General features: G+C 73.1%; 42 protein-coding genes (2 of these 42 only partly in view). 27 read left to right on the forward strand and 15 right to left on the reverse strand.

Annotated features, from left to right (window positions below):
- From ABZ621_RS27745 to ABZ621_RS27775, 7 genes are all read left to right on the forward strand, one after another.
- Positions 1-168 carry the 3' end of a glycoside hydrolase gene (locus ABZ621_RS27745; RefSeq protein WP_360609151.1) on the forward strand. It extends 1,197 nt beyond the left edge of the window, so only the last 168 of its 1,365 coding nucleotides appear in the window; the start codon falls outside the window, past its left edge; it ends in the stop codon at positions 166-168.
- A 26-nt stretch (positions 169-194) separates the two neighbouring features.
- Entirely contained in the window at positions 195-1,241 is a 1,047-nt protein-coding gene (locus ABZ621_RS27750) for an endo-1,4-beta-xylanase (protein WP_360609152.1), read from the forward strand.
- Positions 1,238-2,284, forward strand: a complete 1,047-nt coding sequence (locus tag ABZ621_RS27755) for a Gfo/Idh/MocA family oxidoreductase (protein ID WP_360609153.1) — start codon at positions 1,238-1,240, stop codon at positions 2,282-2,284. The genes ABZ621_RS27750 and ABZ621_RS27755 overlap by 4 nt, the downstream gene beginning before the upstream one ends.
- Positions 2,281-3,141, forward strand: coding sequence for a PmoA family protein (locus ABZ621_RS27760; RefSeq protein WP_360609154.1), 861 nt, complete (start codon positions 2,281-2,283; stop codon positions 3,139-3,141). Before ABZ621_RS27755 ends, ABZ621_RS27760 begins: the two co-directional genes overlap by 4 nt.
- Entirely contained in the window at positions 3,138-3,845 is a 708-nt protein-coding gene (locus ABZ621_RS27765) for a cupin domain-containing protein (protein ID WP_360609222.1), read from the forward strand. Before ABZ621_RS27760 ends, ABZ621_RS27765 begins: the two co-directional genes overlap by 4 nt.
- On the forward strand, positions 3,845-5,326 hold the full coding sequence (locus ABZ621_RS27770; RefSeq protein ID WP_360609155.1) for a non-reducing end alpha-L-arabinofuranosidase family hydrolase: 1,482 nt from the start codon (positions 3,845-3,847) through the stop codon (positions 5,324-5,326). Before ABZ621_RS27765 ends, ABZ621_RS27770 begins: the two co-directional genes overlap by 1 nt.
- Positions 5,327-5,394: 68 nt before the next feature.
- A complete protein-coding gene (locus ABZ621_RS27775) occupies positions 5,395-6,321 on the forward strand; it encodes an LLM class F420-dependent oxidoreductase (protein ID WP_360609156.1) in 927 nt (308 codons plus the stop codon).
- 60 nt (positions 6,322-6,381) lie between these two features.
- Here ABZ621_RS27775 and ABZ621_RS27780 read toward each other — a convergent pair whose 3' ends face one another.
- Positions 6,382-6,936 carry an XRE family transcriptional regulator gene (locus tag ABZ621_RS27780; protein ID WP_360609157.1) on the reverse strand — a complete coding sequence of 185 codons (555 nt, stop codon included), beginning with the start codon at positions 6,934-6,936 and terminating at the stop codon, positions 6,382-6,384.
- 192 nt (positions 6,937-7,128) lie between these two features.
- On the opposite strand from ABZ621_RS27780, the gene ABZ621_RS27785 reads away from it, so the two are divergent.
- Together ABZ621_RS27785 and ABZ621_RS27790 are read left to right on the forward strand one after the other, a co-directional pair.
- Complete coding sequence (locus ABZ621_RS27785; protein ID WP_360609158.1) at positions 7,129-8,253, forward strand: aryl-sulfate sulfotransferase; 1,125 nt, start codon at positions 7,129-7,131, stop codon at positions 8,251-8,253.
- Positions 8,250-9,614, forward strand: a complete 1,365-nt coding sequence (locus ABZ621_RS27790; RefSeq protein ID WP_360609159.1) for a solute carrier family 23 protein — start codon at positions 8,250-8,252, stop codon at positions 9,612-9,614. The genes ABZ621_RS27785 and ABZ621_RS27790 overlap by 4 nt, the downstream gene beginning before the upstream one ends.
- 18 nt (positions 9,615-9,632) lie before the next feature.
- Here the strand turns inward: ABZ621_RS27790 and ABZ621_RS27795 are convergent, their stop codons facing one another.
- The 8 genes from ABZ621_RS27795 to ABZ621_RS27830 all read right to left on the reverse strand — a co-directional run bounded on the left by ABZ621_RS27795 (position 9,633) and on the right by ABZ621_RS27830 (position 26,533).
- Positions 9,633-10,934, reverse strand: coding sequence for an ATP-grasp domain-containing protein (locus ABZ621_RS27795; RefSeq protein WP_360609160.1), 1,302 nt, complete (start codon positions 10,932-10,934; stop codon positions 9,633-9,635).
- Positions 10,935-10,967: 33 nt separating this feature from the next.
- Positions 10,968-11,750 carry an SDR family oxidoreductase gene (locus ABZ621_RS27800; RefSeq protein WP_360609161.1) on the reverse strand — a complete coding sequence of 261 codons (783 nt, stop codon included), beginning with the start codon at positions 11,748-11,750 and terminating at the stop codon, positions 10,968-10,970.
- Positions 11,747-13,201, reverse strand: coding sequence for a condensation domain-containing protein (locus ABZ621_RS27805; RefSeq protein WP_360609162.1), 1,455 nt, complete (start codon positions 13,199-13,201; stop codon positions 11,747-11,749). The genes ABZ621_RS27800 and ABZ621_RS27805 overlap by 4 nt, the downstream gene beginning before the upstream one ends.
- Entirely contained in the window at positions 13,198-18,669 is a 5,472-nt protein-coding gene (locus ABZ621_RS27810) for an SDR family oxidoreductase (protein ID WP_360609163.1), read from the reverse strand. Before ABZ621_RS27810 ends, ABZ621_RS27805 begins: the two co-directional genes overlap by 4 nt.
- Complete coding sequence (locus ABZ621_RS27815; protein ID WP_360609164.1) at positions 18,659-23,872, reverse strand: amino acid adenylation domain-containing protein; 5,214 nt, start codon at positions 23,870-23,872, stop codon at positions 18,659-18,661. The genes ABZ621_RS27810 and ABZ621_RS27815 overlap by 11 nt, the downstream gene beginning before the upstream one ends.
- Positions 23,873-23,965: 93 nt before the next feature.
- Complete coding sequence (locus tag ABZ621_RS27820) at positions 23,966-24,751, reverse strand: ABC transporter permease (RefSeq protein WP_360609165.1); 786 nt, start codon at positions 24,749-24,751, stop codon at positions 23,966-23,968.
- Complete coding sequence (locus ABZ621_RS27825; RefSeq protein WP_360609166.1) at positions 24,738-25,562, reverse strand: ABC transporter permease; 825 nt, start codon at positions 25,560-25,562, stop codon at positions 24,738-24,740. Before ABZ621_RS27825 ends, ABZ621_RS27820 begins: the two co-directional genes overlap by 14 nt.
- Positions 25,559-26,533: an ABC transporter ATP-binding protein gene (locus tag ABZ621_RS27830; RefSeq protein ID WP_360609167.1), complete on the reverse strand. Its 975-nt coding sequence runs from the start codon at positions 26,531-26,533 to the stop codon at positions 25,559-25,561. The genes ABZ621_RS27825 and ABZ621_RS27830 overlap by 4 nt, the downstream gene beginning before the upstream one ends.
- A 1,043-nt stretch (positions 26,534-27,576) precedes the next feature.
- On the opposite strand from ABZ621_RS27830, the gene ABZ621_RS27835 reads away from it, so the two are divergent.
- The 10 genes from ABZ621_RS27835 (at position 27,577) to ABZ621_RS27880 (ending at position 38,398) form a co-directional block, all read left to right on the forward strand.
- On the forward strand, positions 27,577-28,623 hold the full coding sequence (locus tag ABZ621_RS27835; protein ID WP_360609168.1) for an NAD(P)-dependent oxidoreductase: 1,047 nt from the start codon (positions 27,577-27,579) through the stop codon (positions 28,621-28,623).
- Positions 28,620-29,843, forward strand: coding sequence for a hypothetical protein (locus ABZ621_RS27840; RefSeq protein WP_360609169.1), 1,224 nt, complete (start codon positions 28,620-28,622; stop codon positions 29,841-29,843). The genes ABZ621_RS27835 and ABZ621_RS27840 overlap by 4 nt, the downstream gene beginning before the upstream one ends.
- A 49-nt stretch (positions 29,844-29,892) precedes the next feature.
- Positions 29,893-31,320 carry a 4-hydroxyphenylacetate 3-hydroxylase N-terminal domain-containing protein gene (locus ABZ621_RS27845; protein WP_360609170.1) on the forward strand — a complete coding sequence of 476 codons (1,428 nt, stop codon included), beginning with the start codon at positions 29,893-29,895 and terminating at the stop codon, positions 31,318-31,320.
- A gap of 59 nt (positions 31,321-31,379) precedes the next feature.
- Positions 31,380-32,402, forward strand: coding sequence for a hypothetical protein (locus tag ABZ621_RS27850; RefSeq protein ID WP_360609171.1), 1,023 nt, complete (start codon positions 31,380-31,382; stop codon positions 32,400-32,402).
- Positions 32,399-33,391 carry an agmatinase gene (gene speB, locus ABZ621_RS27855; RefSeq protein WP_360609172.1) on the forward strand — a complete coding sequence of 331 codons (993 nt, stop codon included), beginning with the start codon at positions 32,399-32,401 and terminating at the stop codon, positions 33,389-33,391. The genes ABZ621_RS27850 and speB overlap by 4 nt, the downstream gene beginning before the upstream one ends.
- The gene (locus tag ABZ621_RS27860; RefSeq protein WP_360609173.1) at positions 33,388-34,560 is read left to right on the forward strand and encodes an aminotransferase class I/II-fold pyridoxal phosphate-dependent enzyme; all 1,173 of its coding nucleotides are present in this window, start codon (positions 33,388-33,390) and stop codon (positions 34,558-34,560) included. The genes speB and ABZ621_RS27860 overlap by 4 nt, the downstream gene beginning before the upstream one ends.
- 79 nt (positions 34,561-34,639) lie before the next feature.
- On the forward strand, positions 34,640-35,776 hold the full coding sequence (locus ABZ621_RS27865) for a GNAT family N-acetyltransferase (RefSeq protein ID WP_360609174.1): 1,137 nt from the start codon (positions 34,640-34,642) through the stop codon (positions 35,774-35,776).
- A gap of 20 nt (positions 35,777-35,796) precedes the next feature.
- Positions 35,797-36,177: a Rid family hydrolase gene (locus ABZ621_RS27870; protein WP_360609175.1), complete on the forward strand. Its 381-nt coding sequence runs from the start codon at positions 35,797-35,799 to the stop codon at positions 36,175-36,177.
- Between the two features lie 35 nt (positions 36,178-36,212).
- The gene (locus tag ABZ621_RS27875) at positions 36,213-37,580 is read left to right on the forward strand and encodes a dipeptidase (RefSeq protein ID WP_360609223.1); all 1,368 of its coding nucleotides are present in this window, start codon (positions 36,213-36,215) and stop codon (positions 37,578-37,580) included.
- A 38-nt stretch (positions 37,581-37,618) separates the two neighbouring features.
- Positions 37,619-38,398 carry an alpha/beta fold hydrolase gene (locus ABZ621_RS27880; RefSeq protein WP_360609176.1) on the forward strand — a complete coding sequence of 260 codons (780 nt, stop codon included), beginning with the start codon at positions 37,619-37,621 and terminating at the stop codon, positions 38,396-38,398.
- A gap of 57 nt (positions 38,399-38,455) precedes the next feature.
- Here ABZ621_RS27880 and ABZ621_RS27885 read toward each other — a convergent pair whose 3' ends face one another.
- A complete protein-coding gene (locus ABZ621_RS27885) occupies positions 38,456-39,958 on the reverse strand; it encodes a class I SAM-dependent DNA methyltransferase (RefSeq protein WP_360609177.1) in 1,503 nt (500 codons plus the stop codon).
- Positions 39,959-40,055: 97 nt separating this feature from the next.
- Between ABZ621_RS27885 and ABZ621_RS27890 the strand changes: the two genes are divergently transcribed.
- The 6 genes from ABZ621_RS27890 (at position 40,056) to ABZ621_RS27915 (ending at position 49,424) form a co-directional block, all read left to right on the forward strand.
- Positions 40,056-40,370 (forward strand): trypco2 family protein, encoded by a 315-nt coding sequence (locus ABZ621_RS27890; RefSeq protein WP_360609178.1) that lies wholly within the window; start codon positions 40,056-40,058, stop codon positions 40,368-40,370.
- 1 nt (position 40,371) lies between these two features.
- Positions 40,372-42,543, forward strand: coding sequence for a trypsin-like serine protease (locus ABZ621_RS27895; protein WP_360609179.1), 2,172 nt, complete (start codon positions 40,372-40,374; stop codon positions 42,541-42,543).
- Positions 42,540-43,589: a MoxR family ATPase gene (locus tag ABZ621_RS27900; RefSeq protein ID WP_360609180.1), complete on the forward strand. Its 1,050-nt coding sequence runs from the start codon at positions 42,540-42,542 to the stop codon at positions 43,587-43,589. Before ABZ621_RS27895 ends, ABZ621_RS27900 begins: the two co-directional genes overlap by 4 nt.
- Positions 43,590-43,593: 4 nt before the next feature.
- Entirely contained in the window at positions 43,594-46,959 is a 3,366-nt protein-coding gene (locus ABZ621_RS27905; RefSeq protein WP_360609224.1) for a protein kinase family protein, read from the forward strand.
- Between the two features lie 192 nt (positions 46,960-47,151).
- The gene (locus tag ABZ621_RS27910) at positions 47,152-48,300 is read left to right on the forward strand and encodes a tetratricopeptide repeat protein (protein ID WP_360609181.1); all 1,149 of its coding nucleotides are present in this window, start codon (positions 47,152-47,154) and stop codon (positions 48,298-48,300) included.
- A gap of 50 nt (positions 48,301-48,350) precedes the next feature.
- Positions 48,351-49,424, forward strand: a complete 1,074-nt coding sequence (locus ABZ621_RS27915; protein WP_360609225.1) for a polyprenyl synthetase family protein — start codon at positions 48,351-48,353, stop codon at positions 49,422-49,424.
- A gap of 78 nt (positions 49,425-49,502) precedes the next feature.
- Here the strand turns inward: ABZ621_RS27915 and ABZ621_RS27920 are convergent, their stop codons facing one another.
- The 4 genes from ABZ621_RS27920 to ABZ621_RS27935 all read right to left on the reverse strand — a co-directional run bounded on the left by ABZ621_RS27920 (position 49,503) and on the right by ABZ621_RS27935 (position 53,192).
- Positions 49,503-50,738: a SpoIIE family protein phosphatase gene (locus tag ABZ621_RS27920; protein ID WP_360609182.1), complete on the reverse strand. Its 1,236-nt coding sequence runs from the start codon at positions 50,736-50,738 to the stop codon at positions 49,503-49,505.
- A gap of 193 nt (positions 50,739-50,931) precedes the next feature.
- Positions 50,932-51,129: a hypothetical protein gene (locus ABZ621_RS27925; protein WP_360609183.1), complete on the reverse strand. Its 198-nt coding sequence runs from the start codon at positions 51,127-51,129 to the stop codon at positions 50,932-50,934.
- Between the two features lie 50 nt (positions 51,130-51,179).
- Positions 51,180-51,806 carry a hemopexin repeat-containing protein gene (locus ABZ621_RS27930; protein ID WP_360609184.1) on the reverse strand — a complete coding sequence of 209 codons (627 nt, stop codon included), beginning with the start codon at positions 51,804-51,806 and terminating at the stop codon, positions 51,180-51,182.
- A 519-nt stretch (positions 51,807-52,325) separates the two neighbouring features.
- Complete coding sequence (locus ABZ621_RS27935) at positions 52,326-53,192, reverse strand: GNAT family N-acetyltransferase (protein ID WP_360609185.1); 867 nt, start codon at positions 53,190-53,192, stop codon at positions 52,326-52,328.
- 401 nt (positions 53,193-53,593) lie between these two features.
- Between ABZ621_RS27935 and ABZ621_RS27940 the strand changes: the two genes are divergently transcribed.
- Both ABZ621_RS27940 and ABZ621_RS27945 read left to right on the forward strand, forming a co-directional pair.
- Positions 53,594-53,836 carry a hypothetical protein gene (locus ABZ621_RS27940; protein ID WP_360609186.1) on the forward strand — a complete coding sequence of 81 codons (243 nt, stop codon included), beginning with the start codon at positions 53,594-53,596 and terminating at the stop codon, positions 53,834-53,836.
- Between the two features lie 286 nt (positions 53,837-54,122).
- Complete coding sequence (locus ABZ621_RS27945) at positions 54,123-56,519, forward strand: SpoIIE family protein phosphatase (RefSeq protein ID WP_360609187.1); 2,397 nt, start codon at positions 54,123-54,125, stop codon at positions 56,517-56,519.
- Between the two features lie 70 nt (positions 56,520-56,589).
- On the opposite strand, the gene ABZ621_RS27950 is transcribed toward ABZ621_RS27945, so the two are convergent.
- A protein-coding gene (locus tag ABZ621_RS27950) for a PP2C family protein-serine/threonine phosphatase (RefSeq protein ID WP_360609188.1) crosses the window boundary here: on the reverse strand, positions 56,590-57,671 show its 3' portion. The gene runs 10 nt beyond the window's last position; only the last 1,082 of its 1,092 coding nucleotides appear in the window; its start codon lies off the right edge, out of view; it ends in the stop codon at positions 56,590-56,592.

Genomic DNA, 57,671 nt, shown 5'->3' on the forward strand with positions numbered 1-57,671 from the left:
GAGACCTCCGCCGCTTTCACCGTGCGCGGCGGGCACGACCGCCACCCCGAGGCCTACGTCACCGACGAGACCCGCTCGATCACCCCCGCCGCCGTCGCCTCCCTCCACGGCACGACCCTCACGGCCACGCTCGCCCCCCGCGCGCTCACCACCATCGTCCTCGACTGACCCGACCGCGACCCGAGGAGTCATCCATGCCCCTGCCCCTGCCCCGGCATCTCGTCGCCCTGTCCGCCGCCGTCTGTCTCGCGGCCGGCCTCGCCGCCACGCCCGCGACCGCCGAACCCCGTCCCAGGACGCTCGCCGAACTCGCCAAGAAGCACCACAAGTACTTCGGCTCCGCCACCGACAACCCCGAGTTCACCGACGCCGCCTACCTGAAGCTCCTCGGCAGCGAGTTCGGACAGACCACCCCCGGCAACGCCATGAAGTGGTACGCCACCGAACCCGAACCCGGCGTCTTCGACTTCACCGCCGGCGACGAGGTCATGGCCTTCGCCAAGGACCACCACCAGAAGGTCCGCGGCCACACCCTCGTCTGGCACAGCCAGCTCCCCGCCTGGCTCACCGAGCGCAGCTGGACCGCCGACGAACTGCGCCCCGTCCTCAAGAACCACATCCAGACCGTGGTCCGGCATTACAAGGGCCAGGTCATCCACTGGGACGTCGTCAACGAGGCCTTCAACGAGGACGGCACCTACCGCGAGTCGGTCTTCTACAAGACGCTCGGCCCCGGCTACATCGCCGACGCCCTGCGCTGGGCCCACGAGACCGACCCGCACGCCAAGCTCTACCTCAACGACTACAACGTCGACGGGATCGGCCCCAAGAGCGACGCCTATCACCGGCTCATCAAGCAGCTGAAGGCCGACGGCGTCCCGGTGGAGGGCTTCGGCATCCAGGGCCATCTGGCGCTCCAGTACGGCTTCCCCGCCGACGTCCGGCAGAACATGCAACGCTTCGCCGACCTCGGCGTCGAGGTCGCGGTCACCGAACTCGACATCCGCATGAACCTCCCGGCGACGCCGGAGAAGCTCGCCACCCAGGCCGCCTGGTACGCCGACTACGTCAAGGCCTGCCTGGAGGTCGAGAAGTGCGTCGGCGTCACCATCTGGGACTACACCGACAAGTACTCGTGGATCCCCTCCGTCTTCCCCGGCGAGGGCGCCGCTCTGCCCTACGACGAGAACCTGGCGCCCAAGCCCGCCTACCACGCGATCAGGAAGGTGCTGGGCGGATGATCAGGACGGCGATCGTCGGAACGGGCGGGATCGCCGGCATCTGCCACATCCCGGCCCTCCAAGCGCAGGCTCACCGGGCCGAACTCGTGGCGGCCGTCGACGTGGACGCCCTGCGCGCCGAGGCCTTCGCGGCCGATCACGGCATCCCCGCCGTCTACACCGACCTGCCCACGATGCTCCGGGAGCAGCGCCCGGACGTCGTGCACCTGTGCACGCCGCCGTTCCTCCACGCGGAACAGGCCGTGGCCTGCCTGGAGGCGGGGGCGTGGGTGTGGTGCGAGAAGCCGGTGGCGCTGTCGCTGGCCGAGCTCGACCGCATCCACGCCGCCGAGGCGACCGCCGCCGCGGGCGCGGTGTTCCAGCACAGGTACGGCTCGGGTGCCCGCTACCTGCGCGACCGGATCGCCGCCGGGGCGCTGGGCCGTCCCCTGGTCGCGCAGTGCGTCACGGCGTGGTACCGCGACGACGCCTACTACGACGTGCCCTGGCGCGGCACCTGGCACAGCGAGGGCGGCGGCCCGACGCTGGGCCACGGCATCCACCAGATGGACCTGATGCTGGACGTGCTCGGCCCGTGGGCCGAGGTGCGCGCGATGGCCGGACGCCTGGAGCGCGACGTCCAGACCGAGGACGTGTCCGCGGCCGTGGTCCGCTTCGAGAACGGAGCCCTCGCCACGGTCGTCAACAGCGTCCTCTCCCCCCGCGAGGAGAGCTACCTGCGCTTCGACCTCACAGAAGCCACGGTCGAACTGCGCCACCTGTACGGCTACTCCAACGCCGACTGGACGTTCACCGCCGGGTCGTCCGACGCGGCGTGGGAACCGCCGGACGACCTGCCCAGCTCGCACACCGCCCAGCTCGCCGCCTTCCTCGACGGCTACGAGGCCGGGATCCGGCCCGACCTCGGCCGGTCCACCATGGAACTGGTCACCGCCCTCTACAAGGCCGCGATCACCGGCCTTCCGGTCCGGCGCGGAGAGATCGACGCTGCCGACCCGTTCTACGGCGCACTCAACGGAGGACGCCCGGAGGTGTTCCGATGACGTTCGAACTCCTCCAGGACGAGGACGCGTCGACCGTACGGACGCGCGGGGTCGACCTCTTCCGGTATGTGCACCGGCCGGTCATGGACCCCTTCGAGGCACCGAAGCCCTACCTGCACCCGGTGCGCACCCTCGCCGGCGACGCGGTCACCGGGTACCGGCCGCATGACCACCGCTGGCACAAGGGCATCCAGTTCACGGCGTCCTGGGTGTCGGGCGAGAACTTCTGGGGCGGCGGCACCTATCTGCGCGGCCAGGGCTACGTCGACCTGCCGAACCTCGGCACGATGCGCAGCCTCACCGTGTCCGCCGACACGGACCGCGACCGCGCCGTCATCACCGAGCACCTCGCCTGGCACACGATGGCGGGGGAGCACTGGATCGACGAACGCCGCACGGTGACGGCGTGCGACGTCGAGGCCGACTCCTGGACCCTGGAGATCACCACCGCGCTGACCAACGTCCACGACGTCACGCTGGTGTTCGGCAGCCCGGGCACACAGGGCCGCGAACTCGCCGGATACTCCGGCCTGTTCTGGCGCGGACCACGCGACTTCACCAGCGGCGAGGTGACCGGCCCCGCCATGGGCGAGAAGGGCGACTGGCTCGCCTTCACCGGCGCCCACGACGAGGTCGACCGTGCCTCCACGCTGCTCTTCCTGGACGATCCGGACGCGCCGGGCCGCTGGTTCGTCCGCAGCGATCCCATCCCCGCCGTCAACCCGTCCCTGGCCTTCGACGAGGAGCTGCCGCTGGCTCCGGGCGACATGCTGTCGCGCCGCTACCGGATCGTCGTCGCCGACGGCGCGTGGACCCCCGAGCGCCTCTCCCGGTATGTCGCGGAACACCCGTGGTGACACCACTTCCCGGCGCCGTGGGGATCTCCGACCTGACCGTGTACGACTGGGAGGCCGCCGACGGCCTCTGCGGCGGCACCCCCCACATGCACCTCGTCTGCTCGGAGGCGTACGTCGTCATCGCGGGCACGGGCAGCGTCCAGACCCTCACCACCAGCGGCTACGCGGAGACCCCGCTGCGCCCCGGAGACGTCGTCTGGTTCACCCCCGGGACGATCCACCGCCTCGTCAACGCCGGCGGCCTGCGCCTCGTGGTGCTCATGCAGAACAGCGGGCTCCCCGAGGCCGGCGACGCCGTCTTCACCTTCCCCGCGCCCGTCCTCGCCGATCCCGACGCCTACCAGGCGGCGGCCGCCCTGACCTGCGACCACGCCGCGGCGGCACGCCGCCGCCGCGACCTGGCGCTCGAAGGCTTCCTGCTGCTGCGCGAGGGCGGGCTCCGGGAGTTCCACGCCGCGGCCCACCGCCTGAAGCGCGATCTCCTCGACGCCTGGTGGGTCCGCTGGCGCGACGGTCCGCTGGCCGCGGCCCTCGCGACCGGCGGCCAACTGGCGGCGCTGAGGACCGGAGACCTCTCCCACCTCGACCACGGCGCGGTGGCGCGACTGGAGCGCCCCGAGCACGCGCGCTTCGGCATGTGCGGCCACCTCCACCCCTACCCCGTCCCCACGTCTCACCCCCCTCTCCCGAAGGAGCTCGACTGATGAGATTCCGCCGTCCACCCCTGATCCTGGGCCTCGTCCTCGCGGTCCTGTCGTCCCTGCTGCTCGGGGCCACTCTCCTCACGGCCCCGCCCGCCGCCGCGGCGACCGTCGACACCAACGCCTGGTACGTCCTGGTCAACCGCGCCAGCGGCAAGGCCCTGGACGTCTACAACCTGGCGACCGGCGACGGCGCCCGCATCACCCAGTGGTCCAGGAACGACCAGAACCAGCAGCAGTGGCAGTTCGTCGCCTCCGGCGACGGCTACTACCGTGTCAAGTCCCGCCACTCCGGCAAGGTCCTGGACGTCCAGAACAGCTCCACCGCCAACGGCGGCGCGGTCGTCCAGTGGACCGACCTGAACCGCACCAACCAGCAGTGGCGGCTCGCCGACAGCGCGGACGGCCACGTCAGGCTCGTCGCCCGCCACAGCGGCAAGGCCCTCGAAGTCCAGGGCGCCTCCACCGCCGACGGCGCGAACATCGTCCAGTACGACGACTGGGGCGGCGCCAACCAGCAGTGGCAGCTCGTCAAGGTCGCCGGCGGCACCACCCCCGGCACCTGCGCCCTCCCCTCGACGTACCGCTGGTCGTCGACCGGTGCGCTGGCGCAGCCGAAGGCGGGCTGGGCCTCGCTCAAGGACTTCACCGTCGCCCCCTACAACGGCAAGCACCTCGTCTACGCGACCACACACGGCGCCGCGGGGACGGGAACGGGCTGGGGCTCGATGAACTTCACCCCGTTCACCGACTGGTCGCAGATGGCCTCGACCGGCCAGAACGCGATGTCGAACTCCGTCGTCGCGCCCACGCTCTTCTACTTCGCGCCGAAGAACATCTGGGTGCTCGCCTACCAGTGGGGCAGGACCGCCTTCTCCTACCGGACGTCGACCGACCCGACCGACCCGAACGGCTGGTCGGCGGAGCAGGAGCTCTTCTCCGGAACCATCGCCGACTCCGGAACCGGCCCCATCGACCAGACGCTCATCGCCGACGGCCAGAACATCTACCTGTTCTTCGCCGGTGACAACGGCAGGATCTACCGGGCGAGCATGCCGATCGGGAACTTCCCGGGCTCCTTCGGCTCGTCGTACACGACGGTCATGAGCGACACGGTGAAGAACCTCTTCGAGGCGCCCCAGGTCTACAAGCTCAAGGACCAGAACCAGTACCTCATGATCGTCGAGGCCCGCGGCGCGCAGGAGCAGCGCTACTTCCGCTCGTTCACGGCCACCAGCCTGAACGGCTCCTGGACACCCCAGGCCGCGACCGAGAGCAACCCCTTCGCCGGCAAGGCCAACAGCGGCGCCACCTGGACCGACGACATCAGCCACGGTGAGTTGATCCGCACCAGCGCGGACCAGACCTTCACGGTCGACCCCTGCAACCTCCGCTTCCTCTACCAGGGACGCGCCCCGGGCTCCGGCACCGGCGACTACGGCCAGTGGCCCTACCGCCCGGGTCTGCTGACGCTGCAGCGCTGACCACGCCCGGCACAGGCGGTTCGCGTGGATCAGGAATGCCGGTCCCGCGACCGCCTGTTGTGGCGTACATGAATCTCGGAGTAACGCTCAGCTCGACCTCCCGGCAGCTCCCCCTCGACGACACCGTCGCGCTCGCGCGCGAGGCGCGGGACGCCGGACTGCACTCGGGGTGGTTCGGCCAGTCCTTCGCGTACGACTCGCCCTCGCTGGCCGCGATCGTCGGCCGCGAGGTGCCGGGCCTGCACGTGGGGACCGCCGCGCTCCCGATCTTCGGCCGTCATCCGCTGCTCGTCTCCAGCCAGGCCCAGACGGCGCAGGCGGCCACCGGCGGCCGCTACCACCTCGGGCTCGCCCTCGGCACGCGGCACCTCACCGAGGGCGCGTTCGGCCTGCCGTACCAGCGGCCCATCGGTCTGCTCAGGGAGTTCCTCACCGCCCTGCGGCCCCTCCTCGAAACGGGCGAGGCCGACTTCCACGGCGAGCTGCTGACCGCGACGACGCCCTACTCGGCGGCCGTGCCGGGAGCCCGGCCGCCGGTGCCGGTGCTGGTCGCGGCCATGGGGCCGCAGGCCCTGCGGGTGAGCGGTGAACTGGCCGACGGCATCCTGCCGTTCCTGGCCGGTCCGCGTGCGCTCGCCGAGCACATCGTGCCCGCCGTGACCGCCGCCGCGGAGGCGGCGGGCCGCCCCGCGCCCCGGATCGTGGCGCTCGTGCCCGGCGCGGTGACCGCCGACGCCGACGGCGCGCGGCAGCGCGCGGCGGAAGCCCTCGCCCTCTACGAGCGCGTGCCGTCCTACCAGCGCGTCATCGAGCTCTCCGGCACCGACAGGGCCGCCGGCCTGGCCGTCCTCGGCGACGAGGAGGCGGTCGCCGCCGAGGTACGACGCTACCGTGACGCGGGAGCGACGGAGCTGGTGTTCACCGCGACGGATCTGAGCGGCGAGGACGACCGGCGCCGCACCTGGAAGCTCCTCGGCGAGCTGTCCCAAGGCTGAGCCGGCCGCGCCGGACGGGCCCGCCCGCGCCTGCCCCGGCAGGCGGGCGGCCGTGCCCCGTCACGGCTCCAGTACCTCCACGTGGTCGCCGATCGCGACCACCAGGACCCGCGAGCCCGGTTCGGTGGAGCGCCAGCGGTGGCGGACGCCGCCGGACAGCAGCAGCGTGTCGCCGCGGGCCAGCCGGTGGATCCGGCCGTCGGCCTCCACCTCGACCGCGCCGTCGGCCACGTACACCAGCTCGTCGTTGCGGTGCCGGAACTCCCGGTCCGCCTCGTGCGCGCCGACGAACTCCAGCGCGTGCAGCTGGTGACGACCGCGCACCACCGGCCGGACGCGCGCCGCGCGGTCGAGGCCGCCCGTGTCGTCGGCACGCACCACGTCGACCGTCCGGGTCTCGTCCGACGCCGCGAGCAGCCGGACCGCCGTGGTGCCGAGCGCGTCCGCGATCCGCTGCAGCGACCGCATGCTGGGGCGCGCCCGGTCGTTCTCGATCTGGCTCAGGAACGGGGAGGAGAGCCCGCTGCGCCCCGCGACGTCGGCGAGCGTGAGACCGAGCGCCCGCCGTCGACGGCGTACGGCGGCGCCCACCCGCGGTGTGTGCGCGGCTTCCATGGCCGGTCCGTCCTTCCGCCGCCCCGTGGCGCCGTTTTCCCTGGTCGACGGCGCCTGACGGCACCTTACGCCGCCGGCGGCAGAAGCCCGAAGACGGTTTCGTACTCCTGACACACGCCCGTCACACCACGTCTCTACCGTCAAAGTCGGTTGTTCCCATCAAAGAAAGTTTGACGCGAGGAGAGACCCGACGTGCCCCCGATCGACCAGAACTCACGCCGCCGGCGCCCCACCGGCCTCATCGCCCTCGACGAGACGGCCGCCTACGACGGCCACACCCTCTACGCGCCCCTCACCGGCGCCGGCGAGGTCTACCTCGTCGACCTCCACGGCCGGACCGTCCACCGCTGGGACCTGCCCTACCGGCCCGGCCGCCACGCCCGGCTGCTCACCGACGGAACCCTCGCCTACAACGGCGTACTCCCGGGCGAGCAGGCCCTCTTCCCGATGTGGCACAAGTACCGGGGCGGCGTGATGCTCCACGCGGCACCCGACGGAACGGTGCTGCGGGAGCACCGCGACCCCCTCCAGCACCACGACGCACACCACCTCGACGACGGCCGCATCCTCTACACCGCCCTGGAACCCCTGGCCGGCGCCGAGGCCGCGGCGATACGGGGCGGAGTACCCGGCTCCGAGGCCGCGGGCGGCATCGTCTGGGCCGACACCATCCAGGAGGTCGGCCCCGACGGCGAACTCCTGTGGTCCTGGCGCGCCGCGGAACACCTCGACCGCGACGCCTTCGCCCTGCACGAGGCGTACGCCCGCGAGCACTGGCCCCTGATCAACAGCGTCACGCCCCTGCGGGACGGCAACGTCCTCGCCAGCCTGCGGAGCGTCTCCGCCGTCGTCGTCATCGGCCGCGACACCGGCGAGATCCTCTGGCGCAGCCGCCCCGGCACGGTCAGCCAGCAGCACGCCCCCAGCCAGCTGGACGACGGCCGGCTTCTGGTCTTCGACAACGGCGTCTTCCGGCCCGGCCACGACGTGCCGTACTCCCGCGTCGTCGAGATCGACCCGGCCGGCGGGGACGTCGTGTGGGAGTACCACGACCCGGCCCGGGAGTTCTTCTTCGCGCCGTTCATGGGCTCCGCGCAGCGCCTGCCGAACGGCAACACGCTCGTCACCGACTCTCCGTCCGGGCGGCTCTTCGAAGTGACGGAGGACGGCTACCTCTGCTGGGAGTACGTCGTCCCGCACTTCGCCGGCTACGGCGAGAGCGAGGTGCGGGGCCTTTTCCCGTCCGAGCCCAACGCCGTCTTCCGCGCCTACCGTTACGCCGCCGCGGACATCCCGTGGCTGGAGGCGACGGCATGACGGCCACCCGGACACCCACGGCCGGCCACGGCCCCGACGCCGTCGACGAACGGGTGCCGCCGCGGCGTCTCGTGCCGCTGTCGGCCCAGCACGTCCTGGCGATGATCGCCGCCCCCGTCTCCACCGTCTTCCTCGTCGCCGGCACCCTGCGGATGGCGCCCGGGGCCACCGCCTCCCTGCTCAGCGCCGTCCTCCTGCTCTGCGGAGCGGGCGCCCTCCTCCAGTCCCTCGGCGTGTGGCGGATCGGCGGACGCCTCCCCTTCGTCATGCTGCCCGGCGGCGCCGCGACCGCGCTCTTCCTCCAGATCGCCCAGGAACACGGCGCGCCGACCGCCACCGGCGCCGTCCTCCTGGCGGCGGCCCTGCTCCTGGCCGTACTGCCCCTGTACGCCCGGGTCGTACGACTCTTCCCGCCGCTCGTCATGGGCGTCACCGTGCTCCTCATCGGGATCGCGATGATCAGGGTCGCCGCCCGGCTCGTCACCGGCCCCGACGGCACGGGCGAGCCGAGCGCGGTGCTGCTCGCCGCGCTCACCGTCGCCGCCACCGTCGCCGCGTACGTCCTCCTGCGCGGCGTCTGGCGCCAGACGTCCGTCCTCATCGGGATGGCGGCGGGCACCGTCGTGGCGGTCACGACCGGGCTCGGGGCGTTCACCCCCGCCGCCGGCAGCGGCTTCGCGCTGCCCGCCCTCCTCCCCTTCGGGACACCGCGGTTCGACCTGGTGGCCGCCCTTCCGCTGCTCGTGTTCAGCCTCACCACACTCGCCGAGATCACCGGGCAGACCGTGCTCAACAGCGAGACCGTCGGCCGTGCTCCCGCGCCGGAACGGGACGTCCCGCGCGTCGCCCGCGCCGACGCCCTGGTCTCCCTGGCCGGCGGACTGTTCGGCACCTCCCTCATGGTCACCAGCGCCGAGAACATCGGCATCGGCCGGCTCACCGGTGTCCGCAGCCGCTTCGTCACCGCCGGAGCCGGGGCGCTCCTGGTCGCCCTCGGCCTCGCGACCCCCGTGACCCGGGCGCTGGCCGGGATACCCGAGGCCGTCGTGGGCGGCTCCGCCCTCGTCGTCTACGCCGTCATCGCGGTGATGGGCGTCGAGATGCTCCGCCGCGCCGAGCTGTCCGGCACGGGAACGGGAAACCTGACGGCCGCGCTCGCGCTCACCGCGGGACTGCTGCCGCTGCTCAGCCCGGACCTGTACGCGGGGCTGCCCGGGTGGGCCCGCACGATCCTGGGCAGCGGCGTCGTCGCCGGCACCCTGACCGCGGTCCTCCTCACCGCACTCCTCGGCCGGCTCGGCCGGGGGAGCCGGCGCACGGAGGACGACCGCGCCGCGAGCGGCGGCGCGGACCACCCGTGAGGCACCGCGCCGCCCCGGTCAGTCGGTCAGCGGAGTGCCGAGGATCTCGACGTGCGGCTCCGCCGCCCTGCTCGCCGCGGCACAGGCGTCAGGGGTGTCGGCCACGGTGATGACGGCGGCGTACCGGCTGCTGACGTGGCCCCGGGGAGGGAGGCGCAAGGCGGCCCCCGGCTCGACCAGCGGCATGATCTCGCGCACCTCCGGCGGCAGCCCCTCCTCGGTCACCTTCAGCGCGTCGAGCAGGAGATCGGTCTCGGGATAGAGGAAGTCGATCCGGGCGGTGAGCTCCCGCACTCCTTCGATGACGGGCGGGGCCCCCTTCGCGAGGGCGACCGCCACCGCGCCGCAGTCGATTCCGGTGGCCATGCCGGCGATGTAGGGAAGGAGTCCGCCGCCCAGGCGGGCGTTCACCTCGATGACCTTGGGGCCCTGGGAGGTGAGCTTGATCTCCGTGTGCGTGATGAGCGTGGAGAGCCCGAGGGCGGTGTGAGCGGCCTGCAGGACGTCCAGGAGCGCGGGGTCCCCAAGGAGCGGGTCGCGGGCACTGACCACGTGTCCGACCTCCTCGAAGTGCGGGGCGAACCCCACCTCCTTCCTCGCGACGAACAGGGGGTGGACCTTGCCCTCGAAGCAGGCGGCGTCGATGCTCACCTCCGGCCCGTCCGCGAAGGACTCGACGAGGACGCCGTCCTCCAGGGCCGGAAGGGCGAAGAGTTCCGCGCCGCGCGTCGCCGCGTAGGCGGCCGGCAGTTCCTCCGCGTCCGCCACGAGCGTGACGCCGATGCTCCCGCCCAGCGCACGCGGTTTGACCACCACGGGATACCCGAGGGAGGCAGCCCGCTCCGCGGCCTCCTCGTACGTGCGGACCGCGTACGAACCCGGCTGTGGGACACCGGCGTCCGCGAACGCCCGCCGCGTGAGGTTCTTGTCCCGGCAGGCCCGGACGGCCTCGACGCCACCGCCGGGCAAGCCGAGCGACGCGGCCACCGCCGCGGCGGTCGGCACCAGGAACTCGTCGTACGACAGCACACCCGCGATGCCGACCCGCCGGTCCAGTTCGGCGGCGGCCTCAAGGGTGGCTTCCACGTCCAGGGCGTCCACCCGCGTCGAGCCGACGAGGTACGGCGCCTCCCAGGTGACCTCCCGGGAGTCGAAGAGCCACACCTCGGACGACCGGGACATGGCGCGCAGGAGGTACTCCCGCCAGCCGCGCGATCCGCTGCCGATCAGGAGGACGGGCGCGTCTCCCGTCCGGCGTCGGGTGGCGTCCTCTGCGCGGAGGGCGTCGGCCGGTCGCTGCTCATGGGTCAAGTCCATCATTCCCGCTCCGTTGTCGCGTGATTCCGTGGGGTGTCAGGAGCTCATCGCGCCGTCGACGACAAGGTCGTGTCCCGCGATGTAGGCGGCCTGTGGTGAGGCGAGCCAGACGACCAGCTCGGCGATCTCCTCCGCGGTCCCCACCTTCCCGGAGGGTCCGGCCGCGGCCATGCGCCGGTGCCTGTCCTCCCGGCTCTCGCCGGGACGCGTCGACCACATCGGGGTGTCGACCGGGCCCGGCGAGATCGCGTTGACGCGCACTCCCCGCGAGACGAACTCCTTGGCCGCGGCCCGGGTCAGGGACAGCACGGCGGCCTTGGAGGCGGAGTAGGCGGCCATCGTCGGAAGGGTCATGTGGGCCGCGTTCGACGCGTTGTTGACGATGACGCCGCCGCCCCGTTCGACCATTTCGCGGAGCTCCCCGCGCATCAGCAGGTAGGTGCCGGTCAGATTGGTGGAGACGACCTCGTCCCACTCGGCGGGCGTCATGGTGGTGAGGGAGCCGACCAGTGACACTCCGGCGTTGTTGAAAGCGATGTCGAGGCCGCCGTAGACGGACACGGTCCGTGCGATCAGCCGGTCCACCTGCTCCTCGGACCGGACGTCGCAGGGGACCGCCGTGACCTCGCCCCCTTCCGCTCCGATGGTTCGCGCGGCGCGGTCCAGCGTCTCCGGGGTGCGGCCGGCCACGACGACGGAAGCGCCCCGCCGGGCGAAGGCCCGGGCCGTGGCCAGCCCGATCCCGGAAGCCCCTCCGGTGACCAGCGCGACCTTCCCCGCGAAGTCCACGGGCGCGTGCCCGTCCGCCACGTGACTCACCGCGCCGCCCTCCAGTCACCGATGATGCCGTGGAACAGTCCGTCCACTCCCGGCCGCAGATCGCCCCGCCGATGCACCGTCAGCGGCACGGCGAGCGGCTCCAACTCGCCCACGGGGGTGGTCAGATCCGCCGTCGCCGCGGCCAGCAGCCCGAAGAAGTCCCGCGCGAGCCGGATCGCGGTGTCCTGGCCCACGAGCCGCGGCCGGTTCTCCAGCTCCAGGGCCAGTTCGCCACGCCGCCACCCCAGTGAGAACGTGATGTCGTACCGCGCGGAGCCGGTCACCAGCTTGTTGGTGGCCAGCGTCGCGTCACCGAGGCTCCGCTTCGGCGCGGGGGTGTTCTGCAGGATGAACATCGTCTGGAAGTAGGGCGTGCGCTCGGGCTCCACGGGCGGTGCCAGCCGGTCGAGGAGCACGCCATAGGGAAGGTCCTGGTTCTCGTGGGCCAGCATCACCTTCCCGTGCGTGTCCCGAATCAGCTGACCCACCGTCACCTCGGGGTCGAACACATAGGGCATGACCATGGTGTTCACGAAGAAGCCCACCACGTCGTCCCACCGCGACGCGGTGCGCCCCGCGAACGGTGTGCCGACGGCCAGCCGGTCGCGGCCGGTCAGCCGCCGGAGCGCCAGCTGATAGACCGCGAGTCCCAGGACGAAGAAGGACGTGCCGCAGGCGCGGGCCGCCGTCCGGGCGTCGCCGACCAACTGCTGCGGCAGCCCGAGCCAGGCCATGTCACCCGCCCACCACGGAGCCTCCGGATCCCGGTCGCCCTCCGGCCAGGGCAGGGCCTCCGGAGGGGAGGCCAGACTCTCCCGCCAGTGGTCGAGCTGGCCCTGATGGACGCCTCGCTCGATCCTCCGGCGCTGCCAGAGCGCGAAGTCCACGTACCGGTCGCGCGGGAGCGGGGGGTGCGCGGAGCCGGCGGACAGCGCCCGGTACTGCGCGTCCAGGTCGTCGAAGAACACCGGAGAGGACCAGCCGTCGAAGGCGATGTGGTGGAAGTTCACCACGACCACCGTCTCCTCCGCGCCCAGGATCACGACATGGGCGCGGGTGGTGGGCTCCGCCGACAGATCGAAGGGCCTGGCGGCCTCCGCGGAACCCACCTCCCGAAGCCGCGCCAGCCGCTCGGCCGGCGGCAGAGGGCGCAGGTCGTGCCGGCGCACCGGCACGGTGTCCGGCGGCAGCAGCCGGGCCAGCAACCCGCCGCCGGACTCCCGGAAGGAGGCGCGCAGCGACTCGTGCCGGGCCACCACGGACCGCAGGGCGCGCTCCAGGAGATCCAGGTCCACGGGGCCGCGCAGGAGCACGGCGATCGGCACGTTGAACGCCGCCGACCGCGGGAAGCGCTGTTGATAGGCCCAGTGGCGCTCCTGGCCCAGGGACGCCCGCCAGGTCGATTCCGAGACGCTCCCCGCGGGGACGCCGGCGAGGGGGGACCGGTTCATGACGTGGTACCTCGCTGCTCCGACGCGGCCTCGATCATCGCGGCCAGCGCCTGGGGAGTGGGGGCGTCGAAGAGGTCGGCGACTCCCATGCGCACGCCGAACCTGTCCTGGAGCCTGGAGACGAACTGGACCGCGGTGAGGGAGTCACCGCCCACGCTGAAGAAGTCGTCGTCGGGCTTGATCTCGGAGAGCCCGAGCGTCTCGGCGAACAGGCGCACCGTCTGGGCCAGCGCGTCGTCCGCCCCCGCCGCCTCCACCGGCGCGACCGCGCCGGTCGCGGGCGTGGCCTCGCGCGCCGCCGGACGCGCCGCCGCCGCCGGGCGCGGGGCGGGAGCGGGCTCCACCGGCTCAGGGGCGGGGCGTAGGGCAGGGCCCCGGTCCGCGGGAGTCCACTCCACGGCGGGTACGACCGCCACCTGGGGCGGCACGGAGTCGGTCAGCAGGCGCATGAGGGTGGTGATGCCCTCGTCCAGGGTGACGCCCGAGGTCAGGCCGATCGCCGGAGCCTCGTCTCGCGCGTCGTCCGACTCCCGGCCCCGCGCCGGATCCGGCACGGCGGTCGGCGCGCCGACGCCCTGGCCGGACCCCGCCTTGATCTTCGTGTAGCCGTCCACGGTGACGACGGCCCGCCCCAGCATGTCGTACAGCTCGGCGTCGACCGTGGAGCGGCCGGACCGCTCGGGCCGGCGCACCATGCGGACCATCAGCTCGCCGGGGACCTCGCCGTACACGACCGCCCTGCGGCAGGTGAAGGGCACGTGGTCACCGGCCGGGAGGTTCAGCGCCAGGGACCGGTCGAGGAGCGCCGGATGGACCGCGTGCACGTGGAGGTCCTCCAGGTGCTCGGCGGCCAGCGCGAGGCGTCCCACCGTGACGTCCGTCTCCCGGAGCGCCTCGCGCACGCAGGCGAAGCGCTCGCCGAAGGAGAAGTCCGTCTCCGCCCCGTCGGGAGCACCGGGCGGGACGGCGGGCCACCCCCTGGCGGCCTCGGCCAGGTCCGCGACCCGCCGGGTGTCGCTCAGCGCGGGGTCGACCGTCACACGGGCGTGCGCGTGCACCGTCTCGCGCGGGGCGGTCCGTGCGCCGTCCTCGGCGGGGTACGAGGAACGCACCGTGGCCCGCCAGCCGTCCGCGCCGGCGGGCACCAGCTCGACGGTCAGCCGGGCCGCGCGCTCCACGTACAGCGGCTCGCTGAGGACCAGGTCCTCGATGACGACGGGGTCGAGATCGTCCGCGCCGGCCGCCTCGCGCACCGCCCGCACGAGCAGGTCGAAGTAGGCGGCCCCGGGCAGCAGCGGCCTGCCCGCCAGACGGTGCTCGTCGACCACCCAGTCGCCGGGGGAGACGACGGTGTCCCAGAGGACGCCGTCCGCCGCCGGTCCGTCCTGGCCCGGCTCGGTGACCGAGGGCGGAGCGGCCATGCCCACGCCGTGCCAGGCCGGCCAGTCGACGCTGACGGTCGGCGGCGCGTCCGGCGGGGAGGTGAGGGCCACCGCGTCCATGAACGCGTTGGCCGCCGCGTAGTCGGCGCTGCCCAGCAGACCGTTGAGCGCGGCCCTGCTGGAGAAGAGCATCAGGAACCGCACGCCCGGTGACCGGGCCGCGAGTTCCCGGAGGACCAGCGTGCCGGTCACCTTGGCCCGCAGCACGTCCTCCATGTCCTCCCGGCGCCGGGAGCGCAGCAGCCCGCCCCCTGCGATGCCCGCCGTGTGCAGGATCCCGTGCACGGCTCCGTACCGGCTCCGCAGGTCGTCGAAGACGCGCCGCACGGCCGCGGCGTCGGAGACGTCGGCGGCGTGCAGCGTGATCTCGGCGCCGGCCGCCTCCATGGCCGCCAGGCGCGGGGCCACCCGCTCGACCGCGTGGGCGTCGTCGGCCTTCCTGCTCAGCAGCGCGAGGCGCGGCGACAGCCCGCTGTGGGCCAGCGCTTCCGCCACGGCGAGACCGATCGCGCCGAAGCCGCCGGTGACCAGGTAGACGCCCCGCTCCTCCAGGAGGGCTCCCACCGGGCCGTCGAACGCGATCTCCGACCGGTCGGGCAGCCACCGGCGGTTGCCGCGCAGCGCCACGACCGTGTCCCGCGTGGCCGGGCCGGCGAGTTCGGCGGCGAGGGTGCCCGCCGTCACTCCGGCGGCGTCGATCAGACGCACCTGTCCCACGCCCGACTCCAGCGCCGCCGAGCGCACCAGGGCGGTGGCGGCGGCCCGCGCGGGGGACAGGGGCTCGGCCCCCGTGACGCCGACCGCGGACCGGGTCACCGCCACGACGGGGAGAGCCCGGCCGTCCGTGCCCCTGCGCGGTGCCGCGGCCTGGAACAGCTCGACGAACGACCACACCGCGTCGTCGAACGCCGTGGGGGCGTCGGACGGCTGCCCGGGCTCGACGGCGGCGTACGCGCGGCCGTGCACCAGCATGCTCACCTCGACCGATCGCGCGGCCAGCCGGTCGAGGAAGGCGGTGAGGTCCTCCGGACGGCCGCGGCGCACGCTTCCCCGGTAGTCGGAAGCCCGGTACGTGTCACCCACGTCCACCGTGACCGTCCGGAACCCCGCGAGCTGGACGGCGGTCGACAGCTGCCGGGCCATGACCGGATCGGCCGGCGTCAGCACCACGGCGGTCCCCCTGCTCCCCGGTGTCGTGCGCGCGGCGGCGGTCACGACGCCGTCCGGGCTCCAGCCGGGCAGTGCGATCACCGGGCCGCCGGGCGGTACCGGTACCGGCGCTGCGGACTCGGGCTCGACGGCCGCCGCCGGCGCGGGGCCGTCGACGACGGGTGCGCGCTCGTCCGTGGCCGTGGCGGGCCGCTGTCCCTGGCCCACGTAGGGGAGCCAGTAGTCCTTGCGCTGGTACGGATAGGCGGGCAGGGCCACGCGGTGCGTGTCCGCCGGACGGGGCAGTCCGTCCCACGCGAGGTCCGTCCCGTGGCACCACACCTCGGCGAGCGCGCCGAGCAGCGTGGGCCAGTCCTCGTCCCGCTCCGCCTCCCCGGTGAAGCGCGGCAGACAGGCGGTGGTGCGGTGCCCGCCCGCGCGCATGGCCGCGCTCCGCCGGATCAGACTGGTCAGGGTCTGTCCCGGACCCACCTCCACCACACACGTGGGGGCCTGCTCGGCCAGGGCGTCCAGGGCGTGCGCGAACAGCACCGGCTCGACCAGCTGCTCGGCCCAGAAGCGGGGCGAGGTGGCGTCGGCCGTGTCGAGCGGACGTCCCGAGGCGGCGGAGATCACCGGAATCCGGGGCGCGCGCAGCGTGAACTCCGCCAGCAGATCGGTGAGTTCGTCCACGGCGGGCGCCATCATCGGCGTGTGGAAGGCATGGGAGGTGGGCAGCGGCCGTGCCTGGATGCCGTGCTCGCCCAGGAGGGTCCGGAATCCGTCGACGGCGTCGGCCGGACCTCCCACGACCACCTGCTGGTGACCGTTGACGGCCGCGACCGCGACGTCCGCGGTGAGCAGCGCGCGCACCGCGTCCTCGGTCGCGGCCACGGCGAGCATCCGGCCGGACGGCATGCTCTGCATGAGTTCACCGCGGCGGGCGATGAACCGGACCGCGTCCGGCAGCGAGAAGACACCGCCCAGCGTGGCCGCGACGACCTCGCCCACGCTGTGCCCGATCAGGGCCGAGGGCTCGACCCCGAACGTGCCGAGCGTCTTGGCCAGGGCGTACTCGACCGAGAACAGCAACGGCTGGGCGTGAACGGTGCGCGCGACGACCTCGGGATCGGACTCCTCCTGCCACACCCGCACCATGTCGATGCCCAGGGCGTCGGAGAACAGGGCCAGGCACTCGCGGATGTGGTGGTCGAAGGCGGGAACCGCGGCGGCGAGCCCGACGGCGGCCCGTGGATGCTGGGAACCCTGGCCCGGGAACGCGAACACGGGAAGGCGGCGGGTGCCGTCCGACCGGGCCGTGAGCGGCGCCGCGGGATCGGCGAGGACCCGTGCGGCCTCGCCCGGCCGCGAGAAGCGCAGCGCCGCGCGGACGGGAAGCGCGCGCCGCCCGGCCTGTGACGTGAACGCGATGTCGGCGGCGGATCCGTCGGGCAGGGTGCCGAGCGTCGCCGCCAGCCGGGCGCGCAGCTCCGCGCCGGCCGTCTCGTCGACCGCGCTCCACACGAGCAGCTCCGCGCGCTCCCCCCGCGGCTCTGCGGGCGCCGGCAGCGGGCCTTCCTCCAGCACCACGTGGGCGTTGGTGCCGCCGAAGCCGAAGGAGCTCACCCCGGCGCGGCGCGGCGCCCCGTCCTGCCGCGGCCAGTCGAGTACGGAGTCGGCGATCCTGAACGGCGTCCTCTCCAGGTGGAGTTGGGGGTTGGGGGTGCGCACGTTGATGGTGGGCGGGATCTTCTCCCGGTGCAGGGCGAGGACCGTCTTGATCACGCCGACGATGCCGGACGCGGGCCCGAGATGGCCCAGGTTCGACTTCACCGAGCCGATCGCGCAGCTGCCGGGCGGGAGTTCGCCCTCGGCGACCGCCCGCATGGCCTCGTCGAGCCCGTGGATCTCGATCGGATCGCCCATCTGCGTGCCCGTGCCGTGCAGTTCGACGTACGACACCGTGGCCGGGTCCACGTCCGCGACCGCGAGCGCCTCCGCGATCGCCCGGCTCTGGCCCTGGGAGCTCGGAGCGGTGAACCCGGGGCGCTCGGCACCGTCGTTGTTGATCGCGGAGCCCTTGATCACCGCGTAGACCGGGTCGCCGTCCTCCAGCGCGTCGGCGAGCCGCTTGAGCACGACCACCCCGCCGCCGCTGCCGAAGACCGTCCCGCTCGCCTCGGAGTCCAGCGGGCGGCAGTGCCCGTCGGCCGAGTCGATGCCACCGCCCACGTGGCGGTAGCCGCGGCCGTACGGGGTCTCGATCTCGACCCCGCCGGCCAGCGCGATGTCACAGTCCCCGAGCCGCAGTGCCTGACACGCCAGGTGGGTGGCGACCAGGGACGTGGAGCAGGCCGTGCGGACCGACAGGCTCGGGCCGCCCAGGCCGAGGCGGTAGGAGGTGTACGTGGCGAGATAGTCGATGTTGTTGGAGACCAGGGCCACCATCTCGCCGACCTGGGCGAGGAGTTCCGGGTCGGCCTTGATGTGGTCGTCCACGTACCGGTCGCTGGCGCAACCGCCGTACACGCCGATCTCCCCGTCGTACAGGGTGGGTTCCACGCCCGCGTGCTGCAGGGCGGTCGAGCACAGTTCGAGGAACAGCCGGTGCTGCGGATTGCGCAGCTCGCTCTCGCGCGGCGAGATGCCGAAGAAGCGGTTGTCGAAGCCCCCCACGTCGTCGAGGAGCGGCCGCGCCCTGATGTAGTGCGGGTCCTTGAGCAGTTCCGGGTCCTCGCCCGCGGCCAGCAGCTGTGCCTCGCTGAGCCGGTGGATGCTGTCCCTGCCCGACAGAAGGTTGTCCCAGAACGCCTCGGCGTCACCGGCGTCGGGCACGCGCACGGACAGGCCGATGATCGCGATGGCCTCACTGCTCATGGTTCGGTGTCCTCTTCATGCGGTGGGGCGTGGCGGCCGTCTCGTCCACGGAAGCCCGGCCGGATCTGGGCAGTGCCCGGCGTGCGGCCCGGCGTGCGGCCCGCTCGGCGGCGGCCGATGCGGCCGACGCCGCGGACGCGGGGCGACGGGGCGACGGGGCGACTGCGGGGGAGGGGGGCCCTGAGCCGAGATGCGCGGCCAGGGACCGGGGGGTGGGGAAGCGGAACACGTCGGCCAGCGTGAGACCGAGGCCGTCCGCCGTGGTCAGGGTGTGGAACAGGCGGAACAACGTCATCGAGACCATTCCGGCGTCGAAGAAGACCGTGTCGGCGGTCAGGAGTTCGCCGTCGGGGCACAGGGCGCGCGCCCTGTCGACGATCAGCCGGGTCAGCTCCTCCGCCGGCAGCGAGGCCGTTTCCGTGGACCGGTCGGCGCGCTGTTCGGCGGCCTGCCGCAGCAGCGCGGCGATGTCCGCCTTGCCGTTGGGGGTCAACGGGAGCCCGGGCACGCGGATCCAGCGCGACGGCTGCTGCCACCGGGGTACGAGACGGGCGAGGGCGGCGCCGAGTTCGTCGTCCGTCCCCAGCCCCTCTCCCACGACCCAGGCGATCAGGCTGTCGGGTCGTGCGGGGTCGGTGGCCACGGCGCAGCGCCGTACGCCGCGCAGCCGGCCGATCGCCCCCTCCACCTCGTCGAGCTCGATCCGGTAGCCACCGAGCGAGATCTGACGGTCCGTCCGGCCCAGGAGGGTCACCACGCCGTGGCGGTCCCGGCGCGCCAGGTCCCCGGTGGCATACCGCCTGACGCCGTCGGCGACGGGCGCGGGCCGGGCGAGCCGGCCGGGATCGCCCGCGTACCCCAGGGCGAGTCCGCGTCCGGTCACGACGACCTCGCCCACCTCGCCGGTGAGCGCCGTGCGCCCCGCGGGGGAGACGACGTCCAGCCGCCGGTGCGGCACGCCGCGTCCGATCGGCACGCTTCCGCGTGCCCCGGCCGTCGCCGCCCGGGCGGGCCGGGACCACCGGTGGAGACTGCTGGCCTGCGGGGTCTCCGTGCTTCCGTACAGGTTGAAGAGGGCGGCGCCGGGCGCCAGGGCGGACGTCCTCTCGGCGCAGGCGTCATGGAGCGGCTCGCCGTGGAAGACCACGGAGCGCAGGGCGGGCAGGGCGCGCTCGCCCGCGACGGCCGCGAGAATCGTCGCCTGAGAGGGCGTCAGGTGCAGGACGGTGGTCCCCGAGTGCTCCAGCAGGTCCAGCAGCTCCTCCGGCCGCTCGGCCTGACCGGGCCCCGGGATGTGGACGCTCGCCCCGAGCGTCAGGGGCAGCAGCAGGGACCGCAGGACGGGATCGTGGGCCGGCGGTGTGCTGAGGCAGAACACGTCGTCGTCGCCGAGCCCCAGTTCGCGGCCGTACCAGTCCAGTGCCTCGGGAAGGGCGTCGGCCGGCAGGACGACCACCGCGGGCCGCCCCGAGGTGCCCGAGGTGACCAGCAGGTGCCCGGGCGAGTCCGGCGCGAACTCCTCCTGTACGAGGGAGGGTTCGCCGCCTGCCACCGCGGGTCCGTCGACCTGCTCGCAGTCGAACCCGGGCACGGCGGAGGCGTCCGTGGTGAGCACCAGCGAGACGTCCGCCGTCGAGAGCACCTGCTCGCGCCACGCGGCGGGAGCCTCCGCGTCGACCAGGAGCACCGGTCGCCCGGCGTGCCAGCTCCCCAGGACCGCCGCCGGCAGCCCGGCGTCGCGCCGGGCCAGCACGGCGACCGGCCGCCCGGGCTCGGTACGCGTACGCACCAGAGCACCGACCCGGCGCACCCGGGACGCGAGCGCGCCGTAGCTGACCGTACGGCCGCCGCTCACCAGGGCCGGCCGCAGCGGGGTGCGCTCCGCCCGGCTCAGCACGGCGCGCACCAGGTCGGCGCACGTCCGCCTGACGGGGGACGCTTCGAGCGGCAGCGGAGGCTCGGAGGCGGACGCGGGGCCCGATGGCGCCGGGGCCGGCGGGGACAGCACCGCGTCCCGGCATCCCGCCAGGAAGTCGTGTGCCGTCTCGGCGTCCCAGAAGTCCTCGGCGTAGGCGAGGCGCAGACGGTAGCCCCCGTCGGGCCGGCGGGAGAGGTACAGCCCCAGATCGAACAGGGACCAGCGGGTCTCCGGCTCCTCGGGAACGGCGGCAAGGCCCGCGAAGCCGGTGGGAGGCGTGGCCTGCGTCAGGTCGTTGAACCAGACCTGGAACAGCGGATGGGTGTCCGGAGACCGGTCCACGGCCACCCGCGCGACGATCTCCTCGAACGTCGGCGCCATGTGCTCGGACGCGGTGACGACGGCCTCGGCCACCGAGGGCAGCACGTCCCGGGTGTCCGCCCCGGCGGGGACGTCGAGGCGGACGGGGACCGTCCGCATGAAGAAGCCGACCGCCTCGTGCTGCTCGTCCGTCTCCCGCCCGGACATCGGGACACCCACGAGCACACTGGCCTGGGCGCTCCAGGCGGCGAGGACCCGCGCGTACGCGCTCAGGAACAGCGTGGCGACGGTGACGCGTTCGTCGCGGCACACCCGGTCCAGGTCCAGGCTCGTCCGCCGGTCCAGGTCGACGACGGCCTCGGCTCCGCGGTGACCGGGCAGGCCGGGGCGCGGCTTGCGGTGCGGAAGATCCAGCCGCTGGGGTGCGCCGGTCAGCCGCTCGCTCCAGAACGCCAGGTCGTCGGCCTTCCGAGCGGCCGCCCCGTCGTGCTCGGCCGGCCCGTCGTCCTCCGCCGCCCCGTCGTCCTCGGCCGGCTCCACGGCGAGTGCGTCCCGGAACTGCACGACCGGCGGCAGGTCCGCGACGGCGCCGGCGACCCTGGCCGCGTACAGGGCGGCGAGATCCCGCTGGAGGAGGTCCAAGGAGCGCTGGTCGGAGAAGAGGTGGTCGACGGAGAGCACGAGCCGTGAGGTCGGCGGCCCCGAGCCGTCGCCGTCGACGTGCAGCAGCCCGACGGCCAGGCGAGGCAGCCGGTCGGCGGGGAACGGGATCCCCGCGACTTCGTCGACGAACGCCCGCACCGCGGCGGGGTCGTCCCTCTCGATCGCCCGTTCCGTGAACGACGGCGGACCCGGTGGCGGCAGCACGCGCTGCGACAGGGCACCCGAGGGGGACCGTTCGACGACGGTGCGCAGCGATTCGTGCCGGGCGACCAGATCGGCACAGGCCTCCCGCAGGGCCACGGGGTCGATCCGTCCCGCCACGTGGAGCACACCCACCACGTTGTAGGCGGGGGAGCGCGGATGGACCTGCTGCCACAGCCACAGGCGCTGCTGCTCGGGCGAGACCGGCAGGGTGTCGCCGGACGCCCGGACCGCGCGCCTCGGGGACCGCGGTGAGGGCGTCTCGGGGATCCGGGCGCGCAGCCCCTCCAGCGACACGTTGTCGCGCAGGAACACCGACAGCGGGAGCCGGACTGCCCACCGGCCCAGGATCCGGCCGGCGAGCCGGGCCGCGGCCAGGCTGTGCCCTCCGGCATCGAGGAACCCCGCCGCCTCGTCTCCGCCGGCGCCGCCGACCGCCTCCCGCCAGAACCCGGCGAGTTCGTCGGCCGCCGTCTCCGGAACAGGTCCGGCCAGGCCGGCCAGCCGCTCCTGGGCACGCGCTTTCAGGGCCCGTTGGTCCTGCTTGCCGCTGCTGGTGAGGGGAAGGGACTCGGCGCCGAGGACCAGGGTGGGTACGAACGCCTCGGGCAGCGCCCGGGCCGCGCGCTCGCGCACCGCGCGGGAGTACTCCTCGTCCACGGTGGTTCCCGGTGCCGGCACGATGAACGCGCACACGACCAGGGCGCCGTCCGGGCCGGGTGCGGCGACCACGGCGGCGTCGCGGACCGTGTCGAGGTCCCGCAGCACGTCCTCCGTCTCGCGCAGCTCGACGCGCCGGCCGCGGATCTTCACCTGGTGGTCCCTGCGCCCCAGGTACTCCAGGGCGTCGCCGTGGCGGCGTACCAGGTCTCCGGTCAGATAGAGCCGGGGCACGGGGCACCAGTCCGGGGCGTCGACGAAGGACGCGTCGGTCAGGTCGGGCCGGTGCAGGTAGCCGAGCGCGAGCGGCAGCCCGCCGATCGCGAGCTGACCGACGTCCCCCTCGGCCACCGGTCGCATCTCGTCGTCGAGGACGACGAGCGTGCAGTTGTCGATCGGACCGCCGATCAGGACCGTCTCCAGGTCGTCGGCCTGCCGGGGGCACTCCCAGGCCGTGACGTCGATCGCCGCCTCGGTCGGTCCGTAGAGGTTGTGCAGACCGGCGTCGAGGACCGACCGGAAGCGGCGCACCAGACCGGGGCTCAGCGCCTCTCCGCTGCACATCACCGCGCGCAGCGAGTCGCACCGCTCCGCTCCCGGCCAGCGGAGGAACTCCTCCAGCATGGACGGGACGAAGTGGCAGACCGTCACCTGGTGCCGGCGGATGCAGTCGACGACCTCACCGGGGTCGCGGTGGGCCTCCGGGGCCATGAGCACCTCGGTGGCTCCGGAGACGAGCGGACCGAAGAACTCCCACCCCGAGACGTCGAAGGTGGCGGGGGTCTTCTGCAGAACGCGGTCGCTCGGCGCGAACTCGTACGTCTCGCGCATCCACACCAGCCGGTTGCAGAGCGCCAGCGAGGGGACGACGACGCCCTTCGGCTCTCCGGTCGACCCCGAGGTGTACAGCACATAGGCCGGGTGGTCGTCGGCGACCCGGCGCAGGGGCAGCCGGCGTTCCGGTGGTACGGCGCCGGGTGGGGAGGCCGGGGTGTCCACCCGCAGCACGCGCGCGCCGGCGTCCTGCCACGGTCCGGGCTCGTCCGCGCCCTGCCCGGCGACCAGCACGATGCCGGCCCGGGAACTGCCCAGGATGCGGGCCCGCCGCTCCTCGGGGTCCTCGGGGGCCAGCGGAAGGTAGGGCATCCCGGCCTTCAGCGCGCCGAGCAGCGCGAAGATCAGGTGCCGGCCGCGGGGCACGCACACGGCGACGACGTCACCGGGGCGGCCGCCGGCCTCGACGAGGCGCCGGGCAACCGTGTCGGACGCCGTCTCCAGCTCCGCGTAGGTGACGGCACCCTCGCCGTCGACGAGCGCGACGGCCTCCGGCCGGGCGGTGGAGACGTCCCGGATCAGTCCGGGTACGCCCCAGGGCGCGGGGCATTCCCGGTCGGGGCCGCGGAGGATCGCGCCCCGTGCGGCGGACGTCGAGCCGGCCATCACAGTCCTTTCGGTGAGGTCATGCGGCAGTGCGGAGCGACGAGCTCGGGAAGGGCGGTACGAGGCGGGCCGTACGGCCGCCGGAGCGGGGCCTCAACCGCCATCGCTCGCCAGCCTTCTCGCCTTGCTGTCATTGCGCTTCAGCAGCATCAGGCCGACGACGAGCCAGCCGCCGGCGACCAGCAGCTCCAGCAGCGCGCTCACCGCCCAGTCCCGGCCGTCGGCGAAGGCGCGCAGCGCGTCCGCGCCATGCGTCACGGGCAGCACCTCCGACACCCACCGCAGGGGCCACGGCAACCGGCTGAGCGGCGCGATGACGCCGGCCATGACCAGCAGCACGTACACCGCGAGGTTGGTGAGCACGGCCGACGCCGGATGCAGGGCGGCCACGGCGGTGACCGCGAGTCCGAACGCGGTGGTGCTCAGTGCCGTGACGACCAGGATCGGCGTGCCCTGGAGCAGCGACGCCATGAGGCTCCACTCTCCGAAGAAGGCGCACACGCCGACGATCGCCACCACCGCGGAGGCCACCGCCTCCACGAAGTAGATCCAGCACCGGGTCAGCTGGACGAGAGCCAGCCCCGGACGGCTCATCCGGACGCGGTACAGGGTCCCCTCGGCCAGATCGTCGGTCAGGGCGTCGGCCGCCTTGACCACGGTGGCCAGCGACACGATGTAGGCGCAGGCGCCGACGAGGGCGAACCGCCGCCCTTCGAGGCCGCCGGTCACATAGCCCAGGTAGGCGAGGAACAGCGGCTGCAGCACCACGCGCGGCACGCTGGACGTCAGGAGCGTCCTGACCGGGTACACGGCGAAGTAGTCCCGCCGGGCGGCTCGCGCCACCACCGGGAGCCCCGCGAAGCGCTCACGAGAGGGCAAGGGTGCCTCGCTCTCGCGCCCGCAGCAGAACGGTCCTGAAGGACCACCGGGCCAGCAGCGCGTACCCGGCCGTGGTGGCGCACAGCAGCCCCCACGCGGCCATGCTCTGGGACCGGCCCGTCGCGGCCGCGGTCAGCAGCTCGGTCGCCCAGCGCAGCGAGACGACGTCCGGCACGTGGCGCAGCCAGACGGGCAGCATGTCCACCGGGACGATCATTCCGCCGAGCAGGGACATCGGGTAGACGAGGGCTTCGGCGATCCGCATCGCGGCCGGCGTCAGCAGGAAGAGACAGCTGAGCAGCATGCCGAGCACCAGCGCCGAGCCGAACGTGGCGACGGCGGCCAGGACGAAGGCGACGGGACGCGCGATCCGCAGGGGGGTGCCCACCAGCAGGCCGACGGTCCCGATGGTCACGACGATCAGCAGGGCGCACCGGACGGCGGTGCCGATGGTCTTGCCGGCGAGCACCGTGCCCAGGCCGGTCGGCCGGGTGAGGATGCCGGGCAGCGTTCCGTGCCGCAGCTCCTCGCGCAGGATCAGGCCGGTCTGCCAGATCGCACAGCTCCACAGGGCCAGCACGCCGCAGCCCAGCTGGATCTCTTCGGCGCTGAGCAGGGAGTCCGGGGTACGGGCGAGCAGCGTGGCGACGCAGAGGGTTGCCGGGACGACGCATCCGGGGATGACGGCGCTCAGGATGTGCTGCTGCCTGAGCTGGAAGCGCATGCTGTGCCCGAGGGCCGAGAGCCACGCGCGGAATCCGCCTCCGGCCGGGCCGGTGGGCGCCGCGCGCCGTTGCGTGAGGCCGGTCATCGGGGCTCTCCCGCGGTGGCCCCGGCGAGACGGCCGAACACCTGCTCCAGTCCGACGGGCTGTACGCGGACGTCCTTGACGGCGCCCGGCGGCCACCACTCGGCCAGGGCCCGGAGGGATCCCGCGGTCCATGCGGCGACTTCGAACTCCGTGCGCCACACGCCGTCCTCGGGCGCGTACGTGGCGGCCAGCACGCGGATGCCCGACACCTGCGCCGTTCCCGCGGCGATGGGACAGGGCTCGCTGGACAGCACCGTCACGACGGTTCCGCCCCCGTTCTGCTCCACGAGGTCGTTGAGGGGAAGATCGTGGGTCACCCGCCCGTCCCGCAGCATGACGACACGGGAGGCGAGCCGCTCGATGTCCTGCAGGTTGTGGCTCGTGAGCAGCACGCCGATGCCTTCGCCCGGCAGTTTCGCCACGGCCGAGCGGAGCCGTTCGGTCTCCAGCGGGTCGACGCCCACGGTCGGTTCGTCCAGCATGACCAGGCTCGGCCTGGCCATGAGTCCCACCGCGAGGTGCAGCCGCTGCTTCATGCCCTTGCTGAAGGTGTTCACCGGCCGGCCGGCCACGTCGAGCAGCCCCACCGAAGTCAGCGCGCTCCGCGCGGACTTCTCCAGGTCCCTGGAGGGCACGCCGCCGAGGGACCCGAACAGCAGGGCGTTGTCGAGCGCGGACAGTCTCGGATAGAGGCCGCGGTCCCCGCCGAAGACCACCGACAGATGCCTGCGGGCTTCGCGCGGATCGGCCTCCACGTCGACGCCGTCCACCAGGACCCGGCCACGCGTGGGCGTCAGCAGGGTGGCGATGATGCGGAGCAGGGTCGTCTTGCCGGCTCCGTTGATCCCCAGCAGGCCGACGACCTCACCGGGGCCGACGCGGAAGGACACCTCCGACAGGGCGGTGACGACGTGCTTCTTGTCGGCGTAGTCGCGGCCGACTCCGTCGACGAGGAGGGCGGGATGGGTCACGGTGCGACCTCCGGCCGGGGCTCGCCGCCGCCGTCGGACGTACGCCCATTCGGCGTGGCGACTTTCGTCGCGGAGGTTCCTGTGCCGGGATGGAGTGGGCAGAGCCTCCGGCGCCGCGCGTATTCGATGGGCGGGTGCAGGACGAGCACGGAGGAATCGAGCGCGCGGTCCTTGCGTGGATCGGCGAATCGGCCGGACTTTATATCCGCGGTGTCGCCGAATTCGTGTGCCGGCAGAGCGCCGGTGAGTTTTCGCGAGTGCCTCGCGGTGAAGGTGGTCGAGGGGTGCCGGAGCGTTTCGCTCCGCGCTCTCGGATATGCCCCTGGAGCTGCCGGAAAGGTGCGGTATTCGTGCGCGACGGCGGTTCGTCGTTTACCTGGGGCGACTGTGGTGCCGTGTTCCCGCAGTGTCTTTGCTGTGGTCGTGACCGCAAAGGGCGGCACATGCCCGAGTTGTCCGCGGCCCGCCGCACCTTCGTGGACGAACCGTACGGGTGCGCCCACGGCGTTCGCTAACAGGCGTTTGCAGACTTCTAACTCGTTCGGCACGACGTCGTAGCCCCTTCTGCTCGCGAGGGAAAACACAAAGGGGGGTGTGAGATCTCATTCAGGGTTCGCTGCGAGATTTCGTGCTCCACGACAGGGGAACCCTCCCCAAGTGCCGTATCAGTTAAGCAAATCCGCATGATCTTGCGCAGTGATCCATGCCACACGGCGCTTCCGTTGCCTCGGGAGGAAAGTGGCTCCACACTGCGAGTGGCCGCCTGGGGCGATTCGCCGGCCGGCGTGCCCGAATGTCCAGGTTTGTGAGATCTCTGCTGTGTTCCGCGTGCTCTTCTCGCGGTCGCGAGATCCCCTCCTCGGGGACCGGAAATACGCACGACGCGTCCGGTGCTCGGGTGGATCAATTTGCTTGCCTCCGGCCAGAGCGGGTGTTTTACTGCTCCCGGTGTTTTCCGGAGAGAAAAGTCGGAGGATGCGCCGATCGGGCGCTCTGGTACTGGTTTAGGGGGAATCATCAACGTCGACCACTTACCGACGTCCTTGGCCGACCTCCCCGCCCCCGCTCCTCGGCCGGCGCTGCACGAGGCCCTTTCCGACGAGTTACGGCGCCTGACCCTGCCCACCCTCGGGCGGCTGTTCGGCGCGTCGTTCCGGCACCGCTCCTGGCGAAACGCCCCGCAGGACGGCGCCATCCTGCTGATGGCCCCCCATGAACTCTCCGCGGCCCGGCGGAACACGATCCTGACCGCCGCGAACTGGTCCTGGGTGCACCTGACTTCGGCCGGCAGCGACTTCATCGACCTCGACGCGTGGCCGACGACCACGCTCCTCACCCGCAGTTGGCGGTGTTACGCGGCACCGCTCGCCGAATACTCCCTGCACGCGGTGCTGAGCCACGAGTGGCGCGGGGGAGCCCCCTGGGGCGAACGGGACACCCGGGCCACACCGGCTCCCGACGCCCCGCCCGTCCCGGCCGGCGGAAGCACCGGCGGAGGCGCCGGCCTGTGGGGCGCCAGGGTCGGCGTCGCGGGCTGGGGCGCCGTGGGACGGCGCCTGGCGCACACCTTCGCCGCGTTGGGGGCGGACGTGACCGTCCTGCGCCGCCGACCGGACGACGTGACCCGCGAGCGCATCGCGCAGACCACCGACCTCGACAGGGTGCTGGACGTCGACCACCTGGTCGTGGCACTGCCGCTGACCGGCGACACCGTCCGCCTCTTCGACCGGCGCGCCCTCTCCCGGGCCCGCCCCGGTCTCCACCTCGTCAACATCTCCCGCGCGGACATCCTCGACCAGGACGCGCTCACCGAACTCTGCGCCGCGGAAAGGATGTTCGCGACGCTCGACGTCACGGACCCGGAGCCGCTGCCCGAGGACCATCCGCTGCGCCACCTCCCCACCGTCCGGCTCTCGCCCCATGTGGCCTGGCGCAGCCGCGGCAGCGACAGCGCCTTCATCGACGACTTCGCGGCGATCTGGCAGGCGCTGCGGGATCCCGGAAGCACCGTGCCAGGGGCCGTCGCGCCCACCGAAGACATCCGCGCACGCGCCGCAGTCAGCGGCGCATCCACGAGGGGCAAGGCATGACAGGCATCGACTCCCCCCTGCCGGCGGCACCGGCCCCCGCACGTCCCCTCGCGGTGATCCTGCACTCGCGCCAGCCGCTCACCACCGACGTCGCGACCGTCTTTCCGGCGGACGAGTGGGACACGATGGTCCTCACCGACGCCGAGGACGACGCGGTGCTGCGCGAGGACGCCCCGGGCCCGGCCCCGAGAGTGCGCCGGGCCCCGCGCACCGCGTGGGCCGAGGCGATCAGGGACGGCGCCGGCACGCGCCCGGTGGAGATCGTCACCAACGACGAGTACTGCCTCATCTCCTGCGCGGAGCTGCGCCGGGAGTTCGGACTGGCCGCCCGGCACCCGGCCCGCCCCGAGCACTACATCGACAAGGTCCTCATGAAGGCGCGCCTTCACGCGGCCGGGGTCCGCGTACCGGGGTTCCTGCCCCTCCCCGACGGAGAGCCCGGCGCCGCGTACGAGGCGATCGTCGCCCGTCTGGGCCTGCCCGTCGTGGCCAAGCCGCGCAGGGAGGCGAACTCCAGGGGCGTGAGCATCCTGCGGACCGAGGCGGAGCTCCGCGGCTGGCTGACACAGCACTGGGGGGAGCCCGGCTGGCAGGTCGAGGAGTACCTCGACGGAACCTTCCACCATGTGAACAGCGTGGTGACCGGGGGCACGACGACCCCGGTCCAGACAGGCAGCTACCTCGGGCCGCTGCTCGACCTGCCCTCCGGCCGCCGCCTGGGAGGCTGGACCGTCCCCCACGACAGCACGCTGGCCCGGCGCGCCCAGGAGCTCAACAATGCCGTGGTCGCCGCGCTCGGCGGCGAAGGCGCGTTCGTGGTGCACACCGAGTTCGCCGTCGACGCCAAGGACGAACTGGTGGTCGTCGAGGTCGCCGCCCGGGCCCCGGGCGCCCTCGTGTCCGAGCTCGCCCGGCTGCACGCCGGCGTGAACCTCGAAGAGGTCAACCTCGCCCTCCAGGCCGGTCTGCCGGTGCCGGAACCGGAGCCCACGGGCGTGCAGGCCGCGTGGGTGTGGGTGCCCGTCATGCCGGGGGAGCGCTACCGCGGCACACCGCCGATGCGCGGCGAGCGGCTCGTCCACGTCAGGAAGGCCGCCCAGGAGATCCACACGGGGACGTCGGGCGCACTCGGGGTCTCGGCCCTGCTGTGGAGCACCGACCCCGCCGCCCTCGCGGCCGACGTCGACATCGCGGCCACCGCCGCGTGGTGTGGTGCCTGAGCGTGACGAGGACATCGACGGCACCGACAGCGACCGGCAGGGAAGGCACATGACCGCGAACACCACGGCGCACGACCCCATACGCACGGGCAAGGAGTACTTGGCCGGGCTGGCGGACGGCAGGCGCGTGTACCTGGCCGGCCGTCTCGTCGACGACCTGGCGCACGACCCGGCGACCGAGGGGATGGCCGGATTCCTGGCCGACCTCCTGGACGCCCACCGGCCCGGCGCAGGGCTCGCGGCGGACGACGGGCAGCCGCTCGCCTACTCGCTGGCGGACTCCACCGCGGCGGTACACGCCCGGGGCCGGGCCTTCGCCCGCATCGCGCGGCTCAGCGGCGGCCTGATGGGCCGGAGCCCGGACTTCGTCGCCACCGTGCTCACCGCCTGGGCGGGCGCCGCAGGCCACTTCGGGGAGTACCAGGACAACGTCCGCGCGTACTGGAAGCTCGCCCGGGACGCGAACCTCGTCCTGACGCACGCCATCAGCGACCCGCCCGGCGACCGCCACCTCGGCCCCGACGCGCGCGGGGAGACCCAGACCCTGCGCAGTGTCCGCAGCACCGCCGAGGGGGTGGTCGTGCGCGGCGCCAAGATGCTGGCCACGCTTTCGCCCTTCGCCGACGAACTGGTGGTCTACCCCTTCCGTCCGCTGACGGAAGCCGAGGCGGACCAGGCGCTGTGCTTCGCCATCCCGGTCGCCACCCCCGGACTCACCCTGTACTCCCGGCCCTCCTACGCCGCGGTCCCCGCCGACGACGGCCCGCTGGCGAGCCGCTTCGACGAGCTCGACGCCGTCTGCCGGTTCGACGACGTCCTCATCCCCTGGAACCGGGTCTTCATCCACGGCGACGTCGAGACGGCCAACAACCTCAGGCCCGGCACCGGCATGACGGCCTACGCCTGGCACCAGTCGGCGGTCCGCGCCTGGATCAAGGCCGAAACGGTCTTCGACCTCGCCGACCGGTGCGCCAAGGCCTCCGGCCGGGACCGGCAGCAGGTGGTCCGCCAGCAGCTGGGCGAGCTCGCGGGCATCGCCGAGACCCTGCGCGGACTGGTCGTCGCCGCGGAAGCCGGCGCCCATCAGGACGAGTTCGGCCACCACACCTGCCAGTCCGTGCCGCTCGCCGCCTCCGGGATGCTGCACGCGCGGCTCTACCCCCGGGCCGTCGAGCTGCTCCAGCAGATCGTCAGCAGCGGACTCGTGATGCACCCCGTGGCCGCCGACGAGGACCCCGAATCGGCCGCCCACGCGTTCCTGCGGACGTACTTCGCCGGAGCGGGCGTCGACGGCCTGGCGCACGGCCGGCTGCTGCGTGCCGCCGCGGACCTGACCATGAACCGCTTCGGCACCCGTCAGGTGCTGTACGAGCGGCTCTTCCTCGGCCCCCCGGACGCCTTCCAGGCCAAGTTCTACGACCTCTTCACCCAGCACAGGGACAGCAAGGAATCCGTCCTGGACGACCTCGACCGCTGACTCCGGTCACCGGCCGCCGGCCCCGTCCCCGCTCACCACCCACTGTGATTGGAATCGTCATGCCCATCAACGAGTCCCACCTGGTGCGCGCCCTCGAACCCTTCAAGGGATTCGTGCTCAGCACCATGATCTTCACGCTCCAGCAGTCCGGCCTCCAGGACTCGTTCGCCGCGGGCACCACGGTCGACGCGCTCGTCCAGGAGAAGAACCTCGACCGGGCCCGCATCACCGCCATGGTCGACTACTGGGTCGCCGCGGACCTGCTGGACCGCTCCGATTCGGGCGTCCTCACCCTCACCGGGCTCGCCCACCGCTACGAGGAGGCGCGCCCCTGGTACGAGATGATGGTCGGCGGCTACGGCGGCACGTTCCTGGCCCTCGGCGACCACCTGGCGCAGGGCACCGGACCGACCCCGCGACGCGGCGGCTACGTGGGCAGCGGAAGCTGCGGCATCAGCATGCACGACTCCATCCCGCTGCTGCGCAAGCTCCTCGCCGAGGACGGCCGTACCTACCGCCGCCTCGTGGACCTCGGCTGCGGCAGCGGCGTCTACCTGACCGAACTGTGCGCCGACTACCCGGAGATGACCGCCGTGGGCATCGAGCCCCACGTCGACGGCGCCGCGGCCGCGCGCGAGTGGGTCGCCACGCAGCCGACCGCGGACCGCGTGACCATCGAGCAGGTCGACGCGGTGCAGTGGATCGAGAACACGAGCGAGAAGCCCGACCTCGCCGTACTCGGCTTCGTCATCCACGAGGTCCTCGGCCAGGAGGGCGAGGAGGGCGTGCGCCGGATGCTCACCAAGCTCTTCACGGAATCGCCCGACCTCACCCTGGCCATCATCGACATCGACCTCAAGTCCTCCGACCGCCAGGCGATGGCCCAGCCGCTCGCGCAGGCCTACTACAACGCCTACCTCCTCATGCACCCCTTCACCAGCCAGCGGCTGGAGACCAAGGACTGGTGGGAGAAGCTGTTCGCCGACTGCGGCCTGCGCGTCGACGCCTTCGACACCACCGACCCCTCCATGGACTCCACCGGCTTCGCGGTCGGCTGGCTGCTCCGGAAGGCCTCCGTGTGACCGAGCACTATCGCCCGCGCGACAGCATGACCAAACCGCGCATCGCGTCGGGCCCCCGCACCTTCATGCGCCTGCCGTGGGTGGACGACCCCCTCACGGCGGCCGGCCGGGTCGACGTGGCGGTCGTCGGCGTACCCACCGACTCCGCCGTCTCCTACCGCTCCGGAGCCCGCTTCGGACCCGAGGCGATCAGATCCGCCAGCATCCTCCTGCGCGATCACAACCCGGCGACCGGGGTGGACATCACCAGGACGCTCTCGATGGTGGACGCGGGGGACGCCCCCGTCGTCCCCGGCTACCACGAGCTGACCCTGGAACGGCTGGAGGAGTTCCTGACGCCGCTCTACGAACAGGGCGTCATCCCCCTGCTGCTGGGGGGCGACCACAGCCTCGTCATGGCGGAGATGCGGGCCATGGCCCGGGTGTTCGGCCCGGTGAGCGTCGTCCACTTCGACGCCCACGGCGACGTGCTCGACGACTACTACGGAGTCAAGCACTTCCACGGCACCATGTTCCGCCGCGGAGTGGAGGAAGGGGTCGTGGACCCCCACCACAGCGTGCAGGTCGGCATGCGCGGCTCCGTGCACCCCGACGACGTCGGCTCGGGCGAGGCGCTCGGCTACGACGTGATCGGGTGGCCGGAGCTGGCGGAGACCACGCCAGGGGAATTCGGCAGACGCGTGCGCGAGCGGGTCGGCGACCGCCCGGTCATGGTGTCGTTCGACATCGACTTCATCGACCCGGCGTACGCCCCGGGGACCGGCACCCCGGAGGTCGGCGGACCCACCTCGTACCAGACCCTCCAGTACCTCAGGGCCCTGGGACCGCTCGACTACCGCAGCCTGGACATCGTCGAGGTCGCGCCCCCCTACGACCACGCGGACATCACCAGCCACGCCGCGTCCGTGGTCGCGTTCGAGCTCCTCGGACAGGTCGCACTACGGTCCCGGGCGCAACCGGCGGCCGGCACGACGAAGGGAACCCCATGACTTCCGCATCCACCGAGCCGACCGCGGCCGACGAGCTCGCCCGGAACCTGACCTCCATGGAGACCGACGCGCTCCTCGGCGGCCTCAACGTCTCCGACGGGCACCCGCGCATGGCCCTGACCGACACGCAGCGCGAGATCGTGAACAGCCTCCCCCTCCTCTTCGACGAGGCCGAGAAACGCGTCTTCGAGGAGATCGAGGCCGAGGCCCAGGCCGCCTTCCTCCACGGCATAGGCCAGCACCGCGCCCCCATCGGCACCGGACGGCTCGTCAGCTGCTACTCCTCGTCGGTGGCCATGGACATCACGGCCCGCGCCCTGGCGCAGCGGACCGCGCACGTCGCCCTGGTGCACCCCACCTTCGACAACATCCCGGACCTCCTCAAGGGACGCGGACTCACCCTGCTGCCGGTCCCCGAAGCCGACCTGGAGCGCGGCGAACCCGACCTGCCGGACGAGGTCGGTGCCGTGTTCGTCACCACCCCCAACAACCCCACGGGCTGGGTGCTCTCCGAGGAGGGACTGCGCCGGCTCGCCGCCTTCTGCGCCCGCACCGGCCGGGTGCTGGCCATGGACACCTGCTTCCGTGCCCAGGACACCCGGGCGCAGTACGACACCTACCGGATCCTGGAGGAGTCCGGCACGGAGTGGGTGGTCATCGAGGACACCGGGAAGCTGTGGCCCACGCTGGAGCTCAAGGCCGGGTTCCTGGCCTGGGGCGAGCACACCGACCTTCCGCTGATGGAGTACTTCAGCGACGTCCTGCTGTCCGTGTCCCCGCTGATCCTCCTGATGATCACGAAGCTCGCCGAGGACGCCGGGCGGGAGGGCTACGCGCAGCTCTCGGGCCTGATCCGGAGCAACCGCGAAGCACTGGCCGGCATCCTCGACGGCACTCCCGTCGAGCTCACCGACCCCGACGCCCGCATCAGCGTCGCCCGGATCACCCTGCCGGCGGACGGACCGGACGCGGCCACCCTCTACGACACGCTGGTGCGCGACGGCACCCACGTCCTGCCCTGCGGCCCGTTCCACTGGGCACGGCAGGAGGACGGCCGGCGCCAGGTGAGGCTCGCCCTCGCCCGCTCCGGGGGCGATGTCGTCCGTGCCGCCGAGACCGTCGTGGCAGCGGTGCGGGAGCACATCGAAGCGGCGCGCCACGACCACTGAGCACGGAGTCCGGACGCCCGCGTCCGCCACCCCTCCCCACCCGATCGACCGAGCCGACAGCACTGAGGCGGATGACACGATGGACGGTTCTCCCGTCGGCCTGCGCACCGAGACCGTGGCCACCCTGGACCAGGTGCCGGCACAGGCCTGGGACGATCTCGCGGAGCCCGAGGGCTTCTACATGTCCCACGGCTGGCTCCGCTCCGTCGAGCGCGAGAGCGGCGCCTCGGTGACGTACCTGCTGGCCTACGACGCGGACCGGCTGGTCGGCGGACTGCCGCTGTACGAGATCGAGCGGGAGCACAACGTCTTCTACTCGCTGGAGCCCCGGCTCGACCAGATGGGGGCGTCGGGCGACTGGGGGGTGGCGGGGGCGCACCGGGGATACAGCAGCGGCATCCTCCGGGCACCCGACGCGGAGGACGCCGTCCTCGACGCCCTGCTCGACGCCCGACGCGCGCTGCAGCCCCCCTCCCGGAGCGGCTCGCTGTTCCTCTTCGCCACGAGCCGCACCGCGTCCGCGCTCCACCGGCGCGGCGCCGCGGTCGACTTCGACTGCGGCGACGCGTCCCTCGTCACCGGGGGCGCGACCTTCGCGGAGTACTGCGCCGGCCTGCGCAGCCGCCATCGCATCAGCCTCAAGCGCGAGTACCAGCGGTTCCTGGCGGCCGGCTACGAGCTGGGCACGGAGCGCCTCGGCTCCTGCCTGGAGGAGGCGGCGCCCCTCCTGGCCAACCTGCAGAGCAAGTACGGTCACGCGACCACCCCGGCCGACACGGTCCGCATGTTCGCCGACCAGGCCGCCTGCCTCGACGACCACTCCGTGGTCTTCACCGCGCGCAGCCGCGGCCGGCTCGTCGCCGTGTCGGTGATGTACGAGTGGAAGGGCACGCTCTACGCCCGCGCGGCCGGGTTCGACTACGAGGCGCTGCGGGACGCCTACGAGTACTACGGGATCTGCTACTACACGCCCATCGACTACATGAGCGGCCGAGGACTGGACCGACTCCACCTGGGCATCGGGGCGTACGGCGCCAAGGTCAACCGGGGCGCGCTGCTGTCCCCGCTGTGGACCGTGGCGCTCGCCGACCGCGCGGCGGACACCCCGCGCCCGGCCCCCGTCGACCTCGCCCCGTGGCAGGCCGAGCACGGACCGGACGCCGTCCCGTCCGAGCTGTGGGACCAGCCCTGGACGCGGCCGCTCATCAGCAACTGAACCCGAACTCCGGAGAAACGATGTCGTTCACCACCATCAGCACGCCCGCCGCCCCGGCCCCCGTCGGCGCCTACAGCCAGGGCCGCCGCATCGGACCCTTCCTCCAGGTCTGCGGCCAGGTGGCCACGGACCCCGCCACGGGCGACGTCCTCGACGCCGGCGTCGCCGGTCAGACGCGGCGCGCGCTGGAGCAGGTCGGGACGATCCTCGCCGCCGACGGAGCCGGCTGGCAGGACGTGCTGATGGTCCGCGTCCACCTCGCCCGCGACGAGGACTTCGAGGCCATGGACGCCGCCTACCGCGAGGTCCTCTCCGAGCCGTTCCCGCCCCGCACCACCGTCACCGTCGTCCTCGCGCCCGGCGCGCTCGTCGAGGTGGACGCGCTGGCGGTCCGACCGTGACGGCGGTGCGGGGACGCGACGGCACGGCGGCATCCGTGCGGGACCGGCTCGCCGCAGCCGTCGACGCGGATACGGACCGGGTGTGGGGCGATCTGGCCGACCTCGTCGCCATCCCCTCGGTCGCGGACCCCGACCAGTACCCGCTGGAGGAATGCCACAGGGCCGCCCGATGGGTCCGCGACGCCTTCGCCGAGCTCGGCTTCGACGACGCGCGGCTCGTCGAGACGAGCGACGGCACGCACGCCGTGCTGGGCGAACGCCCGGGCCCGCCCGGTGCGCCGACGGTCCTCCTCTACGCCCACTACGACGTGCAGCCGCCCCTCGACGAGACGGCGTGGACGTCCCCGCCCTTCACGCTCACCGAGCGCGACGGCCGCTGGTACGGGCGCGGGGCCTCGGACTGCAAGGGCAACATCCTCGCCCACCTGACCGCGCTCAGGGCCCTGCGTACGCTGGACGGCGATCTTCCCGTCCATCTCAAACTCGTCGTCGAGGGCTCCGAGGAACAAGGCACCGGCGGACTGGAGGACTACCTCCGCCGCCACCCGGAAGAGCTGCGCGCCGACGTGATCCTGGTGTGCGACGCGGGCAACGCCGCCGTGGGGGAGCCGGCGGCCACCGTCAGCCTGCGAGGCGTCACCGACCTGGTCGTCCGCGTCGAGACGCTCGCGTCGGAGCTGCACTCCGGAGCCTTCGGCGGAGCGGCCCCGGACGCACTGGTCGCCCTCGTCCACGTCCTGTCCACGCTGTGGGACGACCAGGGGCAGACCACGATCGACGGTCTCGACGACGGCGGCACGTGGTCCGGCCGGCCCTACGACACCGAACGGTTCCGGCGGGACGCACAGGTGCTGGACGGCGTCGAACTGCTGGGCCGGGGCACGGTCGGCGACCAGATCTGGGCCCGTCCGGCGCTCACGGTGCTCGGCATCGACAGCCCGCCGGTGGACGGGGCGGCCGCCGTCGTCCAGCCGCGCGCCGCGGCCCGGCTCAGCCTGCGGGTACCGCCGGGAATCGACCCGCTGCGGGCCCAGAACGCCCTCGCCGGCCACCTGGAACGCGCCGCCCCCTGGGGCGCGCGCCTGAGCGTGGAGCGCGGCCCCGTCGCGATGCCCTTCCTCGCCGCCACCGACGGACCCGCCTTCACCGCGATGGCCGGGGCCATGCGCGACGCGTACGACCGCGACATGTCCCTGCTGGGCCTCGGCGGATCCATCCCCCTGTGCAACGTCTTCGCCGAGCTCTACCCCGACGCCGAGATCATCCTGATGGGCGTCGAGGAACCACAGTGCCTCATCCACGCGCCCGACGAGAGCGTCGCCCCCGAGGAGATCGCCCGCGTGGCCCTGACCGAAGCCCTCTTCCTGCACCGCGGTGCGGGGCGGCTCACGACGGCACCCTGACGCGTCGCCGCCGACGCCGCGAGAGAGGCACGAGGACCATGCGCGAGACGAGCACGGCCGAGCCCGGCCGGTGGCTGAGGGTGCTGCGCCCGAGCCCCGGCGACGCCCGGCTGGTGTGCTTCCCTCACGCCGGGGGCAACAGCACCTTCTACAGCCCGTGGGCCGGGCTGCTCCCGCCGGGGCTCGAACTGGCGGCGGTACGCCACCCCGGGAACATGGAACGCCGGAGCGAGCGCCCGTCCCCGGACGTCGAGGCGCTCGCGGACGGCGCGGCCGAAGCCATCCTCCACGACGGGGACCGGCCGGTGGCCCTGTTCGGACACAGTCTGGGCGCGCTGGTGGCCTACGAGGCGGCGCGGCGCCTCGAAGGCCGGGGCCGCCCGCCCGTGGCCCTGTTCCTGTCCGGCCAGGCCGCCCCGCACCACGTGAGGCGGGGCTCCGTCGCGTCGCGTGACGACGACGACTTCTGGGCCGCGGTCACCGCCCTGGGCGGGATCGACGAACGGGTCTCCGCCCACGCGGAACTCCGTGCCCTGGCCCTGCCCGGCCTGCGCAACGACTTCAGGATCGCGGGGACGTACGGCCCCCGTCCGGTCCACCGGCTGCGCTGCCCCGTGGTCGTGTTCACCGGCGACGCCGACCCCACGCACACGGCGGCCGGGGCCGCGGCGTGGAAGGACGCGGCCCGGGGCCTGTTCCGTACGCGTTCGTTCCCCGGCGACCACTTCTTCCTCGTCCCCTGGGCGGCCGAGGTCGCGGCCGCGGTCGCCGCGACCACGGCGGAGCTCCTCGCCGCACCGGGAACGCGCACCCGCTGAGGCGAGGACGACGGATCCTCGGCCCTGTGGTGCCGCCCCCCCAAGGGCGATCCGTACTCAGTCGAACAGCGCGTACAAGTTCCTTGTCAGCAACGCGAGTTCCGCCTCCACGTCCCTCGGCGCGGGGCGGGCCACCGCCTCCGGGTGCGTGTACCGCGAGGGCGTGAGCCCGTATTCGTTCTGGCGCACCTGCGCGAGGCCGGCCGAGGCGCAGAAGCCCGGAACGTCCGCGTACGCCAGTCGCTTCACCTGTGCCGAGGCGGTGCCCCGCCAGGCGTGGTAGGTCTCCGAGATCCTCGTGATGTCCGCCTGGGTCAGGACGCGTTGTGTCCGGTCCACCAGGGTGCCCGCCTCGCGGGCGTCCACGAACAGGATCTCGCCGCGCCGCTCGGCAAGTCGTCGGTCCTCCTGTCGGCCTTTGTCCCCGGTGAGGATCCACAGGCTCGCCGACGTCTTCGGCGAGTCGAACAGGCGGCCCGGGAGAGCGATCACGCCCGCGACCAGGTCCCTCTCCAACAACTCCGCCCGGTCTTCCGAGCCGGAGTCGAGCGATCCGCTCGGAAGCAGGAGACAGGCGGTTCCCCGGGCGTCGAGGCTCTCGTACGCGCGACGGAGCCAGAGGGCGGGGGAGACGTCCCGCGGCGGCGCGGCCATCACGAAGTCGGACTTGCGCCGGGGCGACCTCTCGGCCTTCGGTGTGTCCCGCCACCGTACGTCCGCCCGGCCGTCGACGCCGTGGACGGTGAGGTTCATCCGGGCCAGGCGCCACGTCCGTTGGTCCGACTCGTGCCCCCGGAAGCGGAGACCGCTGTCGGAACCCCTGATGGCGCGTGCGTACGCGGCGGCCTCCACGAACATGCCGCCGGTCCCGCACGCCGGGTCGTACAGCCGACCCGCTTCCGGTTCCACGAGCGCCACCATCAGGCGGACGACCGACCGGGGCGTGTGGAACCCGCCACCAGGAGCGCCGCTCATCCGCGCGAACCTGGAGAGGAAGTACTCGTAGACGTCACCGAGCGCCTCCTTCGGCGACCTGCGCGCGTCGCCGAAGCGGATGTCGCCGATCAGTCCCACGAGTTCGGCGAGGCGTCGCTCGTCCATGCCCCCGCGCCGGTACACGACCGGGAGGGCGTCCGCCAGCGCGTGGTTCGACCTCATCAGCCCCTCCATCGCCTCGTCGAGGAGCGGCGCGAGGCTCCGGCCCCCGGCGCGGCCGACGATCCAGGACCAACGGGCGTACTCGGGCACCCACAGGGCACCGGTGAGGTCGAACGCGGCGCGGTCCTCGACGCGGCCGTCGATGAGCTCGTCGGGTACGCCCTCCGCCGCGAGGTGCGAGGCCAGCTCCCGCTGGTGCTCGTCGAAGGCCTCCGACACGTATCTGAGGAAGATCAGGCCGAGGACGAACTCCCGGTAGTCGGAGGCGTCCAGGTCGCCGCGCAGGATGTCGGTCACGCGCCACAGGAAGGCGTCGGCCTTCTCCGCTCCGGCGTCGTCGAGCGGTGCCGCCCGGTCGGCGCGAGGGCCGTCCGGCGGTCCCCACGGTTCCAGTGGTTCCATGACGCCGATTGTCCACGACCCGGCTTTGAGGCGGCCCCGGGGCGCTGTAACGTAACGACGACGGAGCGTCTCGAGTGAACCGTGGGTGGGGGCAAGGGTGTCGACGATCGGGCTGGCCGCGGCCATCGAGGAGCTGCGGCAGGAGCTGTACCAGGCACAGGACAGCGGCTCCGGACAGCAGTTCGCCTTCACCGTCGAGGAGGCGGAACTCGAACTGCTCCTCGAACTCCGCGACAGCGTGAACGGCGAGGGCAAGCTCGGCTTCGGCGTGGTCTCCGTCGGTGCCGGCGGCGGGCACGAGAGCGTCCGCACCCACAAGCTGACGCTGCGGCTCAAGGTCAAGGACCGGTCCACCGGCGGCGGAAGCCCCGACATCAGCGACGACGAAACCGGGTCGTGGGACGAGGAGTGACGTGGATCCGCGCAGACTGGCGCTGATCCGCAGCGGGTCCGACCGGCAGGTCCGGAGCACCGGAACCGGCTATCTGATCGCCCCACGGCTCGTCCTGACCGCTCGTCATGTTCTGGCGGACGGCGACACGGGCGCGCTCTGGCCCGTGACGTCCGTACGCCTCGGACATCCGGTCGAGGGGGAGACGACCCGTACCTCCGCCGCGCTGCTCTGGGAGCACCCGGAGGGCCTGGACGTCGCCCTTCTGCTCCTGGAGGAGGCGTCGGAGCTGCCCGGCACGGTCCGCTGGGGCTGCCCCACGGGCAAGGCGCCCCTGCCGTACGAAGGGCTGGGCTTCCCCCGGGCCGCCGCCGGAGAGACCCGGGACGTCGAGCACCTGCGCGGCTTCCTGCCGCCCCTCTCCGGCGCCATGAACCGCTACGTCCTCGACCAGGACCCCGCACCGGCCCCCGGCGTCGACGGCAAGAACGCCTGGGGCGGCGCCTCCGGGACCGCGATCTTCTGCGACGACGACCTCCTCGTCGGTGTCGTCGTCCAGGAGGCCCTGGCCTACGGCGCCCGGAGGCTGCACGCCCTCCCCGCCCGGTCGTTCCTCGGCGACGCCGCGTTCGCGGCCCACGTCGCCGAGCACACGGGCACGCCCCCCGGTCTCACCCCCCTCGGCAGGGTTCGGCCGCCCGAGGCGCGACCCGTCGGCGAGCGCACCCCCGCCGAGGCGGAACTCATCCCGGCGCTCACGCGGTTGCTCCCCGACCCGATCGTCCGCGCCGCCCACACGCGCGAACTCGCGCGGGAACTCGGATACGACACGGACGGCTACGCGCCTTCGCTCGCCGACCTCGCGGCGCTCCTCGCGGCCCATCCCCGCGCCCTCGCCTCGCTCGGCGCCTCCCTCGCCCCGCAGGCCGCGGAGGACCCGTCCTTCCGCACCCGGCTCACCGCCCTCTTCCTCCAGGCCCGAGTGCTCGGCTGCGGCTCCCTGCTCTCCCTGCACGAGTACGAGGGACTGCTCGACCTGCTGCGCGGCCTGTCCAAGGAACAGCCCACTCTGCTGTCCCGCGCCGCCCGCGAGGCGCTGCGGTACGGCGTCCTGCCCGAGGCCCTCGCCCGCCCCCACCTCGCGGAGGACGACCTCGACGAGGTGATCGAGGGACTGGAGGCGCTCACCGACGGCCAGGGCGTCCCGGAGGGCACCCCGCCGGTTCCGGGGCTGCTGCGGCTCGTCGAGTACGTGGCGGCCGCCTCGGACGCCGCCGTCGGAGCCGGACTCCGCGCCTGGTCCTCGGCGACCGCCGGGCGGCTCGGCATCCACATCGGTGCCCTCGGCGAACGACGCGCGGACGCCGTGGAGTGGGCGAGCCGGCCGGCCTCACCCGTGTCCCGCGTGGTGATGGAGCTCCGGCGGGACGAGTCCGCGGCCGACGAACGCTACCGGTGCCGGATCGTCCTCGTCCGCGTGGACGGCACCCCGAGCGTGATCCACGAGGCGGACTCGGCGTCGAAGACCCCGGAGGAGGCGGCGCGCTGCCTGCGCGCGACCGTCGCCGCGGCGAAGAAGGAACCCGGACAGGGGTACCACGTGCCGTGGGTGACCGTCGTCGTGGACCGGTCGGGGCTCCACCTGGCCGTCGACGAATGGGAACCGGGAGCACCGAACGACTTCGTTCCGGGACAACCCATCGGGGCGGAGTACCGCGTCACCCTCAGCTGCCCCGAACTGAGCGAGTACGTGACGGACCGGCAGGACGCGCAACGGCACCGCTGGAAGCACGGCAGGTCGGTGGCCCTGGTCACCGACCCGACGTGCGGGAACCGGACGCAGCTGGCGCACCTGCTCCAGACCGACCATCGCGACACCGCCCAGGTCGTCCTCCACGGCCCCGCCGACCAGCGCGCCTCCTGGCTGCTGCTCTGCCTCGCCCTGGGCGTCCCCGTCGTCCTCTGGGACCGTGACGCCGTCTCCTACGAGGACGCCGACAAGCTCCGCGCCCTGCGGCCCTCCGGGCCCCCGGACGAACTCCCCGAGCGCGTGCGGAACTTCCGGAGCAGGTCCCATGCCCATCCGGGCCCGGCATGGGCGCGCCCCTCCCTCGTGTGGGAGCCGGAAGGCCGGTACCCCGAACCCGAACCCCTGGAACTGAGGGACCCGTTGAAAGGAACCCAGGCGTCATGACGACCGCGGAACACGGAGCCGGGACGGCCACCGGAGACCTGCCGCCCACCGAGGACGACTGGCGCCTCTTCCGCGGGAACGGGCAGCGCCGGGACGTCCCCTTCCCCGAGGCGCCCCCGTGGCGCCGGTTCGGCCGGGCCGACACCCTCGCCCGGCCGGGGGAGACGGAGGGCGAGGAGGAGCGGGGACGTACGACTCCGTTCCCGCGGCCGTACCTCATCGGCCCGGCGGAGGCCGACGTCGTCAACGCGGCCCTCCACCTGCGCCGGCCCCTTCTCGTGACCGGGCACCCCGGCACCGGGAAGTCCTCGCTCGCACACGCCGTCGCCCATGAACTCGCGCTCGGCCGCGTCCTCCAGTGGCCCGTGAACAGCCGCTCCACGCTCCACGACGCCCTCTACCGGTACGACGCCGTCGGCCGGCTGCGCGAGGCCACCCTGCGCCGCGACACCGACGGCACCGGCCACGGTGCCGAGCCGGACATCGGCCAGTACGTACGCCTCGGCCCCCTCGGCAACGCCCTCGTGCCCCGGGACCGCCCGCGCGTCCTGCTCGTCGACGAGCTCGACAAGGGCGACGTCGACCTGCCCAACGACCTCCTGACCGTCTTCGAGGAGGGCGAGTTCGCCATCCCCGAGCTCACCCGCCTCCCCGAGGACCACGGGCCGGTGTACGTCCAGACCGACGATCCGGACGCGCCCGCCCCGGTGGTGCGCGGACGCGTCCGCTGCCACGAGTTCCCCGTCGTGATCATCACCAGCAACGGCGAGCGCGACTTCCCGCCCGCCTTCCTCCGCCGCTGCGTCCGCCTCGACCTGCCCGAACCCGACGAAGTGCGGCTGCGCGAGATCGTCGCCGCCCACCTGGGCCCGGAGGCCCTCGGCGGCGTCGACGACCTGCTGAGCGAGTTCCTCGGCCGCCGTGTCTCCGGCGAACTCGCCACCGACCAGCTGCTCAACGCGGTCTTCCTCCGCAAGGGCGGCATCGACCTCGACGCGGGATCCCTCCTCGACGCCGTGCTCCACCGGCTCGGCGGAGCCGTGTGACGTGATGATCGGGCGCGTCACGAAGGTCCTGGCCGAGAGCGGGGCCGAGCTCTCCCACGAGGAGCTCCTCGACGCCCTCTGGCTCGCCCGGAAACTGCCGCCGGGCACCGCGCCCCTGGCCCGGGCCCTCACGCCCACGGCCGGCCCGGCGCCCTCCGCCACCCCCCGGGACGACGCCCCCTCCGAGCCCCCGGCCCCGCCCGTCGAACCTGCCGCACCCGCCGGCGGTCCCGGCGAGCGGCCCGCACCGGCGGCGGCCGTCCCGCCCGCCGCGAGCCCACTCCTCGCGGCGGCGCGGCCGCGTCCCCACGAGGACGGCCCGCTCGCGGCGGCGGCCGGGACCGACACCCGCCGCTCCCCGGCCGTCGCCGTCCGCGCCCCCGACAGCCGCCTCATCGAGGCCGGCCAGCTCAGGCTCGGCAAGTCGCTGTGGCCGCTGCGCCGGCGCCACCCCGACCGCGCCCGACGCGAACCCGACATCGCCAGGACCGTCGCCGCCATCGCGGACAGCGGACTGCCCGAGATCGTCACCCGGCCCGCCAGGACCCGCTGGCTCTCCCTCGCCCTCGTCGTCGACGACGGCGTCTCCATGGTCCTCTGGCACCGCCTCGCCGCCGAGATCCGCACGCTCATGGAACGCGCCGGAGCCTTCCGCGACGTCCGCGTGTACGGGCTCCACACGCGCGACGGCGGCCCGTACCTCCGCCCCGGCCCGTTCCGCGCCGACGGGCGCCCCCGCTCCACCGACACCCTCGGCGATCCCACCGGGCACACCCTCGTCCTCGTCGTGAGCGACGGCGTGGGCGAGGCCTGGCGGGACGGCGGGATGCGCCGTGCGATGGAGCGCTGGGCACGGTGCGGCCCCACCGCCATCGTCCACGCCCTCCCCGCGCACCTCTGGGCGAGCACCGGCATCGGCGCCCAGCGCTGGCGGGTCACCAGCCACCGCCGCGGCGGCCCCACCCGCGCCTGGCACGTCACCGACCCCGACCTGCCGCCGGGCCTCGTCGACTTCGACTCCGTACCCGTCCCGGTCCTCGAACCCACTCCCGCCGCCATCGCCGACTGGGCGCGGCTCGTCGCCTCGCCCGGCGGTACGGCCCTGCTGCCGCTCTGGAACGGCGGCAGACCCCGCTCCGGCCGGTCCGCCGCCCCCGAGGCCGACACGCACGCGGGCGCACGCCGGGGCGACGACGCCGAGGCCGTCCTCCGGTTCCGGGACGCGGCGACCCCGGAGGCGTACCGCCTCGCCGCCCACCTCGCGGCCGTCTCGCCCGTCACGCCGCCCGTGATGCGCCTCGTCCAGAGCGCACTGGGGCCGCCCACCGACGCCGGCCACCTCATGGAGGTCTTCCTCGGCGGCCTCATGCACCAGCTCGCCGCCGACGCCCCCGACCTGCTGCCCCACCACCGCCGCTTCGACTTCACGGGCGACGCCCGCCGCGTGCTCCTCGGCGCCGTGCCGCCACGGGAACTGCTGCGGACGACGGAAGCCGTCACCGCGCGCGTCGAGGCCGCCGTCGGGCGCGCCCCGGTCTTCCCGGCCTGGGTCGGCCACCCCGACGGCCCCGCCGTGATCGAGGACACCGGACGCTCCTTCGGCTGGCTGCGCGAGCAGGTGCTCGCCCGGCTCGGCGTGCCGGTCACGGCGGCGACGCCCACGCCACCGCCGCCGACCCCGGAGGAGCTGCCGGCGGGCTGGGAACCGCTGTGGCCGGAAGACCCCCGGCGGCTCGGGCGGTTCCGGCTCGTGGCGCGCAGCGGCCGGGGCTGGGTCCACGTGACGATGTACCTCGGGGAGGACGAGAACGGCACCGGCGCCGTGGTCCGGGTGCCGAACCCGGGCGAGGTGGGGGGCCGGACACCCGCCGGGGACCTGGTCGCCACGGAAGCCGCCTGCCTGGGCAGGATGGGGGGAAGGCACGCGCCGGAACTGCTCGGCACGCGGGTCCGTCGCCGCTCCGAACCCGACTGGGTCGCGATGGCCCGCGTCCACCGCCGTACGGGCGACCCCTCCTCGGCGCCGGCGCCGAACCTCCGCGACGTCCTCGACGAGCATGGGGGAGAGGTCCCGGCGGAGCGTTTCCTGCGGATCGGACGGGGCCTCGCCGAGGCCGTCGACCGAGCGCACACGCTCGGCCTCGTCCACGGTGCGCTCGGGCCGAGGTCCGTCCTGGTCACCGACCACGACGAAGTCCACCTGGTGAGCTGGATGACCGCCGGGATCGACGGGACGGTCAGTCCCCACCGCGGTCTGTTCCCCGTCAGGGAGGCGTATCTCGCGGCGGGCGGAGAAGAGCCGTCGCCCACACCGGAGTCGGACGTGTACGCGCTCGGCTCGCTGCTGTTGTCGCTGCTGACGGGCAAATGGGGCGACCCCAGAGCCCTCGACGGACAGCACGTGACCCCGGCCACGACCAGGATCGGCCCCGTACTGCTCGGAACCCTCTGGAACTGTCTGCACCGCAGTCCTGAACACAGGCCCGCAGCGGCCGAGTTGGCGATCGCCTTCGCGGAGGAGCTCGCGGTTCCGCACGCGGCGACCCCGAGGGGTGAGGCCCTCGCCGGCTTCATCCGGCAGGCCCGGGACCTCGCGCGGGACGAACCCGAGGTGTACGGCGGCGTTCTCGGTCAGGCCCTCCGGATGCGTGCCAACGGGTACGCCGGGAGTCATCGGTCGGCCGAGGCGATCGCCGACCTCTCGGAAGCCGTGAACGTCTACCGGGACGTCGCCTCACGGGACCCGGAAACCCACGATCCCGGCTTGGCCATGACCCTCAACAACCTCGCCGTGAAGCTGTGCGAAGCCGGTCGACGGGACGAGGCCCTGCTCGCGGCCTCGGAGGCCGAGACGCTGTTCCGGAGACTCCAGGACCTGGCCGCGCCATGGGTCGAGCACGGTCACGCGGTGACCTTGAACAACCTCTCCAACGTACTCGCCGAACTGGGGCGGCACGAGGAGGCACTGGAGGCGGCCGGGGAGGCCGTCTTGCGTCATCGCCGTCTGCGGGACACGGACCCCTCCACTCCCGGCGACGGCCTGGCCATGAGCCTGGTCAACTTCGGCAACCGCCTCGGCGCACTCGGGCGTCCCCAGGAGGCGTTGTTCGCCGCCGAGGAAGCCGTCCACCTCTACCGCTCCCTGCACGGGGACCTGGTCGACCACGCCGTGAGCCTCAACAACCTCGCCGTCCGGTTCATCCACCTCGAACGGTACGAGGAGGCCGCCGAAGTGCTCGACGAGAGCCGGCGGATCGTCGCGCACCACCTGGTCGATCCCTCGGCGGACACCCCGGCCTTCCTCCGGCAGTCGCACCGCATCAGGGCCCTGCTCGACACCTTGTCGCAGGACCGCCGTGACTCCGTGTGAGGACCGTGGCGGAAGGAGTCGGGAGCCCCGGCGTACATCTCGCTGAGGAGCCGCCGGCGGCCGCGTAGCACTTGAGGATGATCCCGCGCCCGTACGGAGACGGACTTCTCGGCCCGGAGGGAACCCCGGCCCGCCGCCGCCGTCTTGGTCCTCGTGTCGGCTTGATCGTCGAGCCGACCGAGGAGGGGTGTGATGGCAGGTCAGGTGCGTGGGACGAGGCGGGCGAAGGCGTCGGCTCCGGAGTACCAGGGCGCTCTCGAGTCGTTGTCGGTGAACGCCTCGCTGCCCGAGGTGCTGGCCCGGGGCATGGAGGAGCTGCGGATGGCGGAGCGGGCCGGGGACCGGCGGGAGGAGGCGCGCTGCGGGCTGGCCGTGGCGGAGGCCTGCCGCAGGCTCGGGCGCGTCGAGGAGGCCGACCGGGCGTGGAAGGCGAGCTACCGGGCGGCGCGTTCGGCCGGTCACGAGGGGGCCATGGCGTGGGCGCTGTGGAGCGGCGGCACGCTGGCCCGACAGCGCGGCGCGTTCAGGCTGGCGTACCGCTTGCTGAGGCTGGCGGCCGAGACGGGCGAGCGGGGCGGTGACGTCGTCGTGCGCGGCTATTCGCTGGCGGGGCTCGCCGAGACCGGGCGCATCCAGGGCGATTACGCGGCGGTGAGGAGGCTGCACGAGCAGCTGCTCGCCGAGGCCCGCCGCCGCGGCGAGGCCCGGCACACCGTGTGGGCGCTGGAGGGCATCGCGCAGATGCACCGCAACACCGGTGAATACGACGAGGCCCTGGCCCTGTTCGAGGAGGCGGCCGACACGGCGTCCCGGGCCGACGACCGGCGCGGGTGGGCATGGGCGCTGCGCGGCATCGCGGACGTGGTGTCCGTACGCGACGCGGACGTGGAGCGCGCCCTGTCGCTGCTGTCCCAGGCGGAGGAGGCCTGCCGGGAGATGCGGCTGTCCAGCGCGCTCGCCTACAACCACAAGATGCGCGGCAACGTGCTGTACCGGGCGGGCAGCTACGAGCAGGCCCGTGAGATGTACGCGCTGGCCCTTGAGGAGTTCCACGAGATGGACGAGCCCCGCGGGACGGCGCTGTCGCGGCTGGGCCTGGTCAAGGCCTCTGCCCGCCTCGGCCGCGACGCCGCGCGGACCGCCGAGGACCTGGCCGGACTGCGCTCGACGCTGGACCGTATCGGGCTGCGGCACGCCCGGGACATGGTGGACAAGGCAGCGGCCGAACTGGGGGTCGGTCCGCTGCCGGACCACGGCGGCCCCGAGCGGGGCGCGGCGGGGCCCGTGCTGCCGGCCGGGACCGAGGCGCTTCAGGCCGTCGATGCGGAGGGCCTCCGGTGAACGCCGTCCCGACACCGCTCTCGCCCCCGCGCTCGCCGGGCGCCGCCGCCATGGCCACGGTGCGTCCCGCGCGTGATGACGACGCCGATCACGAGGCGGCGCCGGCCCGTGTCCTGGAGCGCTGTCGTGAACTCGTCCGGCCCGCGCTGGTGGAGGCGGTGGGCGGCCTGCACCCGTGGACCGGTGAGATGGCCGCGTACGCGCTGGGCTGGTCCGACACGGCCGGTACACCGGATTCCGGCAGGTCCGAGGGCAAGGGAGTGCGCCAGGCGCTCGCCGTGCTCGGGGCCGAGGCGGTCGGGGCGGATGCCGCGGAGGCCGTCCCCGGCGCCGTGGCGGTCGAACTCGTGCACACCTTCTCGCTCCTCCACGACGACATCATGGACGGCGACGCCCTGCGCCGGCAGCGGCCCGCGGTGTGGAAGGCGTACGGCACCGGCCCCGCCGTTCTCGCCGGCGACGCGCTTCTCGCCCAGGCCGTGACGACCCTGGCCGAGACCCCGGGCCGGCACGCGGCGGCCGCGGTCCGCTGCCTCTGCCGGACACTGACCGCGCTGGTGTCCGGCCAGGCGCAGGACCTGCGCTTCGAACACCGTCCGTGGTACGGCCCCGGCGCGGTGGGACCGGAGCAGTACCGGTCGATGGCCGAACACAAGACGGGCGCCCTGCTGGGCTGCGCCGTCGCGCTCGGCGCGGTCCTCGGCGGCGCCCCCGACCGGACCGTGACCACGCTCGAACGGGCGGGCCGTCATCTCGGCCTCGCCTTCCAGGCGGTGGACGACATCCTCGGCATCTGGGGCGACCCCGCCGTGACCGGCAAACCCGTCCACGCCGACCTGCGCAGGGGCAAGAAGACCTACCCGATGATCGCCGCACTGGCCGGCGGAGGCAGGGCCGCGCACGAACTGGCGGCACTGCTCGACCCTCCCCGGCCGCTCGACCACGAGGCCGCGGCACACGTCGCGGCGCTCGTGGAGGAACTCGGCGGGCGGACCGCGACCCTCGACGAAGCGCGCCGGCACCTGGACACCGCCGGCCGCGCGCTGCGCGACGCGCCCCTCACGCCCACCGCCGCACAGCACTTGGACAGGCTGTTCACGTACGTGCTCGACCGGACCAGTTGAGCACCGACGGAACAGGAGCCGCGCTCCCACGGCGTACGGGAGGCGCCGGCCACGCGGCCACCGCGCGGATCCCGGCGTTCACAGGCGGATGACGACGAGGGCGGTGTCGTCGGTGAGGCCGGCCGGGGGGATGAGGTCGGTCAGCAGCCTGTCGGCGATCGTGTCCGGGCTCGCGGCGCCGTCACGGGCGAGCGATTCGGTGAGCCGGGCGAGTCCGGTGTCGATGTCCTCGTGGCGGCGCTCGATCAGCCCGTCGGTGTAGAGGACGAGGACGGAGCCCTCGGCGAAGGCGCTGTGGGCCTGAGGGCGGGCCTCGTGCTCGGGCCGTGCGCCGAGCGGAGGGTCGGTGGCCTGGTCGAGGAAGGTGACTGTGCCGTCGGGGTGCCGGAGCGCGGGCGGGGGGTGACCGGCGCTGCTGTAGGTGAGCGTGAGGGTGTTCCAGTCGATGAAGACGGAGACGGCGGTGGTGGACTCGGCGCCGCCGATGGAGCGGGCGTACAGGCCGAGGACCTCCAGGGCCTGGGCGGGGCCGTCGGCGACCCGGGAAGCGGCGGACAGGGCGCTGCGGAGCTGGCCCATGACGCCGGCCGCCCGGAGACCGTGGCCGACGACGTCGCCGACGGCCACGGCCGTCCGGCCGTGGCCGGGCAGGTCGACCAGGTCGTACCAGTCGCCGCACACGTTCAGGGCCCCCACGGCGGGCCGGTAGCGCACCGCGGCCCGGTGATGGCCCAGCGGGTGGGGCACGGGCAGCATCGCCTCCTGCAGATGCAGGGCGACCTCGCGCTCCCTGGCGTGGGCCCGGCGCAGGCGCTCGTTGACCTCCTGCAGCTCCCGCGCCCGGGTGTACAGCTCGGCTTCGAGGACCTGGGCGCGGTCTCCCCCCGACCGCCCGCCGCGGGCGCGGATGAGTTCGGTGACCTCCTCGACCCGGTGCAGCAGCAGTGCCACGGTGCCGTCAGGGGCGAGAACGGGAACGTTGACCGGACTCCAGTACCGCTCCTCCCACACTCCCGGCCGGTCGGGAGACTCCACGTCGTACCGCTGCAGGGCCATGCTGTCGGGCTCCCCGCTGTCCGCGACCCGCCGCAGCGAGGCGTACAGGTTGCGCATGCCGGTCGCGGAGGGGTCATCGGGATTGTCGGGAAACACGTCGAACAGGTAGCGGTCGACGACCTGCTCGCGGGTCCGGCCCGACATCGACAGATATGCCTCGTTGGTGTCCGCGAACACCAGGTCACGGGTCAGCAGCGCCACGGCGCCCGGCAGCGCCTGGAAGACCGCCTGGTAGTCGATTCCGACACCGCTCACCATGTGCCCGCCCACTTCACGACGTGCCGATCACGTGCTTCCTTCACGGTTCGCACTGTCGGCGAACCGACCGGCCGCGGCCAGCCCGGAGTGGGCCATCTGGTCGTCCGACGGTGGCGGGCTGCCTCGTACGGTCCTGTGGGGCTTCGTCTTCCCGGTCGCCCCGTCCACGGGACGCGGCGACGCCCCACCCTGGTCAGACTCCCATGTCGTGGACGACGTGGTACGCCCGTGCGGCGTGATGCGGATTGCGGCCGGCGTTGTGGTTCGCCGCTACCTGTGCGGCCTCGTGTTCGTAGTTCCAGGTCCCCTCCTCGACGAAGCATTGCTCCTGAGGGCACCAAACGGCCCAGTAGTCCGTCGTTCCCTCGCCGGAGAGTCCTGTGTCCGTCATAGCGGTTCAGTCCTTGTGTGAGGCGTGCTGAAAGGGAGGAGCCGACAGGTTCACAAGCCCTGCCAGTTTCCCGTGATCGGCTTCGGATATCCGTCGTCCACCTTGTTGTTTTCGATGTCGTACCTCATGTAGAAGGCGGAGTGGAAGAAGTAGGCGACCTGGCGGCCCTCGACCAACTGGGGCCACACGAAGCCTCCCCTGATGTTGTTTCCGGTCGTCCACAGGCCGGGCCAGTTGTCCTTTATCGGCATGGGGTAACCAGGGTCGACCTTCTTGGTCGTGGGGTCGACCCGGTAGTACCTGTCGTCCTGGAAGAAGTAGACGCTTCCGTTGGTCCAGGGGACGACGGCGTCGACTCGGTGGTCCTGGAAGGCGCCGAGCACTCCCGGCCAGTTGAGGGCCGTCGGCCTGGGGTACGCGTCGTCGACCCTGTTCGCCGCGATGTCGTAGCTGTAGTAGTTGTCGCGGTCGAAGAAGTACGCCTTGCCGCCGGTCGGCCAGACCGCGGCGCCGTGGATGAAGGCACCGTCCAGCCCCGGCCAGGAGGCTGCGGTGCTCATCGGGTAGCCGCCGGGGACCGTGTTGGCCGCGATGTCGAACTTGTAGTACTGAGACCCGCTGAAGAAATACACGCTTCCGGTATTCGGCCACAGAATCGAGCCATCGTAGGAGCCCATGGGGTTCTCCGTAATGAGGTGTGATTTCGAGAGGTTTCGTTTCGTCGGGGGGGGCGTGCTTCAGAGGGTGGTCGGCAGGAGGGGCTCGTGCTCGTGTCTTTCGGCCGCGTGACTGCTGTGAACCGTTCAACGGAACCGGAGAAGATGACACGGAGGGTCTGAAGGTCGCCAGGGTGATCCGGCTCGTTCCGGAGCCGGTGGAACCGGCGGAGATCCGGAGAGGGGAGAGGTCGAAGGGCGGGCGCCGCATGCTTCGACCGGGGTCTCGCCACCCGGGCGCGCACCTTCGATCGATTCCTCCCCTCCATCGTCTTCCACGGTGCGTTCCGCCGCACCTCGGAGGGATGGTCCGCGCAACCCTGGGCCCGCTCCGCATCCGTGATGCCTACCCCGCCGGCGCGGGCGCAGGGCGGCGGGTCGTGGGGTTCGGCCAGGCCGTGCCGCCCCTGCGTGATGGTGGCGTCGCACCTGCCGGACGATCCACACCTCGGACCGGCGCCCTGCCGGGCAGCCCCGGCGTCATGCCGTCCGAACCCGGTCCCGCACCTCCGGACGCACCTCGAACCCGGCCGCCTTGTACGTGGCGACGGCGCCGACGTTCGAACTCGGCGTGCACACACGTACGCTCGACGAGCCCATCTCCCGTAGCGCGGCCGCCCCGGCCAGGGTGATCGCCCGGCCGTAGCCGCGACCACGGTGGTCCGCGTGGACGCCCATCGGCTCGACCAGTCCCGGCTTCCCCGGGCCGGCCGACCACACCGTCACCACCGCCGCCACACCGCCCTGGTCGTCGTAGGCGCCCAGGCAGCGGGCGTCGGCGTAGAACGGCCCCGCCGACATCGCGTGCCAGTATGCGGGCGTAGGCCGCGAGGTGGCGAACGCCGACCGCAGGACGTCGGCGAAGTCCTGCGCCTGCTCCGGGCCGATCGACCCGATCCGCACCCCGGGTTCCTCCACCGGCTCGGTGAGGTCGCGGAAGAGCGGCGTCCACGGCTCGTCGACGCCCCAGCCCTCCTTGCTCAGCAGCTCGTGGAGCGGCAGGCCCAGCGGCGCCTCTATGGACACCGCTCCTTCCGGCAGCACGCCGCGCTCGGGAAGCGAGAAGTCCTCGACGAGCCGCCGCGCCAAGTCCGCGTCCTGGAAGGCGTCCGGAGCGACCGTCATCCGCACCAGCGTCGGCGAGTCGAGCATCCCGACCGCGAGGATCCGCCCGTCCCGACTCCAGGTCCGGACCGCCGCGGTCGTCTCGGCCGATCCGAACCGGTGGTTCCAGCCGATGTCCCCGGAGTGCAACTGCATCGGGGCGTCGTCGTACTGCCACTCCCGCAGCGCGGCCATGGCCTCGCGGACCCCGTCGACAGTCGGCGTACCCAGCGCAATCGTCATGGTCGGGATCAGACACTCCCTCCCGAGAGGCCCGCAACCGGTTAACCGGACCGGCCGCTGCTCCGGCGGAGGCCTTACGCGAGGTCGCAAGGCGCTTCGACCTCCGACGTGGCAGGGTGCCCGGTCCGGATCCTGAACGACGCGGTCAACGGGGCGCGTCCGACGGCACCCACGCCCGCGGCGCCGATCACCGTGCCGGCCGACCCGCAGCGCGGGAACACCGACGACATACTGAACCTCCCGGCGCGCACTGTCAGACCCGTCCCGTAGAACGGGGCTCATCGCAGTCGAGTCGTGAACCAGGACTCCTTTCCGTGCCGACGGGTAGACGACGGCAGGACCGAAGTCCCGGGACGACCTGACCACGCCGTCCTCCGCCGAACCCAGGAGATTGCCCCGCCATGAGCCCGACCCTCACGCCGCGCCGCGCGCCGTCCTTCGGAGACCGGATCGCCGACGCGGTCCTGGACGCCGCATACGAGACGCAGCGGCTGTACGGGCACGGTGCGTTCGGTGTTCCCTGTCCCACGTGCGGGGTGCCGGCCGGGGCGCTGTGTCTGGCCCGCCGCAGCGTCCACGCCGAGCGGCGCGGGGCATACCGGCAGGGCCTGGAGGGCCGTGCGCTCGTCTCGGCCGGCCGCTGACATCGCGCGTGCCACGTGCAACGCCGGAACCGCACGTTCACCCGTACCCCGTGGCCCCGCTGCTCCACTGCCGGGTGGCAGGTACCAGGGGTTTCCCGGTCCGCTCGATCCGCTCCGCTCCGGGGCGGGGCCCGATGTCACGGCGTACGACTCTCGGTGTCGGGGCTTCGACGAGACCCCTCGATGGAGAACCCGGCAGGCCGCGCACCCGCCCGCGCTGTGCGGCGGCGGCCTGGACCGGATCGAGCGCCCTGCGGTCGCGACCGCAGGGAAGGATGATGGGGGCATGGAAGGGCTACCGTTCGTTCCTCCCGCCGGGGTGGGCGAAGACGGGCACCTCGGCCCGCCCCCGGCCGGCTTCGCCCTGGTCGCCGCGGACGGAGTGCTCGTCGGGTGGAGTCGTGAGGCCGAGGCCCTACTGGGGTATCCGGCTTCGGAGGTACTGGGACGCCGGGCGGTGGACCTGATCGCGCCCTCGCACGCCGATCGCGACAGACCGGAGGAGCCGGGGCCGGATCAGCGGTTGCGGCTCGGCGGGACACGCAGTGCCGTCGTGGACGTGCGCCACCGCGGCGGAGACACCGTACGCGTGGCAGTGACTCTGCATCCCCTCATCCCCGCCTCTGCCGGGGTCCCTTCCGGCCGGGCCCCCGCCGCCGTCCTCATGGCGGCCGAGCTGGAAGGACTTCGCTGGTGGGAGACGCGGCAGGCGATGCTGCAGGGGCTCGTCACCCAGTCACCGGTGACACTGACCATCTACGGACCCGGCGCGCGCCTCTTGTGGGCCAACGCGTCCAGTGTCCGGGAACTCGGCGGCGACCTCACGGCGTTGCTCGGCCGCTCCATGACCGAACTCTTTCCCGGCGATGTCCTCACCACGCAGCACCTGGTGCCGCCGGAGGATTTCGTCCAGCAGATCCTCGATACCGGTGAGCCGGTCATCGACGTGCGTTTCCGAGGGCGCTCCCCGGCCGACCCGTGGCGTGAGCACGTCTGGTCCTCGTCCTATTTCCGACTGCTGGACGGCCGGGGAGAGCCGGTGGGCGTGTGCGAACAGTCCATCGACGTCACCGACCACTACCGTGCGCAGCAGCGCCTCGCGCTCCTCGCGGAGGCCGGCGCGAGGATCGGGTCGACGCTCGACCCGTCCCAGACGGCAGCGGAGCTCGCCAAGGTCGCCGTGCCGCAGTACGCCGACGCCGTGCTCGTCGACGTGGCGGCGGAAGTGCTCGAGGGAGAGGAGCCGAAGCCCGTCTCGGCCTCGGGCCTCGTACGCGTGGCGGATTCCGACGGGGGACCCGCCCGGGTGGGCGCGGCAGTCGCGTACGCCGCCGGCTCATCGCAGGCCGAGAGCCTGGCCAGGGGCCGGTCGACCACGGACGCCGTGGTCGCGCCGACACGGCTGTACGTCCCGCTGATCGTACGGGGGATGCCATGGGGCCTCGTCACCTTCGTGCGGGGCGAGAGCTCGGAACCCTTCGAGGACGGCGATCGGGCCGTGGCCGAGGAACTCGCGTCGCGGACCGCCGTATGCATCGACAACGCCCGGCGGTACCGCCGGGAGCACACCGCCGCGTTCGTGCTCCAGCGCAGCCTGCTGCCACGGTCGCTGCCCGAGCTGAGCGCGGTCGAGGCGGCGAGTCGCTACCTGCCGGCCGACAGCCACCTCGGTGCCGGTGGCGACTGGTTCGACGTCATTCCGCTTTCAGGGGCACGTGTCGGACTCGTCGTGGGAGACGTCGTCGGCCACGGACTGGGGGCCGCGGCCACCATGGGGCGCTTGCGCGCGATGGTGCGCACCCTGGCCGAGCTGGACCTCGCGCCCGACGAACTCCTGGCCCGGCTGAACGATCAGGTCGGCAAGGAGGCGTCGGAACAGAACGGGAAAGGCGCGGACGGCAGTGGCGCCGCCGGAGCGACGTGCGTCTACGGGATCTACGATCCGGCTTCCCGGACGAGCACCTGGGCGGCGGCGGGACACCTGCCGCCGGCCGTGGTGCAGCCGCACGGCCCCGTCAGCTTCCTTCGTCTGCCGCAGGGGCCGCCTCTGGGCGTGGGACGGCTTCCGTACGAGGGCGTGGAAGTGGAGCTCGCCGAAGGGAGTCTGGTCGTCCTGTTCACCGACGGCCTCGTGGGGGCCCGGGGGAACGGCACCGACGTGGGGTTGGACCGGTTGGCGGCCGTACTCGGCGAGCAGCGGGGATCGTCGTCCGATCGACTGTGCGCCCGGATCGTCGCGGAGCTGGCATCGGGCCAGGCGCAGGACGACGCCACGCTCCTCGTCGTGCGCACCCGTGCGCTGGGGGCACGGCAGGTGGCGACCTGGGAGCTGCCCTCGGACCCCGCCCTCGTCGCACGCGCACGGGCGACGGCCGCGGAACAGCTCGGGCGGTGGGGACTGGACGATCTGGTCTTCACCACGGAACTGGTGGTCAGCGAACTGGTCACCAACGCGATCCGCCATGCCTCCGGCCCGATCGGCCTGCGATTGATCCGGGACCGTTCTCTCATCTGCGAGGTCTCCGACTCGCAGCACACCTCACCGCATGCCCGTTACGCCGGCAGCGACGAGGAGGGCGGACGTGGACTGTTCATGGTCGCCCAGCTCACGGAGCACTGGGGGACGCGCTACATGCCGGCAGGGAAGACGATCTGGGCGGAACAGGCCTTGCCCGTGGCGTGACGGCCGCCCGCGCCTGCCCGGGCCAGGGCCCCGAGCGACGTGGAGTCCACGGCCTCTCCGTGCGCACGGCTCATGGAGTGTGCAGGCGTACGGCCAGGGCGGCGATGTCATCGTCGAGGCCGCCTCTGCTGTGACGGAGGAGGTCCTGGTGCAGGACCGTGAGCAGATCACGGGGAGGCGTGGGGGGCTGCCGACGCATCCACTCCGTCAGCGGGAAGAACGCGCCGTCCCGGGCGCGGGTTTCGGCGATCCCGTCCGTGTACAGGAGGAGAAGCTCGCCGGGAGCGAAGTCGAAGGCGTCCGCACGGTACTGGTCACCGATCAACTCCGCCAGGCTGAGCAGGGGCGATGGGGCGGACGGTTCGAGGACGCGCACGTTCTTCGGGCCGTGGACCAACGGTGGGGGATGTCCGCAGTTGACGATGGTGACGCGGTTGCCTCGATGCGGGATCTCGACGAGCAGCGCGGTGGCGAAGCGTTCCATCGCCGCCTCGGGCGGATGTGCGGCGTTGTGCCGGGCGCAGCTGGCGTCCAGTCTGCGGGCGACGTCGGTCATGGAGGCCTCGCCGTGTGCCGCCTCCCGGAAGGCGTTGACGATCGCCGCGGCCGCCCCCACCGCCGGCAGGCCTTTTCCTCGCACGTCGCCTATGAGCAGCCGTACCCCGTACGGCGTATCGACCACCTCGTAGAAATCCCCGCCGATGCGGGCTTCCGCGGCGGCGGCGAGGTACAGCGATTCGATCTCGACGTTCCGGAAACGGTGCGGTAGGGGCCGCAGCACCACCTGCTGGGCCGCGTCGGCGACGAGCCGTACCTGGAAGAGGGTGCGTTCCCGCTGAAGCCGGACATGGCTTCCGTACGCGGCGGCCACGGTGACCGCGACGATCCCCCCGCACGTCCACCACGTCCCCAGATCGGGGAAGACGAGGCCGAGGCCGATCATCAGAAAGAGGCAGACGGTCCCGAGCAGGATGGTCGGGAGGACCGGCCACATGGCGGCGGCCAGAGCCGGCGCCGCGGGCAGGAGGCGACTGAAGGCCATCTCCGGCGGGGTGGCGTAGGCCAAGCAGGCGATCACGACGGTCAGAATCACCGGCGACAGCCGCACGAGCCTGCCGTAGCCGTAGCTTCGACGGAGCCGCGGCCGTCCGG

It is taken from the genome of Streptomyces sp. NPDC007863, from assembly GCF_040633895.1.
Classification (GTDB): Bacteria; Actinomycetota; Actinomycetes; order Streptomycetales; family Streptomycetaceae; genus Streptomyces.

Coding starts and splice junctions, on each gene's coding strand:
- ABZ621_RS27750 (WP_360609152.1), top strand. CDS start 195: ATGCCCCTGCCCCTGCCCCGGCATCTCGTCGCCCTGTCCGCCGCCGTC.
- ABZ621_RS27755 (WP_360609153.1), top strand. CDS start 1,238: ATGATCAGGACGGCGATCGTCGGAACGGGCGGGATCGCCGGCATCTGC.
- ABZ621_RS27760 (WP_360609154.1), top strand. CDS start 2,281: ATGACGTTCGAACTCCTCCAGGACGAGGACGCGTCGACCGTACGGACG.
- ABZ621_RS27770 (WP_360609155.1), top strand. CDS start 3,845: ATGAGATTCCGCCGTCCACCCCTGATCCTGGGCCTCGTCCTCGCGGTC.
- ABZ621_RS27775 (WP_360609156.1), top strand. CDS start 5,395: ATGAATCTCGGAGTAACGCTCAGCTCGACCTCCCGGCAGCTCCCCCTC.
- ABZ621_RS27780 (WP_360609157.1), bottom strand. CDS start 6,936: ATGGAAGCCGCGCACACACCGCGGGTGGGCGCCGCCGTACGCCGTCGA.
- ABZ621_RS27790 (WP_360609159.1), top strand. CDS start 8,250: ATGACGGCCACCCGGACACCCACGGCCGGCCACGGCCCCGACGCCGTC.
- ABZ621_RS27795 (WP_360609160.1), bottom strand. CDS start 10,934: ATGATGGACTTGACCCATGAGCAGCGACCGGCCGACGCCCTCCGCGCA.
- ABZ621_RS27805 (WP_360609162.1), bottom strand. CDS start 13,201: ATGAACCGGTCCCCCCTCGCCGGCGTCCCCGCGGGGAGCGTCTCGGAA.
- ABZ621_RS27810 (WP_360609163.1), bottom strand. CDS start 18,669: ATGAGCAGTGAGGCCATCGCGATCATCGGCCTGTCCGTGCGCGTGCCC.
- ABZ621_RS27815 (WP_360609164.1), bottom strand. CDS start 23,872: ATGGCCGGCTCGACGTCCGCCGCACGGGGCGCGATCCTCCGCGGCCCC.
- ABZ621_RS27825 (WP_360609166.1), bottom strand. CDS start 25,562: ATGACCGGCCTCACGCAACGGCGCGCGGCGCCCACCGGCCCGGCCGGA.
- ABZ621_RS27840 (WP_360609169.1), top strand. CDS start 28,620: ATGACAGGCATCGACTCCCCCCTGCCGGCGGCACCGGCCCCCGCACGT.
- ABZ621_RS27845 (WP_360609170.1), top strand. CDS start 29,893: ATGACCGCGAACACCACGGCGCACGACCCCATACGCACGGGCAAGGAG.
- ABZ621_RS27850 (WP_360609171.1), top strand. CDS start 31,380: ATGCCCATCAACGAGTCCCACCTGGTGCGCGCCCTCGAACCCTTCAAG.
- ABZ621_RS27860 (WP_360609173.1), top strand. CDS start 33,388: ATGACTTCCGCATCCACCGAGCCGACCGCGGCCGACGAGCTCGCCCGG.
- ABZ621_RS27865 (WP_360609174.1), top strand. CDS start 34,640: ATGGACGGTTCTCCCGTCGGCCTGCGCACCGAGACCGTGGCCACCCTG.
- ABZ621_RS27870 (WP_360609175.1), top strand. CDS start 35,797: ATGTCGTTCACCACCATCAGCACGCCCGCCGCCCCGGCCCCCGTCGGC.
- ABZ621_RS27880 (WP_360609176.1), top strand. CDS start 37,619: ATGCGCGAGACGAGCACGGCCGAGCCCGGCCGGTGGCTGAGGGTGCTG.
- ABZ621_RS27885 (WP_360609177.1), bottom strand. CDS start 39,958: ATGGAACCACTGGAACCGTGGGGACCGCCGGACGGCCCTCGCGCCGAC.
- ABZ621_RS27900 (WP_360609180.1), top strand. CDS start 42,540: ATGACGACCGCGGAACACGGAGCCGGGACGGCCACCGGAGACCTGCCG.
- ABZ621_RS27905 (WP_360609224.1), top strand. CDS start 43,594: ATGATCGGGCGCGTCACGAAGGTCCTGGCCGAGAGCGGGGCCGAGCTC.
- ABZ621_RS27910 (WP_360609181.1), top strand. CDS start 47,152: ATGGCAGGTCAGGTGCGTGGGACGAGGCGGGCGAAGGCGTCGGCTCCG.
- ABZ621_RS27915 (WP_360609225.1), top strand. CDS start 48,351: ATGGCCACGGTGCGTCCCGCGCGTGATGACGACGCCGATCACGAGGCG.
- ABZ621_RS27920 (WP_360609182.1), bottom strand. CDS start 50,738: ATGGTGAGCGGTGTCGGAATCGACTACCAGGCGGTCTTCCAGGCGCTG.
- ABZ621_RS27925 (WP_360609183.1), bottom strand. CDS start 51,129: ATGACGGACACAGGACTCTCCGGCGAGGGAACGACGGACTACTGGGCC.
- ABZ621_RS27930 (WP_360609184.1), bottom strand. CDS start 51,806: ATGGGCTCCTACGATGGCTCGATTCTGTGGCCGAATACCGGAAGCGTG.
- ABZ621_RS27935 (WP_360609185.1), bottom strand. CDS start 53,192: ATGACGATTGCGCTGGGTACGCCGACTGTCGACGGGGTCCGCGAGGCC.
- ABZ621_RS27940 (WP_360609186.1), top strand. CDS start 53,594: ATGAGCCCGACCCTCACGCCGCGCCGCGCGCCGTCCTTCGGAGACCGG.
- ABZ621_RS27945 (WP_360609187.1), top strand. CDS start 54,123: ATGGAAGGGCTACCGTTCGTTCCTCCCGCCGGGGTGGGCGAAGACGGG.